The following is a 56,552-nucleotide window of genomic DNA, read 5'->3' on the forward strand; positions in this document are numbered from 1 at the left end:
GGCTACGCGCAGACGCTCGCGCGGGTGAACGCGGACTACGACGTCCGCCCGTTCGTGCCGTTCACGCCGGAGTCCACGGTCTTCACGAACAACATCAACTTCAGCTACGTGATGCTGAAGAAGGCCGACGAGGGCAGGGTCAAGGAGCTGCTGCGCCTGGCCGACTTCTTCGCCTCGCCGTTCGGCAGCGAGGAGTACACGCTGCTGCGGTACGGCGTCGAGGGCGTGCACCACAAGCGCGACGGGAACGGCAACCCGATCCTCACCGAGCAGGGCACCAAGGAGGTCGCCTCCTTGCCCTGGAGCTGGTGGCTCGCCCCGCCGTACTCCATCTACGAGCCGACCTCCAAGGCGGTGGCCGAGCACGCCCACGCGGCCATGACCCGGATGATCCCCCGCGCGGTGCAGAGCGCCGAACTGGGGCTGTACTCCCCGGCCTGGCAGGGCAGATACGAGGCCCTCCGCACCCTCAAGTCCGACCGGATCACCTCGATCGTCGTCGGCCGGGCGCCGATGAGCGACTACGACAAGCTCGTCAAGGACTGGCTGGCGGCCGGCGGCGAGCAGGCGCGCAAGGAACTGGAGCAGGCCTACGCCCAGGCCAAGAGCGGAGGAAAGAATTGAACCGAGCCGGTGTCCTGGCCGCGGCGGTCCTCGTCGCGGGCACCCTCACCCCCGCGGTCGCGCACGCCGACCCCGCCCCCTCACCCGCAGCCCCCGCACCCACGGCCCCCGCGAACACCGTCCCCGCACCCACCGCTCCTGAGTCCGCCGCTCCCGCGCCCGGCGGGAGCGCGAGCGCGGAGGCGCCCGCCGTACCCCATCACGTGCTGCTGCGCGGCAGGCCCTCGACCGAGGACGAGCGGCTGCGGCTGTTCCAGACGCAGCGGGCCAGCGACTTCGAGTCCACCGGCCTCTACCTGCCCCCGGGCGGCACCCTGGAGATCGTCTCCGGCGGTACGGCCGCGCCGAAGGTGTGGGTGGGCGACTGGGACTCCTACCAGAAGCGGGCCCCGCGGCCGTACCAGCTCAGGAACGGGGTCAACAGGGTCACCGACGCCGGCGGCGGGCTGGTGTACCTGTCGCTCGCGGGCGCGGGCGAGACCGCCTCGGTGACCTTCCGGGGCGGGTTCCAGCGGGCCCCGCACTACGTGCTCGGGCGGACCACGCCGGAACAGTGGCGGGCGATGCTGGACGAGCGGCCCACACCGTGGGTGGAGCTGGTCTCCGAGCGCACGATCCTGACCCTGAGCAGGGAGGCGGCGCTGCTCTACCGCGACGAGGACCAGGGCGAGACGCTGCGCCTGCTCGACCGGATCGTGCGCGGCCACGAGAAGGTCAGCGGCCTGGACGGCTCCAGCCCGCTGCACGCCCCCAACGCCAACCGGTACCACCTCACCTGGGTGCCCGCCACCCGCCCCGGCGTCGCGGCGTACGCCACCCACCACTACACCGCCTACCCCCCGGCGTACATGGACCGGCTGCTGGGCGTGCGGAAACTGCACGACAACGGCTGGGGCGTCTGGCACGAGCTGGGCCACCAGTTCCAGCAGATGGCCTACAAGCCCGGCGACCTGACCGAGGTGACGGTCAACCTCTACTCGCTGGCCGCGCAGAAGGCGAACGGGCTGCCGTCCAACCTGGTCAAGCCGGACGCCAAGACGGGGCTCACGCCGTACCAGTCGGCGCTGCCGAAGCTGGGCCGCGCGGGGCTCGACTACAACAAGGACTTCGGCGCGTTCGAGAAGCTGGTCATGCTCCAGCAGCTCACGCTGGCCTACGGCGAGGAGTTCTGGCCGAAGGTGCACCGGCTGGTCCGCGAGGAGCGGCCGCCCTCGGAGTGGGACGAGACCGCGACGCGCTGGCGTTACCTCGCCCTCTACACGAGCCGTGTCGCCGGCCACGACCTGAGCGGCTTCTACGCCCGCTGGGGGGCGCCCCTCGACGAGCGCGCCAGGGCCGAGCTCGCCGCCCTCAAGCTGCCCGCCCCCACCGTCGACCCGAGCACCCTGAAGGAAGGCCCGTGAAGCGCGTAGCCACGGCCGCGGCGGCGACGGTCCTGTCGCTCGCGGCGCTCACCCCCGCCGCCCTCGCCGACGCCCCCGAGTCCCACGTCCCCTCGCCCGGGTCGCCGGGCCTCGGCGACCCGCTCTTCCCGACCCTCGGCAACGGCGGGTACGACGTCCGTCACTACGACCTGACCTTCGACTACACGCCCGTGGCCAAGACCTTCACCGGGAAGGTGGAGATCCGCGCCAAGGCGACCCAGGCGCTGTCGAGCTTCAATCTCGACTTCGACCGGCACACCGTGGACTCGATCACGGTGAACGGCAGGCCCGCGACCTGGAGCCACGACGGCGGCGAACTCGTCGTCACCCCGGCCGAGCCGCTCCGGCACGGCAGGCCGTTCGACGTGACGGTGGCCTACCACGGCGTCGGCACCGGGCCGTACGCCGGCCTGAGCGGCTGGAACTTCGGCTCCGACGGCGGCTTCGCGTCCGCCGCGCAGGCCAGCCGCGCCGACACGTTCCTGCCCGTCAACGACCACCCCTCGGGCAAGGCCACCTGGACCTTCCGCGTCAGCGCCCCGCCGGGGTACGTCGCCACCGGCAACGGTGTCCTCACCGGCACGAGCGAGAAGGACGGCAGGACCGTCTGGACGTTCGAGGCGCGCGAGCCGATGGCCTCCGAACTGCTCGGCATCGCCGTGGTCAAGGGCGTCTACCGGGAGGGCCGGGGCCCGCGCGGGCTGCCGCTGCGGCACGTGATCCCGGCCGGCCAGGAGGAGAAGTACGGCCCGATCGCCGACCTCACCGGCGAGCAGGTCGCCTGGGCGGAGAAGCGGTTCGGCAGGTTCCCGTTCAGCACCTACGGCATCCACGTGTACGACGGGTACAAGGCGGCGCTGGAGAACCAGACCCTCTCCCTGTTCGGGACGAACTGGTTCAACCGGCCCGACGGCACCACGAAGTACACCACCACGATGATCCACGAGCTGGTCCACCAGTGGTTCGGCGACTCGGTCACCCCGAAGACGTGGCAGGACGCCTGGCTCAACGAGGGCCCGGCGGTCTACTACGCGGCCGTCTGGGGCGAGGAGCAGGGCTGGGACAGGCTCGACGACAAGATGCGGACCGTGTACGGCAAGCTGGACGCGGTGCGCGCCAAGGACGGCCCCCCGGGCAGGCCCAAGGGGCTGGGCGGCTACAACATCTACGACGGCGGCGCGCTGGTGCTGTACGCCCTGCGGCTGGAACTGGGCGACGACCCGCTGTTCGACCGCGTGATGCGGACCTGGGTCCAGCGCAACGAGGACGGCAACGCGAGCACCGAGGACTTCGTCGCGCACACGGCCAAGATCACCAAGCGGGCCGGGATCGACGCCTTCCTGCGCTCCTGGCTCTACGACGAGAAGAACCCGCCGATGCCCCGGCGCCCGGACTGGAGCGCCCCGTGAGGGCCCGCCTGGCCGCGGCGGCGGCGGGCGTCCTCGCCGTGCTCGCCCAGGCGGCTCCGGCCCCGGCCGCCTCCGTATCGGGCTCCGTGCCCGCCTCGGGGTCCGCGGCCTCGGCGGCCCCCGGGCCGAAGACCTACCACGTCGCGCCGGACGGGTCCGGGCCCGCCTGCTCGCCCGCCCGCCCCTGCTCCCTGGAGTCCGCGCGGGCCAAGGTGCGGCAGGCGCTCGCGGAGGGCATGGACCGGGACGTCCGGGTCCTGCTCGCGGGCGGGACCTACCGGCTGACCGCGCCGTTCACGCTCGGGGCGCGGGACTCCGGGACCGGGGGGCACACGGTCACGTGGGCGGCCGCCCCCGGCCAGACCCCGGTGCTCGACGGCGGCGTCCCGATCACCGGCTGGAGGCGCGAGGGCGACCGCGTCGTCGCGAAGGTCCCGGACGGCGTCACGCCCCGGCAGCTCTTCGTCGGCGGCGGGCGGGCCGTGCTCGCCCGGGGCGAGGCGTGCCCCGCGAACGTCTGCGACGCCACGAAGACCGGCATGACCGGGGCCCGCGCGCTCGGGATCGCCTCCTGGAAGCGGCCCTCGGACGCCGAGGCCGTGATCCGCGTCCGCTGGCGGAACTACCAGTGCCGCGTGACCGGGGTCGAGGGCGACGTGATCACCTTCGCCCAGCCGTGCTGGGGCAACTCCGCCTCGGGGACCGGCCGCACCGGTCCCGCCTGGGACACCACCACCGTGGACTCCTCCCGCTACCGGGGCGTCTCGTTCTTCCAGAACGCGATCGAGCTGCTGGACGAGCCCGGCGAGTTCGCCTGGGACTCGGCCGCGCGGACGGTGACGTACCTGCCCCGGCCGGGGGAGGACCCCGAGACGGCGGTCACCCCCGTCACCGAGAACCTGCTGGTCCTGGACGGCGCGCGCGACGTGCGCGTCGAGGGGCTGACCTTCGCCCACGCCGCCTACCGGCAGCCGGGCACGGCCGAGGGCTACGCCGGGACCCAGGCGGGCCTGACCCTCACCGGCGCGACGGGTCCGGTGGACCACGCGGGCCGGTTCTACACCAAGCCGGCCGCGGCCGTGGTGGTGCGCGGCGGCCGGAACGTGACGGTGGACGGCGCGGCGTTCACCCGGCTCGGCGGCGCGGGGGTCATCCTCGAACGCGGCACCCAGGACTCGTCGGTGACCCGCTCGCGCTTCACCGACCTGTCGTCGGGGGCCGTGTACGTCGGCGACATGGAGCCGAACCCGGAGCCGGAGCTGACCGGGCTGCGCAACACGGTGTCGTACAACACGATCCGGCACACGGGCGTGGAGTACACCGACGCCGTGGGCATCTGGGCGGGGTACGAGGCCGAGCTGACGATCGACCACAACACGCTGGAGAAGCTGCCCTACTCCGGCATCTCGGTCGGGTGGGGCTGGAACCAGCCGGAGGCGCGCGAGCCGGTCCTGCGCGACAACAAGATCACGAACAACCGCGTGGTGGACGCGATGATGGTGGAGTTCGACCAGCACGACGGCGGCGCGATCTACACCCAGGGGCCGCAGCCGGGCACGGTCATCTCCGGCAACTACCTCAACCGCTCCGCCTTCGGCAACACCGAGCGGGACGGCAACGGCGTCTACCTCGACGAGCAGAGCTCGCACATCCGGGTCGAGCGCAACGTGATCACCCGGGTCGCGTACAAGTGGGTGTCCAACTGGGCCGGGTACGGCGTCGAGAACATCGCCCGGCACAACTGGACCGACACCACCGCGCCGGCGCTGTCCGGGCGCGGCTCCCAGATGGTGGACAACCACACCTCCCTGCGCGAGCTGCCGCCCGAGGCGCTGGAGGTGGCCCGGCGGGCGGGCGCGTCGCCGGGCTCGGGCGAGGTCGAGCGGCTCGCGCCCGACCTGGCACGGGACGGCGTCGCGTCGCAGTCCTCCACCGAGGGCGCGGCGGAGGCCGGGCTCGCCGTGGACGGCTCGATCGTGACCGACAGCCGCACCAGGAGCGAGCCGGGCGCGTGGTGGCAGGTGGACCTCGGGTCCGTGCGGCGCGTCGGCTCCGTGGAGATCTGGAACGACGCCTCGATGACCACGGCGGGCTTCGAGGTCCAGGTCGCCGCGACCGCCGACTTCGCCGGCGCGCGGATGGTGCCCGTCGCGGGCAGGGCGCTGCGCCCGTCGCTCGTGACCGTCGGCGCCGAGGGCCGGTACGTCAGGATCAGGCTGACGGGCACCGGGCGCGTGGGCCTGTCCGGCGTGGCCGTACGGCCGTGAGCCGGGCCGGCCCGAACTGATCCGGGCCGATGCGGGTTGATCCGGTACGGCGGGGCGCGCGGGCGCTCCGCCGTACCCCGTCCGAGCGGGAGTGGTGGGAGATGAGCTGGTTCACCGAGGCGCGGTTCGGGTTGTTCCTGCACTGGGGGCTGTACTCGCTGGCCGCGCGGCACGAGTGGGTGAAGAGTTACGAACGGCTGGACGACGAGCACTACGACCGGTACTTCCGGCACTTCGACCCCGACCTGTACGACCCGGAGGCGTGGGCCGAGGAGGCGGCGAACGCGGGGATGCGGTACGTCGTGGTCACGACCAAGCACCACGAGGGCTTCTGCCTGTGGGACTCGGCGCTGACGGACTACAAGGCGACGCGGACGCCGTACGGCAGGGACCTGCTCGCGCCGCTGGTGGAGGCGTTCCGGAGGCGCGGGATGCGGATCGGGTTCTACCACTCGCTGCTCGACTGGCACCATCCGGAGTTCCCCGTCGACCTCTACCACCCCCAGCGGGACGACGAGGAGACGCGCGCGGCGCCCCGGGACGTCCGCAAGTACGCGGACTACCTGCACGGCCAGGTGCGGGAGCTGCTGACCGGGTACGGGCCGGTCGACCTGATGTGGTTCGACTTCTCCTACCCGGGGCGCGGCCTCGGCGCCAAGGGCCGGGACGAGTGGCGGTCGCGGGAGCTGTTCGACCTGGTGAAGGAGCTCCAGCCGGGGATCATGATCAACAACCGGCTGGACCTGGGCTCGGGCGACTTCACCACGCCGGAGCAGGTGATGCCGCAGGGCGGGACGACCGGCGGGGTGCCGTGGGAGTCGTGCCAGACGCTCAACGGGAGCTGGGGCCACGACCGCGACAACCTCGACTGGAAGCCCGCCGACCTGCTGATCCGCATGCTCGTGGACAACGTCTCCAAGGGCGGCAACATGCTGCTCAACGTCGGCCCCGACGGCCGCGGCCGGTTCGGGCCGCGGGCCGTCGGGCGGCTGCGCGAGATCGGGGACTGGATGAGCCTGCACTCCCGCTCCATCCACGGCGCCGGGGCGGCCCCCGGCCTCACGCCGCCCCCCGACTGCCGGTACACCCTCCGCGGCGACCGGCTCTACCTGCACCTGTTCGCCTGGCCGCTGAAGCACGTCCACCTCGACGGCCTGGCCGGCCGGGTCGAGTACGCCCAGTTCCTCCACGACGCCTCAGAGGTACAGCCGCTCCGGGTGGACCCCGCCCAGCCCGGCCACCTGTACCTGCGCGGCCTCCCGGAGGACACCCTCACCCTCCAGCTCCCGGTGACCCGCCCCGACGTCGCCGTCCCGGTCATCGAACTGTTCCTCCGCGACGCCTGAACGCCGCCCCGACGCCTGAACGCCGCCCCGACGCCTGACGCCGCCGGCGGCCGTCTGACGCCGCCGGGCGCCGCCGTCGCGCGCCCCGCCGAGGTCCGGTCCGTACGGCGGGCGCGGGACCCGGCGCCCGCCGTACGGAGGGTCAGGCGGGGAGGCCGGGGGTGAGGGCCGGGGCGCGGTCCTCGACGGCCTGGGCGAGGCCGAAGAGCAGGTCCTCGGCGAAGCGGCCGGCGACGAACTGGACGGAGACCGGGCGGGAAAGGACTTCCCCCGCGCCCCGGACAAGCCCTAACCTGCCGCGATGGACGAATCCCCGATGTTCCGGAGCCTGTGGCGGCACGGCCTGCGCCCCCAGGGCGAATCGCTCGACGAGGTGCGGCGGATCCTGCGGGAGCAGACCGGCCCGGAGGCGGATCCCTGGGACGTCGACGTCGACGTGCTGAAGCTGGGCAGCGTGCAGTTGTTCAACGCGGGCGACCCGGCCGACGCGGAACTCATCTGGGACGCGAAGACGGCGGGCGGGATGGATTCCTTCTGCTCCATCGACGTCCAGCTCCTGTGCGGGGCCGGGCTGGCCGAGACCAAGGAGTTCCTGGCCGGGCGGCCGGACGCGGACGACCCGGACGGGGTCCTGGAGTGGCTGGTGGGCTGCGAGGCGGCGGGCGACTTCGCGGACTTCTCGCCCGCCGCCTGGTCGGCGGTCTACGACCGCTACTACGGAGAGGGCGCCTGAGCCGATCACGCGTGAGCCGATCCGGCGCGACCCGGGCGGGGCGCCCGCCGGACGGCGCGGGGCGGCCCCGCCCGGGGAGGGGCGGGGCCGGGGGGGCGGGGTGGGTCAGAGGCCGGTGACCTTGAGCTTGACCCGGTAGGAGTACCAGGTGGGGGCGGCGCCTTCGAGGTAGTCCTCGACGTAGGCGACGCCGCCGACGGCGAGGGGCGCGCAGTGGGTGGGGCCGGAGGCGGTGACGGTGCCCAGGTCGTCGCCGGAGCCGACGATGGGCGGGTCCACCTCGCGCAGGCTGAAGCCGGCGCTGCCGGTGCTGGAGACGGTCGTGGCGGGGTTCTCGAAGTCGGCCGGGTCGCCGTCGTCGCCGTTGCGCATGTCGAAGAAGTTCGCGTTGAAGCGGGGGAAGAGGTTGCCGCCGACCGAGAAGCGCAGCTCGTCCTCGCCGTCCCGTTCCGCGATGTCGAAGGCGTCGATGTCGTACAGCTCGACCCGGCACATGCTCGCCAGCGCCTGGGCCCCCGCCGGGGCCGCGGTGAGCGCCACGGGGGCGGTGAGGCCAGCGGCCAGGGCCAGGCCGGTGATCAGCTTGTGAGAGCGCATCTGTACTCCTCCTGGGCTCTCGGACGTCCCGCGACCGTCGCGGAACGTGTCCCAACGATGGGGAAGCCGCCGTTAGCGCACCGTGAGACCCCAGCTCAGCGCCGCTATAAGTCATGACTTGTGTGGCTTTTTACGCAGTGGGCGGAGCCGCGCCGCCGTACCGTCCATCCGTGCCCGCCGACTCGCTGACCCTGCTGCTGCTCGGCCCGCCGGAACTGACCCTCGGCGGGACGCCCCTGCGCGTGCGCTCCGCCAAGGCCCGCGCCCTGCTGTGCCACCTCGCCGCCGCCTCCGGCGCGCGTCCCCGGGCCGAGCTGGCCGCCCTGCTGTGGGGCGAGCGGCCCGACGCCAACGCCCGGGGCAGCCTGCGCCTGGCGCTGTCCGAGCTGCGCCGCGAGGTGGGGGACTGGCTCGACGTCACCCGCGACCACGTGCGGTTCCGCGCCGGCGACGGCTGCTTCGTGGACCGCCGCCTCCTCGCCGGGGCGTCGTCGGCCGGGGAGGCGCTGCGGCTGTGGCGGGGCGACTTCATGGACGGCGTCTCCTTCTGCGACGCGCCCGCGTTCGCCGGCTGGGTCGAGGCCGAGCGCCGCCACGTGCGCGGCCTCCTGCGCGACCTGCTCGTCCGCGCCGCCCCGTCCCCCGAGGCGGTACGGCTGGCGCGCGTCGTGACCGCGCTGGACCCGTACGACGAGGAGGCGCACCGCCTGCTGATGGGCGCCCTGGCCGCCACCGGCAACCGCGCCGGGGCCCTGGCCTGCTACGAGGACCTGCGCCGCCGCCTGTCCGCCGACCTGGGCGTCGCCCCGTCCCCCGAGACGGTCGCGGCCTGGCGGCGGCTCCTGCCCCGCCTCGCGCCCCGTCCGGCCCCGCCCGTCCCCGGAACCGGCCTGATCGGCCGCGCCGCCGAGATACGCCGGGTCCGCGCCCTCCTCGCGCGCCACCGCGCCGTCACCCTCCTCGGCCCCGGCGGCGTCGGCAAGACCCGGCTCGCCATCGCCGCCGCCGAGCCGCCCGAGACGGGGGAGGTCGCGTTCGTGTCCTTCGCCGGGGTGGGCGCGGACGCGGCCGTCACCACGCTGGCGCGGCGGCTGGGCGTGGACCTGTCCCCGGCGCGGCCGGCGCTGGAGCTGCTGCTCGCGGCGCTCGCCCGGCGGAAGGGCCTGCTGCTCGTGCTGGACAACCTGGAGCACCTGCCCGCCTTTGACGCCGTCGTGGGCGCGATCCTGCGCGCGGCGCCCGGCGTGCGGGTCCTGGCGACGAGCCGGCGGCGGCCCGGCGTGGCCGGGCAGGCGACCATGCGCGTGGAGGGGCTGCCGGACGGCGACGCCGAGGCGCTGTTCGCGGCGCGCGCGGCCCGGGCGTGCCCGGCGTTCGACCCGGAGCGGGAGGCCGCGCACGTCGCCGCGATCTGCGCCGCGACCGCCGGCCTGCCGCTGGCGATCGAGCTGGCGGCGGCCCTGCTCCGGGCGGTCCCCTGCGCCGAGCTGGCCCGCGGGCTCGGCGCGGGCCCCGGGCTGCTGGCGGCCGGCGGGCCCGCCGTGCGGCCCCGGCACGCGTGCATGCGGACCGTCTTCGAGACCTCGTGGGGGCTGCTGGACCCGGCCGCGCGGGAGGCGCTGGCGGCGCTGTCGGTGTTCGGCGGCGGGTGCACGCCGCGCGCGGCGCTGGAGGTCGCGGGCACCCGGCCGGAGGTGCTGGTCCGCCTCGTGGACCACAGCCTGATCGAGCTCACGCCGTCCGGGCGGTACGCCGCGCACCCCCTCATCCAGGGCTTCGCCGCCGCCCGCCTGGACCCGGGTCGCCGCGACGAGCTGCGCGGACGGCACGCCGCGCACTTCGACCGCCTGCTGGGCGAGCACGCCGCCGCGCTCCAGGACGCCGCCGACGCCGAGGTCACCCGCGTGCTCGGCGCGGAGCTGGACAACATCCGGCTCGCCTCGGCGGTGGCCCGGGAGCCGGCCTTCCTCGACCTGTACTGGACGCTGTGCCTGCGGCTGCGCCTGTACGAGGAGGCCGGCGCCGTCGCCCGCCGCGGCCTCGCCCGCGCCGGTGCGCCCCCGCACCTGCGCGCCCGCCGGCTCTGGATGGCGGCGGTCGGCGACCACCACCTCGCCCGCGACCGGGAGTCCGCCCGCCTGGCCCGCGAGGCCCTGGCCGTCCTGGGCGAACCCCTCCCGGACTCCCGCCCGCGCCTGGCCGCCGCCGCGCTCGCCGCGGGCGTGCGGCAGGCCGCCCACCGCCTCCTGCCGTACGGCCGCGCGGACGCCTCGGGGCCGGAGGCGGCGCAGGCGCTGACGCTCCTGGCCCTGCTGGCGTACCACCGGCAGGACGTCCCCGCGATGGTCGCGGCCGCGCTCCGCCAGCTCAACGCCGCCGACCGGGCGGCGGACCCGGCGCTGAAGGCCGAGGCGTACGCCAACTTCGCCACGATCGCCCGCGTCGCCGGCCGCCACCGCCTCGCCGCCCGGTACGGCGCGCTCGCCGACCGCGCGCTGGCGTGCCTCGACGGCCCGGCGGAACCGGCCACCCGCGCCCGCCTGGCCCGGGGCGTGGACCAGTTGCACTCGGGCGCGTTCGAGGAGGCCCGGCGCTCCTTCACCGAGTGCCGCGCCCGCACCCTCACCCCGCGCATCGCCGAGAGCTGCGCCGGGATGCTCGCCGAGACCGCGCTCTGGCGGGGCGACTTCCCCGAGGCGGCCTCGCTGTACGCCGCGACGGCCGAGCAGGCGGCGGCCCGCGTCGGCGGCGACCACATCGGCCGCCACTGGGGCCTGCTCGGCCAGGCCGAGGCCCTGCTCCGGGTCGAGGGCGCGCGGCCGGAGGAGATCGCGGCGATCCTGGCCGCCGCCCGCGAGTCCGCCGCCCGCCGCCGCGACCGCGAGCGCGAGCTCGGCCTCCGCGACGGCCCGGTCATGCCGCTCGTCCAGGAGATCCGCCTGCTCACGGCCTCCGCCCGCCTCGCCCTGTTCCACGGCGGCCCCGCCCCGCCGCCCGCTCCGGCTCCGCCGTCCGGCGCGGCTCCGCCGTCCCGGGAGGCGGGGGTGGCCCTGGCCCGCGAGACCGTGGCGAGGGCGCTCGCGCTGGCCGTACGGCTGCCGCCCGGGCCGCGCGGCATGCTGGAGGGCTGGGCCGGGCTGGCCGAACTCCTCGCCGCCCTCCCCGGGCCTCCGGACCGCGCGGCGATCCGCCTCCTCCTCTCCCGGCTGAGGAGGTACGAGTCCCGCAACCCCGGCGCCGCCGCGCGGATCGGCTGGGCCCGCGCCCTGGTCCTGGCGTCGGCCGGGAACCGGAGGGCCGCCCGCGCGGCGGCCGGGCACGCCCTGTCCGCCGCGACCCGCCTGTCCGCCCCCTACGACCGCCACCGCGCCGGCGCCCTCCTCGCCGGACCGGCCTCCTAGCCGGCCGGGCGAGCGCGTACCGCCCGGCGCAGTCGTACCGGGGGGAGGGTCAGGCGGTGGTGAGGACGTCCTCGCGGGCGGGAGAGGGGGCGGGGTCGGGCGCGCCCCGGGTCAGCAGGCGGGCGGTCAGGCTCAGCGCGGCGGTCACCACGAGGGAGACGGCCATGGGGAGCGCGGTGTCCTCGCCGGCGACGCCCACGAGGGGGGAGACGAGGGCGCCCACGGCGAACTGCAGCGCGCCCATCACGGCGGCGGCGGTGCCGGCGGCCCAGGGGGCGCGGCCGATGGCGAGGGCCGAGCCGTTCCCGAGGATGAACGTGACTGAGCTGACCAGGAAGAACAGGATCGGGAGCACGACCGGGGCGGGCGCGCCGAGCGCGATCGCCGCGAGGAGCGCCGCCGACAGCGTGAGGAGGAGGGTCTGCCCGGCGGTGAGCAGGGCGCGCGGGCGGAACCGGGTGACGAGGCGGGCCCCGATGAGGCCGGTCGCGACCATGCCCAGGGCGTTGACCGCGAAGGCGACCGTGTACGCCGTGGTGGACAGGCCGAGGACGCCCTCGATCACGAACGGCGAGGCCGAGATGTACGACATGAGACCGCCGAAGCCGAGCGCGTAGGCGAGGACGTAGCCGACGTACCCCCGGTCGGCGAGCAGGCGGCGGACGTTGCGGCCGGTCGCCGCCAGGCCGCCGCCGTGGCGGCGCTCCGGCGGCAGCGACTCGCCGACGACGAACAGGGAGCCGAGCAGCATCAGCGCGCAGATCGCCGTGAGCGCCCAGAACTCGGCGCGCCAGCCGAACGGCACGAGCACGCCGCCGGCGAGCGGGGCGACGACGGGGGCCAGGCCGCCGATGCTGGCCAGCAGCGAGAACACCCGCGCGGCGGCGGTGCCCGACACGCGGTCGGCGGTGGCGGCCCGGGCGATGACGATGCCCGCCGCCCCGGCGAACCCCTGGACGAACCGCGCCGCGATCAGGACCCAGATCTCCGGCGCGAGCGCGCACGCGGCGGAGGCCAGCGTGGCGAACGCCGTCGCGACGAGCAGCGGCGGCCGGCGGCCGAACCGGTCCGACAGCGGCCCGATGACGAGCTGCCCGGTGGCGAGCCCGACGAAGAACGCGGTCAGCGTGAGCTGCACGGCCGAGGCGGTGGTGCCCATGTCCTCGGCCAGCGCGGTGAACGCGGGCAGGTACATGTCCGTCGAGAACGGCGCCATCGCCGACAGCAGCGCGAGCACGAGCAGGAGCGGGCCGGAGACGCCGGTCCGCGCGGCGGGGGGTGTCACGTGAGGGTTCTTCCTGTCACCAAATCATTATTTATGCATACATAAATAATGTAGCATGGAGACCATGGAGAACAGCTCCGGCCTCCACGCGCTCGGCGCCGTGCTGCGCGACCTCAACCGGGACCTCCTCCGCGCGGGCAGGCGCGCCGCGGCGGTGGAGCCGCTGCCGGAGAGCGAGGCCGACATCGTGCGCCTGGTCGTGCGGGAGCCGGGCGTGAGCCCCGGCCAGATCGCCGCCGAACTGCGCATGAAGCCGAGCAACGTCAGCGCGGGCCTGCGCCGCCTCGCCGAGGCCGGGCTGGTCGAGCGCGTGAGCGACCCGGCCGACCGCCGCGCGGCCCGCGTGCTGCCCACCCCCCTGGCCGTCCGCAACGCCCTGCTCCTGGAGCGGGCCCGCGCCGGCCTCCTGGAGGAGGCCCTGGACACCCTCCCCGCCGCCCACCGCGACGCGCTCCTTCGCGCGATCCCCGCCCTCCGCGCCCTGGACACCGCCCTCCGCGACCGCGTGTGAGTCCGTGCGCCCTTGGTGCGCGGCCCGCGTACGGCTCGCGTACGGCTCGCGCGGACCCCCGGGGGAGGGGCCCGCGCTCAGCCGCACGGGTGCTAGCAGTCGCTCAGGGCGGGCAGCCCGAGCAGGCGGAGGGTCAGCCACTCGATGGCGAGCGGGCCGCCCTCGACCGCGCCGGCGACGTGGTTCTGCGCGGGCAGGGAGGCCCAGCGGGTGGTGACGCCGGCCGCGCAGTACTCCGCGCGCAGCTCGGCGCCCACGGCGTGCGGGATGATCTCGTCGCCGCGGGCGTGGTAGAGGAACATCGGCACGCGCGGGGGCAGGGCGCCCAGCCGGTTCTCGTTCATCCTGGCCACCCACTTCGGCTGGTTGAGCAGGTCGCGCGTGGTCAGGTCGGCGAAGCGGAGCCCGGCGAGCTTGCCCAGCTCGCCCACGCAGTCGTCGGCGGCGTCGGCCAGCAGCGCCCGGCCGCGCTCGTTGAGGTCGGCCTCCAGGTCCAGCTCGGGATAGGCGGCGTCCAGCCCCACCCCGGCCGCGGCGGCCAGGCCGAAGTTCGGCGACCCGTCCAGGTGCAGCGCGACGTCCCGCAGGTCGGCCGGGACACCGCCCGCCGCGACGCCCCGCAGCCGCAGCTCGGGCGCGTACGACGGCTGCAACTGCGCCGCCCATCCGGCGGAGGCCCCGCCCTGGGAGTAGCCCATCACGGCGACCGGGGCCCGTGCCGACAGGCCGGCCGCCGGGATCCGTGTCGCCGCCCTGATCGAGTCGAGCACCGCGTGCCCCTGGGAGATCCCCGCCATGTACGTGTGCTGCCCCGGCGTGCCCAGGCCCTCGTAGTCGGTGACGGCGACCGCGAACCCCTTGAGCAGGAAGAGGCTGATCAGCGCGAGCTCGGCCTCGCGGCCCTCGCGCATGCTGACCGACGGCGCGCACTGGTCGCCGAGCCCGTGCGTGCCGACGGCGTACCCGATGATCGGCCGCGCCCCGGCCGGGTAGGCGGACTTGGGCACGAGCAGCGTCCCCGAGACCGTGTTGGCGGCGCCGGTGGCGGACGTCGAGCGGTACAGGACGTGCCAGGCGTTGACCGGCACCTCCAGCACCTTGCCCGGCAGGAGGTAGACGGTGGTCGGCTGCGCGGAGACGACGTCCCCCGCCGTCGCCGCCCGCGCGGGACCGGGGATCGCGACGAGCGCCGCGACCGCGAGGAGGGCAGTGAGCATGCTGACGCGGACACGAACCTTCATGTGCCGCCCCTCTCGATGAGGTCCACTCAGGAAAGGCGGCGCCGCGAGAGGATGATTACCCGAGGGTAACTCGCAGTCAATACCCAATTCTGTCCCGTAACGGCCACCCGTCCCCCGCCCCCGTCAACCCCCGCCCCCGTCAACCCCGCCCCCGTCAACCCCGCCCCCGTCAACCCCGCCCCCGTCAACCCCGCCCCCGTCAACCCCGCCCAGGCGGCCCCCGCCCGCTGCGGATTCGGCCCCGGGCGCCGGTGGCGGCATCGGCGGCACAAGGAAGGGGGCGGCGATGTGGCGCGCCGCCGCGTATGCGATCTTGTTGAACCAGGATTTCCGGCATGGATAGAGGGTGTGCGGGAACTACCGACGCACACCTTTTGAAGATCGATTTGTGAGGCGTCATGGTCGGGTCGCGCGGGGTCTTCCGGCGGAAGCCGGTGGAGGAGATCGCTTCCGAGCACGAGGGAGAGTTGTCCAGATCGCTGGGGCTGTGGCAGCTCACCGCGATCGGGGTCGGCGGGATCATCGGGGCGGGGATCTTCGCCCTGGCCGGGGCGGTGGCGAACGAGACCGCCGGCCCCGCGGTCCTGGTGTCGTTCCTGCTGGCGGGCATCGCGAGCGCGGCGGCGGCGCTGTCGTACGCCGAGTTCGCCGGGCTGATCCCCAAGGCGGGCTCGGCCTACACCTACGGGTACGCCGTGCTCGGCGAGATCGTCGGCTGGTTCATCGGCTGGGACCTGCTGCTGGAGTACACCGCGATCGTCGCGGTCGTGGCCATCGGCATCTCCGGCTACTTCGGCTTCCTCGTGCAGCAGCTCGGCTTCCACCTGCCACCGTGGATGCTCGGCGCGCCCGGCACCGGCGAGGGGCACGTCGTCGACCTCTTCGCGGCGCTGCTGTGCCTGCTCATCGCGTTCCTGCTCAACCTGGGCATCCGGGCCGCCGCCCGCTTCGAGACGTTCGTGGTGGCCGTCAAGGTCGCCGTGGTGCTGCTGGTCATCGTGGTCGGCTTCTTCCACGTCAAGACCGGCAACTACACCCCGTTCTTCCCGTACGGCGTGGGCGGGGCGATCACCGGCGCCGCGACCGTCTTCTTCGCGGTGTTCGGTTACGACGCGATGAGCACGGCGGCCGAGGAGTCGCGCGATGCCCGCCGCCACATGCCCAAGGCGATCGTGTACTCCCTGGTCATCTCCATGGTCCTGTACGTCCTGGCGACGCTCGTGCTCACCGGGATGCAGAAGTACAGCGACATCGACCCCGAGAGCGGCTTCTCCTCCGCCTTCGCCTCGGTGGGCCTGTCCGGCCTGGCGTCCGTGATCGCGGTCGGCGCGATCGTCGGCATCCTCACGGTCATGTTCACGTTCATGCTCGGCGTCACCCGGGTCTGGTTCTCGATGAGCCGCGACGGCCTCCTGCCGCGGTGGTTCGCCAAGCTCCACCCGGTACGGCGGGTGCCCTCCCGCGTCACCTGGATCGTGGGCGCCGCCTCCGCGGTGATCGCCGGATTCCTCCCGATCCGTGAGGCCGCCGAGCTCACGAACATCGGCATCCTCCTGGCGTTCGTGGTCGTCTGCGTGGCGGTGATCGTGCTGCGGTACCGCCGCCCCGACCTCCCGCGGACGTTCCGCACGCCGGGCATGCCGGTCGTCCCCGCGGTCGGCGTGCTGTTCTCCCTCTGGCTGATCACCTTCCTCGACGTGATGACCTGGCTCCGCTTCGGCGTCTGGTTCCTCATCGGCCTGGTGATCTACTTCGCCTACAGCCGCCGTCACTCCGTCCTGAACCGCGGGTCCTGAACCGCCGGTCCGGAACCGCCGGTCCTGAATCGGCGATCCCCGACGAGCGACCCCGCGCGGCTCGGCCCGGCCCGTCCCCGGTGGCGGGCCGGGCCGTCCCCGGCGTCGTCCGGAGCCGTCCCGGCGCCGCCCTGAGCTGTCGGGGCGACGCCGTACCCTACGCGCATGACCACGGACCGATTCACGCTGACCCCCGCGGGGCCGTACTCCTTCGGCGCGGTGCTGCGGTTCACCGAGGACTGGCCGCCCACCCGGGGGCTGCCCGCCGACGGGAGGGCGCTGCGGTTCGCCTACTGCGCCGAGCACGATCGGCGCCCGGTCGGCGTGACGGTCACGGAGTCCGCGGAGGGCGTGGACGTCACCACCACGCGCCCGGCCGGGCCGGAGCTGCGCGGGGAGATCGCCCGCATCCTCTCCCTCGACGTGGACGGGACCGGCTTCGCCGCCGTCGGCGAGGCCGACCCGGTGGTCGGCGACCTCCAGCGGGCCGCGCCGGGCCTGCGCCCGGTGTGCTTCTGGAGCCCCTGGGAGGCCGCCTGCTGGGCGGTGATCGTCCAGCGCTCGTCCGGCGTCGTCGCCGCGAGCATCAAGGGGCGCATCGCCGCCCGCTTCGGCGCGAGAGTGGTGCTCGACGGCGCGGAGGTCCACGCCTTCCCCGCCCCGGAGGCGCTCGTGGACGCGGACGGCCTGGGCCTGCCGCACCAGAAGGAGGAGTGGATCAGGGGCCTGGCCCGCGCCGCCCTCGACGGCCTCCTCACGACCGAGCACCTGCGCAGCCTCCCGCCCGAGGAGGCCCTGGCGGAGCTGCGCGCCCTCCCCGGCGTCGGCCCGTTCTCCGCCGGGCTCATCCTCATCCGCGGGGCCGGCGCCCCCGACGCGTTCCCCGGCGACGAGCCCCGGCTCTTCGCCCTCCTCCGCGAGGCCTACGACCTCCCCGAGGACGCCCCCCGCTCCGCGTACCGGCGGATCGCCGAGTCCTGGCGCCCCTACCGCTCCTGGGCCTCCTTCCTCTTCCGCGCCGCCGGCTACGCCGCGCCCCCGGAACCACCCCCGCCGCCGCCCCGCCCCCGCTGACCGCGCGTCCACGGGATTCCCCTCAACCGCGTCGCGATCGCCTCCTGGGGCTGGCGGGCCGGGCTGATGGACTGACGGGGCACGCCCGCGCAGGCCGGGGCGCGGGGCCGAGGTGAGGAGGGGGAGGGGATTGCCAGGGGGAGGTTCGCGGGGGAACCTGGGCAGAGCCGGACCGGCTGGGAGACGCGAGGCGAGGCCGTGGAGAGCGCTGCGCGGAATGAGGGCCACAGGCCGTGGTGGAAGGGCAGGCTCGGGTGGGGCCTGCTGGTCGCGCTGGGGCTGGGCGTCGTCTCCGTGGTCGTGGACCAGGGCGGCGTGCTGCTCCGGGTCGGCGCGGTCATCGCCATCAGCGGGATGGTCCTGACGGTCGTGGTGGACGCCTACCTGCGGATCGAGCAGGCCGTGGAACGGCAGCGCGAGCGCGAGGCCGGGCTGCTGGAGACGCAGCGCCGCCTGGCCGACGTGCTGGCCTCGCTCAAGGCGCTGGGGGACGCCTCGCCCGCGTGCCACGACTTCCTGGTGGGGGTGGCCGAGGACTGGCGCCGCGCCGAGGAGCGCAACAGCGTCTTCATGCTGTGGATCCTGGAGGACCAGCAGCGCGAGTTCCGGGCCCGGCTGCGGAACCTGGCCGAGGGCCGTACCACCATGGACCGCAGGACCGAGCGTGCCTTCCGGTCCAGCGGCCTGGCGGACTTCGTCGAGATGCACGTCCTGAGCGCCACCCACGTGGAGTACTGGCGGACCCCGCCGGGCCGCCGCTACCTGCGGATCCAGAAGGACGCGCAGCGGACGGGACTGCGCGTGCGGCGGGTGCTCGTGCTCCCGCCCGGCGACGCCGCGAGGTGGGCGGACGTGGTGGCGGACCAGCTCGCGGCCGGGATCGAGCTGTCGCTGATCCTGGCCGAGGAGATCCCCGCGGAGTACGACTGGTTCCTGCGCAAGGATCGCGCGCTCCTGACCGACCGGGGCGGCGTGACCGGCGTATTCCTGCCCAGCTCGTCGGCCGAGCAGCCGCCCGCGGCCTACGAGGGCTTCTTCACCACGGAGATCCAGCAGGTCCTGGAGACCCGCCACATCCTGGAGACCCTGGCGGCCTACGAGCACGCCCCGTCCGAGCTCTACCCCGCCGCCTGAGCCCGGCCCCGGGCGGCCGGCCCGCCGCCCCCCGCCCGCCGTCGCCGCCCCCCGTCGTCGCTCGTCGTGGCCCGCTGCCGCCGGACGCCGCCGCCGGTCACGGGCGTACGGCAGGCGCGGCGCGCCGGATCGGCCGCGCGGGTGGACGCCGGGAGGGCCGCGCCCCGAAGATTCTCCGGAGAAATCCGCCGGCCGCGTCGATCCGGGGGATTCCCGTTCGACCTACGGATGACAGGGGCCCGGGAGACGGGCCCGGACGATCCAGGAGGAACAGCCGTGAAGTACATGCTGATCATGCGGGCCACGGACGAGGGCATGGCGAAGATGGCGGACGTCGACTTCACCCAGATGATCGAGACCGTGGGCAGGTTCAACGACGAGATGATCCGGGCCGGGGTACTCGTCGCCGCGGAAGGTCTCGACGACGCCTCCCAGGGCGTCGTCGTCGACTACTCCTCCGACCCGCCCGTCGTCAGCGACGGCCCGTACGGCGAGACCAAGGAGCTGTTCGGCGGCTTCTACATCCTCAACGTCGCCTCCAAGGAGGAGGCGGTCGAGTGGGCCAAGCGGCTCCCGATGGCCGGCCCCGGCTTCAAGACCGAGATCCGGCGGGTCACCACGATCGACGAGTTCCCCCAGGACAACGAGTGGATCAAGAAGGAGCGGGAGTGGCGCGAGGCCACGGGTCAGCTCTGACCGGGCAGGGCTCGCCCGGCCCGGCGGGGCGCGAGGCCGTCGCCGCGGTCTGGCGCATCGAGTCGGCGCGGATCGTCGGCGCCCTCGCGCGCTACACCGGCGACTTCGCGCTGGCCGAGGACCTCGCCCAGGAGGCGCTGGCCGAGGCGCTGGTGACCTGGCCGCGCGAGGGGGTCCCCCGCAACCCCGCCGGGTGGCTGCTCACCGTGGGGCGGCGGCGCGCGATCGACGCGTTCCGCCGCCGCGCGGCCCTCGACGAGCGGTACGCCGCCCTCGCCCGCGACCTGGACGAGGGCGGCGCCGCCCTCGCCGCCCCGGCCGGCGAGGTGCGGTGGGACCCCGACCAGATCGACGACGACGTGCTGGCGCTGATGTTCATCGCCTGCCACCCGGTGCTGTCCCGCGAGTCCCGGGTGGCGCTGACCCTGCGGGTCGTCGGCGGTCTCACGAGCGACGAGATAGCCCGGGCGCTCCTGGTCCCCACGGCGACCGTCCAGGCCCGGATCACCCGGGCGAAGAAGACCCTCGGGGCGGCGCGCGTGCCGTTCGCGGTGCCGCCGGCCGAGGAGCGCGCCGCGCGGCTCGGCTCCGTGCTCAGCGTCATCTACCTGATCTTCACGGAGGGCTCGTCGGCCAGTTCGGGACGCGATCTGATCCGGTTCGACCTCGCGGGGGAGGCCCAGCGCCTGGCCCGGGTGCTCAGCCGCCTGATGCCCGGCGAGCCCGAGGTCCACGGCCTGCTCGCGCTGCTCGAACTCACGGCGGCGCGCTTCCCCGCGCGGACCGGCCCCGACGGCGAGCCCGTGCTGCTGGAGGACCAGGACCGCCGCCGCTGGGACCGCGCCGGGATCCGCCGGGGCCGCGCCGCCCTGGCCCGCGCCGAGGCCGCCGGGCGTGGCCTGGGCGCGTACGGCCTGCAGGCCGCGATCGCCGAGTGCCACGCCGTCGCCCCCTCGGTCGCCGCCACGGACTGGGAGCGCGTCGTGCTCCTCTACGAGGCGCTGGGCCGCCTGGCCCCCTCACCGGTGGTCGAGCTCAACCGGGCGGTGGCGGTCTCCATGGCCCAGGGCCCGGCCGCCGCGCTCCCGATCGTGGACGGCCTGGTGGCCGCCGGGGCGCTGGCGGACTCCCACCTGCTGCCCAGCGTCCGGGGGGAGCTCCTCACCCGGCTGGGCCGCCCCGCCGAGGCCCGCCCCGAGCTGGCGCGAGCCGTACGGCTGTGCGCCAACGAGCGCGAGCGCGCCCTCCTCGAACGCAAGCTCCACGCCCTCGGCCCGGGCGAGCCCGCCCCCGGCCGCTGACGATCCGCGGCCCCGGCACGGCGGGCGGGGCGCGGCCGGCGCGGGGTGGCGCGACGGCTCAGGGGGACAGGCGGCTCGGGGGGACAGGCGGTCGGGACAGGCGGCTCAGGGGAAGAGGCGGTTCAGAGGAGAGGGCAGTTCAGGGGGAGAGGCGGATCAGGCGGCGTTCGACGGCGGCGGTGACGGCCGCCGTGCGGGTGTCCACGCCGAGCTTGGCGAAGACCCGCACGAGGTGCGTCTTGACCGTGGCCTCGCTGACGAACAGGGCCTTGGCGATCTGCTTGTTCGACAGGCCCCTGGCGAGCAGCGTGAGGATCTCGGTCTCGCGGGGGGAGAGCACGGGCGCGGGCTCGCGCACCCGGCGCATGAGACGGGTGGCCACGGAAGGCGACAGCGCCGTCTCGCCCCGCGCCGCGCTGCGGATCCCGGCGAACAGCTCCTCGGGCGGGCCCGCCTTGAGCAGGTAGCCGATCGCCCCGGCGTCCACCGCTCGGGCGATGTCGGCGTCGGAGTCGTACGTCGTCAGCACGAGCACCCGGGGCGGATCGGGCAGCGCGCGGATGCGGCCGATGGCCTCCACCCCGTCGATGCCGCCGCCGAGCTGGAGGTCCATGAGCACCACGGCCGGGCGCAGCGCCGCCGCGCGGGAGACCGCGTCCTCGCCGGTCGCGGACTCGCCGGCGACCTCCAGGTCGGGTTCCCCGTCGAGCAGCGCGCGCAGCCCCGCCCGGACCACCGGGTGGTCGTCCACGATCAGGACGGTGATCGTCTCGCCCGTCACGGGCGCCTCCTGGGGATCGCGGCGGCCACGGCGGTGCCCTCGCCCGGGGCGCTCTCGACCACGAGCCGCCCGCCCAGGGCCTCGGCGCGGTGGCGCATCGCGGGCAGCCCGTGCCCCCGGCCCGGCGGCGGCGCCTCCCCGTCCCAACCGGCGCCGTCGTCGCGCACGTCGAGGGTCACCTCGTCGTCGAGGTAGGTCAGGGTCAGCACGGCGCGCCCCGCGCCGGCGTGCTCGCGCACGTTGGCCAGCGCGGCCTGGGCGATCCGCAGCAGCGCCGCCTGGGTGTCGCCGTCGAGGGCGTACTCCCCGCCCTCGGCGCGGAACTCCACCGCGAACCCGCCCTCGGCCGCCGCCCGCCCGGCCAGCGCGCGCAGCGCCGCGGGCAGCGACCCGGCGTCCAGGTCGGGCGGGGCCAGGTCGCGCACGAAGCGGCGGGCCTCGGCGAGGTTCGCGCCCACGGCCCGCTCCGCCCGCCGCACGTATCCCCGGGCGGAGGCGGGGTCGGCCGTCCAGGCGCGGTCGGCGGCCTGGAGGAGGAGGCGGGTGCTGGTCAGGCCCTGCGCGAGCGTGTCGTGGATCTCCCGGGACAGCCGGGCGCGCTCCTCCATCACCCCGGCCGCGCGCTGCGCCGCCGCCAGCTCGCCGCGGGTTTGGACGAGGTCGTCCACGAGCCGCTGGAGCGTCATGAAGATCACCGTGATCATCATGGCGACGGCGACCGGCGCGAGGATCATGCTCGGGTCGAGCTGCCGCGACAGCCGCGCCTGCGCGAAGGCGACCAGCGCGGTGAGGACGGCGGCCAGCGCGACCACGGCGCGCGGCGGCAGCAGCCGCAGCGCGGTGAACTGGAGCGGGACCGCGCACCAGGCGAAGCTGGGCGCGACGATCACCAGGGTGGCCCACAGCGCGATCACCACGCCCAGCCAGACCCGGGGCCCGGGGCCGCGCAGCCCCGGCCAGGCGATCACCCCGGCGGCGTACACCACGGCCAGGGCCACGCACAGCGCCAGGCGCAGGCCGGTCTCCGCGTGCACGCCGTGCCGGGTCACCAGGCGCGCGGCGGAGGCCGCCAGCAGCAGGAAGAACCCCGCGTGCATGGCGGTGAGGATGCGCTGCTCGGCCCCCGTCATGATGGCCACGTTATCCCCGGTCCGCGCGCTCCCATGGGCCCCGCGTGTCAACCGATCGGTTGAATCCCGGTGTCGTACGGACGGACGTCCGGTCCGAGACGATCGCCCGACCCCGGCCGCGGATCCGCCCGGCAGGCTGAAGAGGTCAGGAATTCCCGAGAGACGGGGGACCACCATGAAGAAGACCACCATCACCCGCGGCGTGCTCGCCACCTCGGGCCTCGCCCTCGTGCTCGGCTCGATCGGGATCTCCGCGGCCCAGGCCGCCCCGGCCGCCGCCCCCGCCAAGGCGGCCCCGGCGAAGACCACCCCGGCCAAGGCCGCGCCCGCGGGCGGGGGAGCCGTCGCCCAGACCCGCGTGCTGAGCGCGGACGCCCTGCTGCGCATCGGCGACGCCGCCCTCAAGGAGGCGGGCAAGCGCGGCCAGCGCGTCACGATCGCGGTCGTGGACCGCTCCGGCGTCACCCGCCTGATCCTCAAGACCGAGAACGCCGGACCGCAGACGGAGGAGTCGGCCCGGCGCAAGGCGTTCACCGCGGCCGGCTTCGGCCAGCCCACCTCGCGGCTGGCCGGCGGCGCGGGCGGCGAGGGCGTGACGATCCGCGACATCCCCGGCACCCTGTTCCTCGCCGGCGGCGTCCCGGTGGCGTCGGGCGGCGCCCCGATCGCGGGCATCGGCGTCGGCGGCGCCCCCCAGGGCTCCATCGACGAGGCCATCGCCCAGGCGGGCCTGCGCGCCGTCGAGGGCGGGCTGAACTAGAGAGGGAGCCGAACCAGGAGAATGACCGCGACGTACGGCCGCCGGCGGGCGCTCGCCCTCCTCGGGAGCGCGCTCGCCGCGGCCGCCTGCGCCCCCGCCCGCCCGGGACCGTCCCCGGCGCCGACCCGAAGGAGGACCGCCGTGTCCGACCAGGACCTGCTCACAGCCGCCGCGTCCGGCGACGCCGCCGAGGTGCGCCGCGCCCTCCAGGCCGGCGCCCGCGTCGAGGCGCGGGACGAACGCGGCCGGACCCCGCTCCTGCTCGCCGCGCTGGGCGACCACGTCGAGGCCGCCCGGATCCTCGTGGCGGCGGGCGCCGACCCCGACGCCCAGGACGACCGGCGCGACAGCGCGTTCCTGGTCACCGGCGTCACCGGCAGCGTGGCCATGCTGGAGGCCCTGCTCCCGGCCCGGCCCGACCTCACCCTCACCAACCGGTACGGCGGCGTCGCCCTGATCCCCGCCTGCGAACGCGGCCACGTGGACTACGTCCGCGCCGTGCTCAAGACCGGCATCGACGTGAACCACGTCAACGACCTGGGCTGGACCGGCCTGCTGGAGGCGGTCATCCTCGGCGACGGGGGCGAGCGCCACCAGCGGATCGTCCGCCTGCTCCTGGACGCGGGCGCCGACCCCGACCTCGCCGACCGCGACGGGGCCAGCCCCCTCTACCACGCCCGCGCCAAGGGCCACCGGGAGATCGCCGCCATCCTCGCCGCGGCGGGCGCCCGCGAGATCCCGCCCTCCGGCTGACCGCCGCCCGCCCGGGCCGTGGTGTACGGCGGCGCGCCCGCCGTACACCACGGCCCCCGGCCGGTACGGCTGCCGCCCGGGCGGGGGCGCGTGAAAGGATCGTGGACCCGGGCCGGCGGACGGATCCGGGACCGGATCTCACGCGCAGAGGCGAGTGGTGGCGAGGACGCAGGAGCAGCGCAAGGCCGAGACGAGGCGCAGGCTGATCGACGCGGCGGCGGACCTGTTCGCCCGGAAGGGGTACGCCGGGGTCTCGGCCGAGGCCGTGGCGGACGCGGCCGACCGGACGACGGGCGCGCTCTACAAGCACTTCGGTGGCAAGGAGGGGCTGCTCCTGGCGCTGCTGGAGGTGTGGAAGGAAGAGACGGTGGAGGTGCTGACCGCCGCGTTCGAGCGCATGCCCGCGCTGGACGAGCGCCTCACCGCGATCTGGCGCAGCCTGAACGGGGCGCAGGGGCGGCGCGGGGACGCCTGGCTGCTGCTGGAGATGGAGCTCTGGCTGCAGGGGGTGCGCGACCCGGTGATGGCCGAGCCGCTGGCCGAGCGGTACCGCGACATCCGGCGGCGGCTCGGCGAGGGCCTGCGCGACTGGGCCGAGCAGACGGGGGCGCCGCTGCGCCACGCCCCGGACGACGCCGCGGCGCTCGTGCTCGGGCTCATCGTCGGCGCCGCCGTACAGCACCGCCTGGACCCCTCCACGATGCCCGACGACCTGCTCCTGGCCGGGCTGGCGGACCTGATCGGCACGCCCTCGGCCGCGCGGCGTCAGCCGGACTGACCTCCGCGCCAGGGCGGTGTGCCCTTTCTCACAGTTGACCCCGGGCCCGATTTAGATGCAGCATCCGATCTAAGTCCGAAACCCGATCTAAGGGCTCGTCCGGCCTCAAATTGAACAAGCGCTTGGTGTGGTCGCGCTCCCGCGACCCCTCCCGGCCGGGTGCGCGTGGCGCGACGGCACCCGGCGGGCGACCCGCCCCCGAGATCGTCCCTACCTGAGGAGCCCCCGTGGCCGAGGCAGCGTCCGCCACCGCGTCCGCCCCCCGAATCGACATCATCGATCCCGGCCTCTACGAGCGGGGCGGGATCCCGCACGAACAGTTCGCCTGGCTGCGCCGGCACGACCCGGTGCACTGGCACCACGATCCGGACCCGGACGTGCCGGGGTTCTGGGTCCTCACCCGGCACGCCGACATCACGACCGCCTCGCGGACGCCCGAGTGCTTCTCCTCCTGGGCGCGGGGCGCGCTGTTCAAGGAGCTGGCCGAGCAGGACCTGGAGTACTACCGGCTGATGATGCTGAACATGGACCCGCCGCAGCACACGCGGCAGCGGGCCTTCGTCAACCGCGGCTTCACGCCCCGCATGATCAAGCAGCTCACCCGGCACGTCACCGAGATCTGCGACCAGCTCATCGACGACGTGATCGAGCGCGGCGAGTGCGACTTCGTCGAGGACATCGCCGCGCAGCTCCCCATCTACGTGATCTGCGAGATGCTCGGCGCGCCGGTGACCGACCGGAACCGGATCTTCCACCTGTCCAACCGGCTGGTCGGGTTCGACGACCCCGAGCTCAACACCTCCGAGGAGGACTCCAAGGAGGGCGCGGCGCAGATCCTGTCCTGGGCGCTGGAGATCGCCGAGCAGCGCCGCCGGGCCCCGCGCGACGACATCATCAGCCAGCTCCTCGAACCGAACGAGCGGGGGGAGACGCTCAGCGACACCGAGATCTGCCTGTTCGTCCTGCTCCTGCTCATCGCCGGGAACGAGACCGTGCGCAACGGCGCGGCCGGGGGCATGCTCGCCTTCTTCGAGCACCCGGACCAGTGGCGGCGCCTGATCGAGGACCGGGACCTGCTGGCCACCGCGCCCGACGAGATCGTGCGCTTCGTCTCCCCGGTCAACCTCATGCGCCGGATGGCGACGAGGGACGTCGAGCTGGGCGGCAGGACGATCCGGGCCGGGGAGAAGGTCGTCTTCTTCTACTCCTCGGCGAACCGCGACGAGGAGGTGTTCGCCGACCCGTCGGTCTTCGACGTCGGCCGCTCGCCCAACCCCCACATCGGGTTCGGCGCGGGCGGGCCCCACTTCTGCCTGGGCACCCACCTGGCCCGGCTGGAGCTGCGGGTGCTGTTCGGGGCCCTCCTGGACCGCATGCCGTCCATCCGCCCCGCGGGCCCCGCCCGGCGGCTCCGCTCCAACTTCATCAACGGGCTGAAGGAGATGCCCGTGGCCTTCACCCCCGGAGCCCGCAGGGGCTGAGGCCGTACGGCGCCCGCGGGCGGAGCGGACGGGACCGCCGCCGGACCGGGAGACGACGGCCGGACCGGGAGACGACGGCCGGGCTCGGGGGCGTGTCAGGTGACGGGGAGGGCGGTGGCCAGGAGGACGACGCCGAGGGAGCCGAGGAGGGAGGAGACGGCCAGGGCGCGGGCCAGGCGGGGGCGGCCGGCGCCGCTCGCCCACCCGTGCAGGGCGGCGGCGGCCATGACGGCGCAGAACAGCAGGAGCTTGGCCAGCAGGATCCGGCCGTAGCCGGGGTCGGCCAGGGACTCCCAGGTGACGCCCTTGCGCGCGGCGAGGGCCACGCCGGTGACGAGCTGGACCGGCAGGAAGACCGCCGCGGTGATCAGCCCGAAGCGGCGGCCGACCGCGCGCAGCACCTCGGCCCGCCGCCCGGCGTCGAACATCCGCCGCGCGAGGGGCAGCACGACCAGGGACACGGTGAGCTGCCCGCCGACCCACAGCGCGGCGGACAGCACGTGCAGGAACCGGATGACGCTCCACCAGGTCACGGCCTCTTCACCCGGCTTTCCTCCATTTCTCGTCCGGAACGGGCGCGGCGGCCGGCGGGTCGCGCGCGACCAGAGCCTACGGGGGGCGCCTACGGGAGGCCGGGCGGGGCGCCCGGCGGTGGCGGGCTCAGCCGAGGAGCATCACGACCACGAGCAGGATCACGTGGATCACCGTCGCGCCGAGGGCCGCGGCGATGAAGACGAACTTGGCCGGCCCGTGCTCGAAGTGCTTGCCCTCCTTCAGCGGCGGCAGTGCGGCCTGACGCTCGGCGATGCGCTGTTCGAGGGGCTTGCGGTGGAACATCGGCGCTCCTGATACCGGGCGAAACGGGGAGAATCGGGTGCGATATATTGCGTGCAAACCATTGGTACACAAAACAGTGTACGCCGAGCCCTGGGAGGGGGTCGCATGACGTCGGGCACACCGCTTCCGGGCAACCCGCTCTCACTGGAGCAGCAGGTCTGCTTCGCGCTGGCCATCGCCTCGCGCAGCGTCATCGGGCTCTACCGGCCGCTGCTGCAGCCGATGGGGCTCACCCACCCGCAGTACCTCGTGATGCTGGCGCTGTGGGAGAACGAGCCCCTGTCGGTCAAGGAGCTCGGCCGCCTGCTCCAGCTCGACCCCGGCACCCTGTCCCCGCTGCTCAAACGGCTGGAGGCGCTGGGCTACCTCGAGCGAAGGCGCGACGCCAGGGACGAGCGCGCCCTCGCGGTGCGCCTCACCCCGGCGGGCCGGGACCTGCGGGCCCGCGCCGAGGAGATCCCCCCGGCGATCGTCGAACGCCTCGGCCTGCCCCTCCAGGAGCTCCAGGACCTGCACCGGGCGCTGACCCGCGTGATCGCGGCGGCGCGAGCGGCCGGGGCCTCCCCGGCGGAAGGAGACCGCACATGAGCAGCAGCCACACCGGACGCCCCGGCTCCTGGGCCGCGGTGACCGCGATCCTGGTGGGCTTCACCCTGGCCGGGATCGCCCTCACCCTCGGCCCCAACTGGATCCTCGTGGCCGCCGGCGTCGCCGTCGCGGCCGTCGGCGGCGTCCTCGCCCTGGTCTTCGACATCATGTCCGACGTGATCGTGGAACAGCCCCGCACCCCCGCCCCCCAGGCGGACCGCGCCACCCCCACCCCCTGACCCCCGGCCCGCTCCGCCGTCCCCCGGCGGAGCGGGGCCCGCGTGGCGGGGAGGGGCGGTCGGGCGGAAATATGATCGGGTCGGCGGGCGGACGACCCGCCGGGGTGGCTCGGGGCGGGAGGGTGCGCCATGGTGGACGGTTCCAGTGTCATCGACGTGTTCATCGAGGCGATCAACACGCGGGAGGCCGGGGCGCGCACGGCGCTGCTGCGGCGCTCGCTGACGGCCGACGTGGTCTTCTGGGGGCCGCTGGGACGCCGGGTCGGGCGGCAGGCCGTCGAGGACTTCATCACCGAGGTGGTCCAGGGGCATCCGGCGGGGCCCTGCCGGTTCTCCCGCACGACCGGGGTGGACGCGCCCGAGGAGTGGGCGCGCTTCGGGTGGCGCTTCGAGGGCGGCGACGGCGTCCCCCTGCTGACCGGGATGGATGTGGTGCACCTCACCCCCAGGGGCGCCATCGACCAGATCGTGGTCTTCGCCGGCACGCTGAACTGACCGGGCGCGCCCGCGAGCCGTACGCACTCACCAGGACCCGGGGGAGGGCCGCTCGCCGGTCACTCGCCGGGCAGGAGGTGCCGGAGCAGGGTCTCGCCGATGTCGCCGAGCTGCCGCACCTGCTCGGGGGACAGGACGTCGATGAGGTGGGCACGGACGCTCTGGACGTGGGCCGGGGCCGCGACCCGCAGGGCGGCCTGGCCCTCGTCGGTGAGAACGGCCAGCCAGCCGCGCCGGTCGGACTCCAGGTGCTCACGCCGTACCCAGCCGGCCTGCTCCAGCTTGCCGACGGCGTGCGAGATCCGGCTCGGCTTGGAGTGCGTCCACCGCGCCAGCTCGCTCATGCGCATCGTCCTGCCGGGGGCCTCCGACAGCAGCACCAGCAGCTCGTAGTAGGTCGGCGGCATCCCGGCCGCCTCCTGCAGATCCCGTTCGAGCCGGTCGAGCAGCAGCCGGGTCGCCAGCCCGAACGCCCGCCAGCTCCGCTGCTCCTCGTCGTCGAGCCATCGCGTCTCCGTCATGGACGGAAGATATCGCAGTGAACAGTTTCGAACTGAATAATCTCGGAGGTCAGGGGGCGTCGATGTCCGTCGTGGCGAGGCGGGTGTAGACGTCGGGGCGGGTCCGGCGGAGGCGGGCGGCGAGGAGCACGCCGGTGCCGAAGACGGCCGGGGTGAGGGCGGCCAGCGTCCAGTTGACGGCCGGGCCCGCGCCGGTGAGCAGGTCCAGCCGCCAGCAGACCAGGGCGGTGGCCGCGGTGAGCAGGACCCCGGCGGCGGCGGGCGCGGCCAGGGTGCGCAGGCGTCCCTCGCCCCGCGCGGCGCCGCCCCGGCGGAAGAAGCGGAGCACGGCGAACGCCGCCACGGCCTGCAGGGCGAGGACCCCGACGACGCCCGGGGTGTTCACCCACAGGAAGAACTGGGTGTAGGGGTCGGTGCCGATCAGGGCGAACACGCTCACGACCACGACGGCGAGGACGCTCTGGACGACCCCGGCGATCCACGGCGAGCCGTGCCTTCGGTGGACCCGGCCGAGCGCGGCGGGGAGGGCGTGCTCGGCGGACAGGGCGTAGACGTAGCGGGTGACGGTGTTGTGGAAGGCGAGCAGGGCGGCCAGCAGGCTGGTGACGATGAGGACGCGCTGCAGGTCGCTGGCCCAGTCCCCGACGTACCGGGTCATGGCGGTGAAGAACATCTCCGACGGGCCGCTTCGCGCGACGGCGACGGCCTGGCCGCTGCCGAACGCCTGCACGATGATCCAGGTGATGAAGGCGTAGAACAGGCCGAGGAAGCCGACCGCGACGTAGGTGGCCCGGGGCACGGCGCGGTCGGGGTGGCGGGCCTCCTCGCGGTAGATGGCGGTGGCCTCGAAGCCGATGAAGGCGGCGACGGCGAGGCCCAGGGGGCCGTTCATGTCGGAGGTGAAGACGTTCCCGGGGGAGAAGGAGTCCAGGCGGAGCCCGTCCGCGCCGCCCGCCGAAAGGACCGCGACGGCCAGCAGCAGCAGGATCGCGGTCTCCGCGACGAGCAGGGCGGCCAGCACCCTGGCGCCGAGGTTGATCGAGCGGTAGCCGAGGAACCAGACGAGGACGATCCCGGCGAAGGCGTACACCGGCCAGGGCAGGTCGACGCCGAGCAGCTCGCTGACGGTCGTGGCCGAGAAGAAGCCGAAGGCCCCGAACATGCCGATCTGCAGCGCGTTGTAGGAGAACAGCGCGAGCAGCGCAGCCCCGAGGCCCGCCGGCCGTCCCATCCCCCGGGCGATGTAGGAGTAGAAGGCCCCGGCGTTGCGGATGTACGGCGTCATCGCGGTGAAGCCGACCGCGAACAGGCAGAGCACCACCCCGACGGCCAGGTAGGCGACCGGGGCGCCGATCCCGCCGAAGAGGATGGCCAGGGGTGCGACCCCGGCCATCACCGTCAGGGGGGCGGCGGCGGCCACCACGAAGAAGACGATGTCGGCGACTCCGAGGGTGCCGCGCCGCAGCCTGGGGCCGGGCGCCGATCCGGCGGGCCGCGCCTGCCGCCGGGGGGTGGCGGGGACGAGAGGTTCGGTCATGGGGGTCTCCGCGGTGTGGGGGTGAACGGAGTGTGGGGGACGCCCCGGGCAGGAGCCGCCCTCCGCGAGCCCAACTGAAAGCCCTTCAGTTGCGGAGAAATGTAAGCGCGGCCGGGCCGTCTGGGAAGACCTTTTACTGAATGGTTTTCGGTAAAGTCTGGGTGACGCCGGGGACCGGCGCAGGACGCGAGGAGCATCGGTGGGACGACCGCGCACGCCCCTGCTGGACCGGCGGCGGATCGGCGCCGCCGCCCTCAAGCTCGCCGACGAGCAGGGCGCTCTCAGCATCCCCGCCCTGGCCAGGAGCCTGGGGGTCGCCCCCTCGGCGCTCTACTACCACGTCACCGGGCGCGACGAGATCATCGCCCTGATGCGCGAGGAGCTGATCCTCACCTCCGACCTCAGCCCGGACCCGTCCCAGCCCTGGGACAGGGCGCTGGAGGACTGGGCCAGGTCCTACCGGGACGCCTTCGCCGCGCATCCGGGGGCCGTGCCCCTGCTCGCCGTCGCCCCGCTCGCCGAGCCCTTCATGCACGCCATGTACGAACGGGTCGCGGGCCTCCTCCTGGACGCCGGGTTCGCCGGGGAGCACGTGCTGCCGCTCGTCACCGCGCTGGAGAGCTTCGTCCTGGGGTCCGCCCTCGACCTGGTCGCGCCCAGCGTGATGCTTTCCGGCGTGGACCGCGAGGCCGCGCCCCGCCTCAGCGCCGTCCTGGACCAGGGCTCCGCCGGCGGCGGCCGCGCCGAGCGCGCCTTCGAGCTCGGGCTGCGGGCCCTGCTCACCGGCTTCCGCGCCCTGCTCGGCGAACCGCCGCCCCGGGACGCCGCCGCCCCGGCGGAGCCCGAAGCGGCCCGCTGAACGCCCAGGTCCCCGCCGCGCCCGCCCCGCCGTACGGCTCGCGCCCAGGCGTCGGCGCGGGACGGACGGGAACGCGGCCCGGGGCGGTCGCCGGGAAGCCGGGCGAGCGGCCCGGCGCGGGCCGGACGCGGGGAAGAGGCGGCGCGGACCCTCTTGTCCGGCTTGTCGGCGTCATGTATACAAGCTGCCTATGAGCGGTCTACGAGACGGTGGAGGCTCTGCCCAGGACGCGGCGTACCGGTGGCTCAAGGAGCACATCGCGCGGTCGCCGCGGCATGAGGGCAGGTTCTTGAGCGAGGCGGAGGTGGCCAGGGAGACCGGCACGTCCCGCACCCCGGTGCGTGAGGCGCTGCTGCGGCTGGAGGCCGAGGGCTTTTTGCAGATCGTGCCGAAGAAGGGCGTCTTCGTGCCGCCGATCACCGACGAGGAGGTCCGCGCCGTGATGCAGGCGCGCGAACTCGTCGAGGACTGGTGCGTCCGGCAGGTGACACCCGCGGGCGAGGGCCTGATCGGCGAGCTGGAGGCGCTGCTGGCGGAACAGGAGGGGGTGATCGGCGACGCGGTGACGTTCATCGAGCTGGACCGGGCGTTCCACCGGGCGATCGTGCGCCGGGCGGGCAACCCGGTGCTCGCCGAGTTCTACGAGTCGCTGCGCGACCGGCAGGTCCGGATGGGCCTGCACGCGGTGGCGAGCGAGCGGGACCGCGCCCGCGCGGTGCTCGGCGAGCACGCCGCGATCGTGGCCGCGCTCAGGACCGGGGAGGCCGACGCGGCCGGCGCGGCGGTGCACGCCCACCTGGCCAGCACCAAGGCCGCCCTGCACCTCCCCGACGTGGTCGGCTGGAGCGCCCGGGAGCACCCGGTGGTGAGCCCGTCATGAGGGTCGCGCTGGTGCAGGTGGCCAGCCCGCCCGAGGAGGCTCCGGCCGAGCGCCGGGAACGGGTCGCCGCGATGGTGGCCGGGGCCCGGGGCGCCGACCTGGTGGTGCTGCCGGAGCTGTGGGCGGCGGGTTACTTCGCCTTCGACCGCTACGCCGAGCGGGCCGAGCCGCTGGAGGGCCCGACGGTGGCGGCCGCCCGCGGCTGGGCCAGGGACCTGGGCGCGCACGTCCACGCGGGGAGCATCGTGGAGCGGGACGGCGCGGGCCGCCTGTTCAACACCGCCGTGCTGGTCGCGCCCGACGGCCGGATCGCGCACACGTACCGCAAGGTGCACGTGTTCGGGTACGCCTCGCGGGAGGCCGAGCTGCTCACGCCCGGTGACGCGCTCGAGGTGCGCGAGACGCCGTTCGGGCCCCTGGGCGCCACCACCTGCTACGACCTGCGGTTCCCCGAACTGTGGCGGGACCTGGTGGACCGGGGCGCGCGGACGGTGGTGGTGCCGGCGGCCTGGCCCGCGGCGCGGCGCGAGCACTGGCGCCTGTTCACCTCCTGCCGCGCGGTGGAGGAGCAGGTGCTGCTGATCGCCTGCAACGCCGTCGGGGTCCAGGACGGCGGGGTCGTGCTCGGCGGGCACAGCCGCGTCGTCGACCCGTGGGGGACCGTCCTCGCCGAGGCGGGCGACGACGAGGGAGTCACGTTCTGCGAGATCGACCCGGCCGTGGTCGCGAAGGTGCGCGCCGAGTTCCCGGTGCTGGCCGACCGCCGGTGGCCGTACGCCGGGGGAAGCCGAGAGGTGGGGAGATGACGACCGACCGTCCGACCCGGGTGACCGTGGAGGTCGCCGGTTCCGGCGAACGACTGGCGATCGTCCCGGACAAGCTGATCGTCGCGGGCTACACCGGGCGCGACCAGGCGGCCGTCGAGGCCCACATCGCCGAGCTGGAGGCGATCGGGGTGCCGCGCCCGCCGAGCGTGCCGACCTTCTACGACCTCGACGTGGCCCTGCTGACCACCGACCCGGTGGTCGAGGTCGGCGGCGCGGCCACCTCGGGGGAGGTCGAGCCGGTGCTGATCCGGGCGGGAGGGCGGTACTTCCTCGGGGTGGGATCCGACCACACCGACCGCGAGCTGGAGCGCACCGGCGTCGCCGAGTCGAAGGCGGCCTGCCCCAAGCCGATCGGGGGCACCGTCGTCGAGCTGGCGGCCGGCCCGTCCTCGCTGGACTGGGACGCGCTGACCGCCGACTGCGCCGTGGACGGGGAGCCGTACCAGCGGGGGAGCGTGTCCGCGCTGCGGCACCCCGCCGAGCTGCTGGAACGGATGACCGCGGTGATCGGCGCCGTGCCGCGGGACCTCGTCCTGTTCTGCGGGACGCTGCCGCTCCTCGGCGGGACCTTCGCGCACGGGAGCCACTGGCGGGTCCGCCTGGAACTGCCCGGGGGAGAAGACCTGACCCACGCCTATGAGATCAAGCGGAGGAGTGTGTGATGCGAACCGGATCCGACTACCTGACCTCCTTGAAGGACGGCCGCCGCGTCTACGTCGACGGCGAAAGCGTGGGGGACGTGGCCCACCATCCGGCGTTCGCGCCCATCGCGCGCACGGTCGCCGAGTTGTTCGACATCGCGGCCGACCCGGCCTCCGGCTTGAGCCGTACCGACCCGGGCACCGGCGCGACCGTGAACCGCCTGTTCACCGCCCCGCGCAGCCGGGAGGACCTGACGGCGTTCCGCGAGGCGGTCACCACGTGGGCGCGGCACACGCACGGCTGGGTGGGCCGCAGCCCCGACCACGTCGGGGCGTTCCTGGCCGCGTTCGCCGCGCACCCGGAGGCCTTCGCGGCCGGGGACCATGACCTGGCCGCCAACGTCGTGGCCTACCAGAGGCGGGTCGCCGAGGAGAACCTCTACCTGTCGTACGCGATCATCCCGCCGCAGGTGTCGCGGGCCACCACCGCCCACGCCTGGGACGGGGAGCTGGTCCAGGTCGGCGTGGCCGCGGAACGGCCGGACGGCATCGTCGTGCGGGGCGCGCAGATGCTGGCCACCGGCGGCGCGGTCGCCGACGAGATCCTCGTGTCCTGCATCAAGCCGCTGACGCCCGAGGACACCGACTTCGCGATCAGCTTCGCCGTGCCGGTGGCGGCCGAGGGGCTCAAGCTGTACTGCCGCCGCCCCTACGCCCCCGCGGCGACCAGCCGCTACGACTATCCGCTGACCACGCGGTTCGACGAGACCGACGCCCTGGTGGTGTTCGACGACGTGTTCGTCCCGTGGGAGCGGGTGTTCGTCTACCGGGACGTCGCCGGGCTGCGCAGGCAGTTCTTCGACACCGGCGCCCACGCGCTGGGGAACTGGCAGGCGCAGATCCGGTTCTCGGTCAAGCTGCAGTTCCTGGCCGGGCTGGCCAGGAAGGTCGCCGCGGTGAACGGCGTGGACAAGTTCCCGGGCGTGGTGGAGCGGCTCGGCGAGATGGCGAGCCTGGTCTCCCTCGTCGAGTCGGCGGTGCTGGCCGCCGAGTACACCGCGGCCCCGGACGAGCAGGGCATGTGGCGGCCCGGCGGGCGGGCGCTCTACGGCGCGATGGGCCTGCAGTCCGAGCTCTACCCCCGCGTCCTCGCCATCCTGCGGGACCTCGTCGGCGGCGGCGTCCTGCAGGTCCCCTCCAGCGTCGCCGACATGACGAACCCGAAGACCCGCGCCGACATCGACCGCTACGTCTACAGCCCGAACGCGCCCGCCGAGGAGCGCGTGAAACTGTTCAAGCTCGCCTGGGACGCCATCGGCAGCGAGTTCGCCGGCCGCCACCACCAGTACGAGCTCTTCTACGCCGGCGCGCCGTTCGTCGTGAAGGGCTACGCCTTCCGCAACTACGGCTTCGACCGGCCCGTGGCCGACGTCGAGGGCTTCCTCGCCGCGTACGACGTCGCCGACAGCGCCTGACCCCCGAGGAGCACGATGAGCAAGCCCGAGCGCGAGTTCTTCCCGGTCACCGACGTGGACTTCACCGTCTGCCCCGGCGGCGACCCCAAGATCGTCGAACGGATCCTCGCCGCGGACCCCGAGACCGGGGTCGCCACCCGCATCCTGCGCTACGAGCCGGGAGCCGACTCCACCCCGATGGGCGTGCAGAAGCACGACTTCTGGGAGGAGGTCTACATCCTCGAAGGCTCGTTCACCGACCTCACCCTCGGCCAGACCTTCGTCAAGGGCATGTACGCCTGCCGCCCGCCCGGGATGCCGCACGGCCCCTGGCGCACCGACGAAGGCGTCGTGACCTTCGAAGTCCGCTACCGCGCCTGACCGCCCTGGAGGCCGCATGCCTTCCGTCAACCTCGCCGGCCCGGACAACGCCATCGACCCCCTGACCATGCGCCGCGCCATGGGCCGCTTCGCCACCGGAGTCGCCGTGGTCACCACCAGCCTGGACGGGACGCCGCACGGCATGACCGTCAACTCGCTGACCTCGGTCTCGCTCAGCCCGCCCCTGCTGCTGGTGTGCCTGACCATCGGCGCGCGCAGCACCGACGCCGTCACCCGATCGGGACGGTTCGCGGTCAACATCCTCTCCGCCCGGCAGGAGCAGATCGCCCTGCGCTTCGCCAGGCCGGGGGAGGACCACTTCGCCGGGCTCGACGTGACCCACGAACGGCACGGCGTCCCGGTGATCCCCGACGCCTTCGCCCACCTGGAATGCGCGGTCGAGCGGCACTTCGCCGCCGGCGACCACCTCGTCGTCATCGGCGAGGTGCACAGCATCTGCGAACGCGAGGGCGAACCCCTCGGATACCTCGCGGGCAAGTTCAGCGACGTCGTCGCCCGCGGGCACGAACCCGTCCACTGGATCTTCTAGCCCGCGCGGCGGCCCTCTCCCGCCCGTGAAACCCCGGCGGCTGCGCCCACAGCCGCCGGGGTGAGGGCACCGGTCCCCGCGCCCCCGCGCAGCCTCGTCACCTTCAGCTCGCTCGGACTCGACCGCAGGAGGTCGGCATGACCGATACCTCAGCCCAACCTACCAAGCGCGCGGCCCACACCAGCCTGCCCCTCGTCGCCGCCTCCAGCCTCGCCGGCACGGCCATGGAGTGGTACGACTTCTTCCTGTACGGCACGGCCTCGGCGCTCGTGTTCAACCGGCTCTTCTTCCCCGACGCCGAGCCCCTGGTGGGCACCATGCTGGCGTTCGCCACCTACGCCGTCGGGTTCGTCGCCCGGCCCATCGGCGCGGCCGTCCTCGGCCACTACGGCGACCGCAGGGGACGCCGCGCCACCCTCATCGCCAGCCTGCTGCTGATGGGCGCGGCGACGTTCCTCATCGCGCTGCTCCCGCCGTACTCCTCGATCGGCCTGGCCGCGCCCGCCATCTTGGTCCTGCTCCGGCTGGTCCAGGGCTTCGCCCTGGGCGGCGAGTGGGGCGGCGCGGTCCTCCTGGTGTCCGAGCACGGCGACCGGACCCGCCGGGCGTTCTGGGCGTCCTGGCCCAACGTCGGGCCGCCGCTGGGCAACCTCCTGGCCGCGGGCGCGCTGGCCGTGCTCGGCGCGGCCATGCCCGAGGACGCCTTCCTGGCCTGGGGCTGGCGCGTCGCGTTCGCGCTCTCCGCGCTGCTCGTGGTCATCGGCCTGTGGCTGCGGCTGTACGTCGCGGAGACCCCGCTCTTCCAGCGGGCCGAGGCGGCCCGGGCCGGTGAGCCGCCGCGGCTGCCCGCCGGCCTGGTGATCCGCCACCACTGGCGCGCGGTCGTGCTCGCCGCCGCCACCCGCTTCGGCGAGAACGCCGGCTTCTACATCTTCTCGCTCCTGGTGATCACGTACGTCACCGAGATGCTCGGCCTCGGCAAGTCCGTCGGGCTCACGGCGGTCATGATCGGCCAGGGCGTCGCGGTGGTCGCCATCCCGCTGTTCGCCGTCCTGGCCGACCGCCGGGGCAGGCGGCCCATCTACCTCGCGGCCTCGGCCGCCACCATCGTCTGGGGCTTCGTCTTCTTCGCCCTGCTCGACACCAGGAACACCGCCGCCATCATCGTGGCCGTGGCCGGCGGGCTGCTGATCTTCGCCGCGTTCAGCTCGGTCATCGGCGCCTTCTTCTGCGAGCTCTTCCCCACGGAGGTCCGGTACACCGGCGTCTCGCTGGCGTACAACCTGGCGTCCGTGCTCGCCGGCTCGCTGGCTCCCATCATCGCGATCGCCCTCTACGCGAGGTTCGGCACCGGGTACGCCATCGGCGCCTACCTCGCCGCCATGGGCGCGGTCTCCCTGGTGGCCACGCTGATCGCGCGGGAGACGCGCACGGTGGACCTGGCCGACGTCACCCAGGGCGGGCCTGCCGCGGACCCGGACGCCGCCGGGCTGCCCGGCACGCCGAGGCCGTCGCCGCAGAGCTAGGCGTCCCGTCCGCGCCGCCGGATCCGATCCCTCCCGCGCGCGCCGTACCGGATCGGCGGCGCGACGTGCCCGGAGGCCCCCCTCACCCCCGCATCGGCAATCGAAAGGCGTGCAATGGTCACACGATTCAGCGCGGTCGTCGCGGTGTCGGCGCTCGCGTTCTCCTCGGCCGCCGTCCTCGGCCCATCCCCCGGCGCCGCCGCCTCCCCGTCCCCGTCCCCGGCGGGCGGCGCCGGGGCCCCGCCCCCCGCCTCGGCCCGGGCGGCGGACCTGGTCCTGCGCAACGGCCGGATCTACACGATGGGCCGGGGCGAGGCCTGGGCCCAGGCCGTCGCGGTCAGGAACGGCGAGATCGCGTACGTCGGCGGCGACTCCGGCGTCGCGGCCCACACCGGCCCGCGGACGCGGGTGATCGACCTGGCCGGCAGGATGGCGCTGCCCGGGTTCGTCGACGGCCACAACCACGCGTACCTCATGGCCGAGAGCCTGTTCTGGCTCAGCCTGAACCCCTACGGCACGGTCCGGGAACGGCAGGCCGCGCTCCGCGCGTACCGCGAGCGGAACCCGGCGGCCGCGCAGGTGCGGGGCGTCGGCTGGGACGGCGCCGCGAGCGACGCCAAGGCGGCCGGCGTGATGCCCAAGGAGCTCCTCGACGCGGTGGTGCCCGACGTGCCCGTGGTGATCATCTCCAACGGGCACCACAGCCTGCTGGTGAACTCCAAGGCCCTCGAACTCGCCGGGATCACCAAGGACACGCAGGACCCGCCCGGCGGCGTCATCGAACGGGACGAGAAGACCGGCGAGCCCAACGGGATCGTCCACGAGTTCTCGGCGCAGAACCTGGTCATCAACGCCCTCCCGCAGCCGGACTTCACGGTCGGCCAGTACCGCCAGACCATCGCGGCCTGGCAGAAGGCCGCCGCGGCGGACGGCATCACCTCGGCCTTCGTCCCGGTGCACTACCCGACGACCAGCCTCCTGGAGGCGTTCGAGGCGATGGACGAGGCGGGCGAGCTGACGGTCCGCTTCGACCTCGGGCTGTGGGCCGACGAGAACCGGGGCACCGAGCAGGTCGACGACCTCGTGGCCCTGCGCGCCAGGTACCAGGGCGGGAAGTACCGGATCGACACCGTGAAGATCTTCTCCGACGGGGTCGGGGCCGGCCGGCTGGTGTGGGACCAGCGGGTCCTGGAGGAGACCGTCGCCGCCCTCGACAGGAAGGGGTTCCGCGTCTACGTCCACGCGATCGGGAACCCGGAGTTCTATCCGTCGGGCAACGCCCTGGACGCGTTCGAGTACGCCGCCAGGAAGAACGGCCCGCGGGACTCCCGGCACGTCGTGACCCACGCGGACTGGGTGCGGGAGAGGGACGTGCGGCGGTTCAAGCGGCTCGGGGCTATCCCGGTCCCGCAGCCGCCGTGGTTCGGCAAGGACTGGTACGACGACGTGCCGAAGAACAAGCTGAAGAACCTCAACCGCTTCCAGAGCTACCTGGACGCCGGCATCCCGGTCGTCTCGTCGAGCGACTTCCCCTCAAGCGACACGTTCGAGCGGGACATGTACCCGCTCACCGGCATCGAGGCCGGCATGACCAGGCTGGATCCCGCCACGACCCGCGAGGAGGACCTGGACCGGGCGGCCTGGCCGAGGGAGCGCGCCTCCCTGCACGACATGATCGCCAGCTACACGGTCAACGGCGCCCGCATGATCTTCGCGGAGCGGGAGCGCGGCTCGATCGAGGTGGGCAAGAAGGCGGACCTCGTCGTGCTCGACCAGAACCTCTTCGAGATCCCGGTCACCCGGACGAGCGAGACGAAGGTGCTCCTGACCCTGTTCGAGGGCGCGGAGACCTACCGCGACCCGTCCTTCCGATAGCCCGGGGCCCGTCCCGGCAGATCCCGGCGGCTTGCATGGCCGCCGCGACCGGCGCGACCGCCGCGACCGCCGCGATCGGCGCGGCCGGGGCGGCCGGGGCGGCCATCCGGGCGGAGGGGTACGGCCACGCGCGGCCGTGCCCCTCCGCCCGCGCCGGTCCCCGATCACCCCCGGAGAGCCGCCCGGATCACCCGGGGCCGCCGAGGGACCGGACGGCGGCCTCGATCCCCTTCCTGTCATAGGCGGCGGTGGGCAGGGTGGCGCCGTGGGCGTGGCGGACGACGCCCCGGGCGTCGATGAGGACGCTGCCCGACCGCCGCAGCGAGCCGAAAGCCTTCCTGCCCAGCCCCATCACCTCGTGCGCGGCGCCGCCCGCGAGGACGGGGAACGGGATCCCGCGTCCCGCCTTCCACGCGGCCGCCGTGTCCCGGTCCTCCGGCACCGCGACGAGCACCCGGACGCCGGCGGCGGCGAACTCATTCCGGCGCCGGACGAGGTCCCGGACGTGCCTGCCGCACACCGGGCACGACGCCGACCGCATGAGGTAGACGAGCACCGCGCCCTGGGGCTCCGGCAGGCGTACGGCCAGGCCGTCCGTGTCCTCCAGGACCACGTCGGGCGCGGGCGATCCGATTTCGAGCATGGCGGGACTCCTCTTCGATTCGAGTGAGGGGAACACGGGCCGCGCGGCTCAGGCGCCGGCGGTCCCGGGGTCACGCGGGCCGGACCCGCCCGTTGCCCTTCCTGCCGGGCCGGGGTCCTCGCCGGCCAGGCTGTGCCGGACCGCGGCGCGGGCCCGGTGGAGCTGGGACTTCATCGCGGGGGTGCTCAGGCCCAGCCTCTCGGCGACCACCCGCCCCGGATGGCCCAGCACGTCCCGCATGATCAGCACTCTGCGCTGGACGTCCGGCAGCTCCCTGATCGCCTGCGCGACGACCTCGGCCTCCAGCCGCCGGAGGACCTCCTCCTCGGCCGAGGACGCGGGCCCGCCCCCGATCTCGTCATGCCGGTCGACCAGCAGCCGGGCCCGGCGCAGGCACTCGTTCCGGACGATCCGGAACATCCACGACGCCAGCGCCGCGGTGGCGCGCAGCGTCCCGATCTTCCGATAGAGGATGATCAGCGCCTCCTGCGCCGCGTCCTCGGCGTCCTGCGGCGACGAGCACAGATGCTCCGCGAAGCGCCGCACGTGCGAATGCGCCCCCTCCACCACCGCCGCGATCGACTCCCGATCCCCGGCCTGGGCCGCCTCGATCACCGCCGCGCCGACCCACCCCCGCCGCCCCGGCACCTCCACGCCACCCACCCCGATCCCTCCCAGCGACACGATCACCCCATAAGAGCCCCCCACCCCCGAAAAGGATTCACGTCATCACGGAAACGCCCCCCGCGGCCGGGGCGCCCGCTCCCGGGATCACGGGGGGCCGGGCGGGGTCCGCGCGGCCCGGGCGGCGATGGCGCGGAGCAGGGCCGTCAGGCGGTGGCGGTCGGATTCCGTGAGCCCGCCGAAGAGGTCCCCGCCGACCCGGTCGGTGACTCGTCTGGCCTCGGACAGGGTCTGCTCGCCGTGCGGCGTCAGGACGATCGCGTGCGCGCGGCGGTCCTGGGGGTCCCGTTCCCGGGAGACGAGCCCGGCCTTCTCCAGTTCGTCGATGACCCGGACCATCGTGGACTTGTCGATGCCGAGGTGGCCGATCAGGTCCCGCTGGCTCACCGGGCCGTACATCGGCAGCGCCAGCAGCACGGCGAGCCCGCGGACGTCGACGCCCAGCGGGCGCAGCGCCAGGTTCAGCCGCTCCCGGCTCCGGTTGTGGGCCTCGGCCAGCAGCATGCCGAGCCCCACGTGATCGGCGGCCGGGCCGCCGTCTCCGGACAGGAAGCGTTCGAGCAGGTCGTCGAGCATGCGTCCACTCTAGTGCCACGTGAGGTAGTCTCACATGAGATTATCTCACGGAAGACTTGAGCGATCAGGAGACGCCCATGCCCGAGCCGACCCGCCGGCGCGCACCCGGGGTCACCGCCGTGACCCCCCTCGCGGAGACCGGCACGCCGCCGCGCGACCCCGCTCCGCGCCCCCCTCGCCCCCCGTACGGCGTCCCCCGCCGCCGCGCCGTGCCGTACCCGGCATCGGCGGCCGGGCGGGACCTTCCGGCGCGCCGTCCCTCGCCGAGCCGCCCGCGGCGGGCGTCCGCCGGGATCGCGGGAGGGCGCCGATGATCGGGGCTCCCGCCGGCGCGCGCGCCACCGGCCAGGTCATGGTCGCGGCGGACGTGGTCAAGACCCACGGGTCCGGCGACGGCGCGGTGACGGCGCTGCGCGGGGTGTCGGCGGCGTTCGTCCGGGGCGAGTTCACCGCGATCATGGGGCCTTCGGGGTCGGGGAAGTCGACCTTCCTGCACTGCCTTGCGGGCCTGGACGCCGTGACGTCCGGCAGCGTCGTCGTCGGCGGGATCGACATCACCGGCCTGTCGCGCACGCGGCTCGCCGAGCTGCGCCGCGACCGGCTGGGCTTCGTCTTCCAGTCGTTCAACCTCCTGCCGGTGCTGACGGCCGAGGAGAACATCCGGCTCACCGCCCGGCTCGCGGGACGCCGCGTGGATCCGGCCTGGTTCGACACCGTCGTGGACGCGCTGGGGCTGCGCGCCCGGCTGGGCCACCGCCCCGCGGAGATGTCCGGCGGCCAGCAGCAGCGCGTGGCGGTCGCGCGGGCGCTGCTCACCAGGCCGGAGGTGCTGTTCGCCGACGAGCCGACCGGGAACCTGGACTCCCGTTCCGGCGCGGAGGTGCTGGGCTTCCTGCGCGCGGCCGTCGACACGCACCGGCAGACGGTGGTCATGGTCACGCACGACCCGGTGGCCGCCGCGCACGCCGACCGGGTGCTGTTCCTGGCCGACGGGGCGATCGTGGACGAACTGGCGGAGCCCGCCATCGACGCCGTGCACGCGCGCATGCGCGAGATCGAGGGCTGACGCCGTGGGGAACCCGTTGTGGCTCATCGCGCGCCGGACCTTCGCCGAGGGGTGGGTGCGGCTGACCGCCACGCTGCTGGCGGCGCTGGGGTCGATCGCGCTCATCGCGGCCTCGCTGCAGTTCGCGCTGCGCGCGCAGGAGGCCGTGGCCGGCAGTGACGCGAGCGAGTACTTCCGCGCGGACGTGCTCGTGCGGGGCGGGACGGCCGACCCGGGCGACCCCTTCGCGCCGCCCGACGGCCGGATCCGGCTCGACCGGATCACCGCCCTGCCCTCGGTGGCGGCCGCCGCAGGGGACGCCGAGGTCGCGGTGACCGCCTCCCGGACCGACGGGCGGGGGATCATGGCGGCGGCCGAGGGCCGCACACTGCTGCGTCCCTGGGTGCCGGATCCGCGGCTCAACCCCTACCGGCTGGAGGCGGGACGCGCCCCCTCCGCCGACGGCGAGGTGGCGGTCGTCCGGCACCTGTCGCGCGCCGGGGAGCTGAGCGTCGGCGACGCCATGACGCTGACGCTGCCGCATCGGGCGCACCGGGTGCGGATCACCGGGATCGTCACCGTCCAGGGCCGCGACGCGGTGGCCGCCGGCGACCTGGTGCTGGCCCCGCCCGAGGCCGTACGGCGTGCCGCGGCGCTGCCCGCCGGAAGCTGGCAGGGCGTCTGGGTGAAGGCCGCCCCGGGAGTGCCCGCCGAACGGCTGCGCGGTGAGCTGGCCCGTGAGCTCGGCGGCGCGGCCACGGTGCGCACCGCCGGGTCCGTACGGCTGGCGCAGGCCGCGGCCGCCTCGGGCGAGGGCGCCTCGATCGCCGGGGTCGTCGGCATGCTCGCCTCCGTGGCGATCTTCGTCGGGCTGTTCGTGGTGGCCAACACCTTCGGGGCCCTCGTCCGGCAGCGCACCCGCAGGCTCGCGCTCCTCGGCGCGATCGGCGCCACACCGCGGCAGATCGGCCGGCTCATCCGGCTGGAGGCTCTGGCGGTGGGCGCCGTCGCCTCGGCGGGCGGCCTCGCCGCCGGATTCCCGCTGGCCGAGCTGATCGTCCGGCTGTTCGCCCGGGACGGCTTCGACGTCTCCGCCGCCGCCCCCCAGACCGGCTGGGCCGCGCTGACCGTCCCGGCCGCGGCCGGGATCCTGGTCACCCAGGCCGCCGCGTGGCGCGCCGCCCGCCGCGCGGCGGCCGTCCCGCCCGTCCAGGCGCTGCGCGGCACGGCCGCCGAGTCCCGGGAACGGTCCTGGCCGCGGCTGCTGTCCGCGGCGGCCCTCTCCGCCGGGGCGATCCTCCTGTTCGGAGTGGCCGTGGCGGTCCGGGCCGAGGAGCCGCCCGGCCCCGACCGCACGTTCGTGGTCGGACTGATGATCGTCTTCGGGGCGATGCTCGCCGTGACCGGGCTCGCCATGCTCACGCCGTACTTCGTCGGCCCGCTGGGCGGGCTGGTGGGCCGCCTCGGGGCACTCGCCGGCGGGGAGACCGCGCGGCTGGCGCGCGCCACCATCACGCGCAGCCCGCGCCGGGTCTCCTCGGCCGCCTCGTCGGTGATGCTCGGCGTCGCGCTGGTCGCCTCCGTGGCGCTGGTCACGCTGTCGGCGCAGGACCGCTTCCGGGAGGCGGGCCGGCAGGTGATGGCGGCCGAGCACGCGATCGCCTCGACCGCCAGGACCGCCGAGGGCGCGCCCGCGCCGCTGCCCCGGGACGTCGCGGCGGCGGTGGCGGGGGCGCCGGGGGTGTCCCGGGCCGTCGCCCTGACGCGGACCCAGGTCACGCCGGTGTCGTCTCCGGTGCCGGGGGCGGAGCCGCTCCTGGTCAGCGCCGCCGGGCAGGACGGCCCGCGCGACGTGCTCCGGCTGGGCGGGCGGCCCCCCGCGCCGCGCCCCGGGGAGATCGCGCTGTCGTCGGCCGTCCTGGAGCGGCTCGGCCTGCGGAGCGGCCAGGACATCGTCGTACGCGCAGCGCGGGGCCGGGTCGCGCTCACCGTGACGGGCGCGTACCACGACCCCTCCCACCTGTTCGCCGACCAGGCGCTGGTGGCCCAGGCGACGATGGACCGGCTCGACGCGAACGCCGCCACCCAGGCCGTCCTCGTGCGCGGCGGCTCGCGGGAGGCCCTGGCCCGCGCCGTGGCCGGGATCCCAGGTGTGCGGGTCCTCGGGCGTGACGCGTACGTCGAGGCGGCGTCCCGGCCCCTCACCCGGGCCCTGCGGGCGACGCACGGCTTCGCCGGCCTGGCGCTGCTGCTGGCGCTGTTCGGGATGGCGACCACGGTGTCGATGAGCGTCGCCGAGCGCACCCGCGAGTTCGGCCTGCTGGCTGCCGTGGGCGCGACGGGGCGGCAGATCCGCGCGATCGTCCGCTGGGAGGCCGCCACCGTCGTCACCCTGGGCACGGCCCTCGGCCTCGTGATCGCGCTGGGCGCCCTCACACTGCTGCACGTGACGACCGGCAGCTCCTACCTGCGCCCGGCCCCGCCCTGGTGGCTCTTCCCGGCCATCGCCGCCGCCGCGGCGGCCGCCACCCTGGCGACCTCGGCCCTGCCCACCCGCCGCGCGGCGGCCGTACCCATCCTGACGGCGGCGGCGACGGAGTGACCGCGAGCCGGGAACGGTCCCGCGGCCGGCGCCCCTCCCCGCCCCCGGCCGGCCTGACGCGCCCCGACCGTCCGGGGGTGTCCCGGCGGTCCGCGCCGGTCTCCGCCCGCCCGGCCGGGGGCGGCGCTCCTTCGGCCGGGGCTAGAAGGTCCGGGCGATCTCGCGGGCGCGTTCGTCGGCGCGCTTGCGTTCGAGGTCGTAGGAGCCGGTCAGGGTGGGGTGGTGGCGGATCTCCTGGATGTCCTGGATGCCCGTCCAGCGCAGCCAGTCGTTGAAGAACGTGGACTGGAAGTCGCTGCCGAACTCCGGGCCGAGGCCGGCTCCCCACACCGCGCTGGTGTAGATCACGGCGGCCCGCTTGCCCGTGAGCAGGGAGCGGTAACCCGTCTCCGGGTGCACCTCGAAGATCTTCGCCGGCTGGCTGACGACGTCGATGAACTGCTTGAGCTTGTACGGCACGCCCGCGTTCCACATGGGCACGCCGAACAGGTAGCGGTCGAAGGAGTCGAAGCGCTCGAACGTCCGGAGGGCGGCGTCCCACGCCTCGGCCTGCTCACCCTCGGGCGTGCCCCCGCCGAACACGGTCATCTTCGCGGCCGCGGCGGCGGGCCCGAACTCGGGCAGCGTGCCGTCCCACAGGTCGAACCGCTCGACCTCCCGTCCCGGGTGCGTGGCCCGGTACTCCTCGATGAACGTCTCGGCGATGCCCCCCGAGATCGACTCCGCCCCCCGAGGGGAAGCCGAGATGTAAAGAAGACCACTCATGATCCATCCTTTTCGGACTACGGTCCGGTTAGTGACGATCCGACTATATGGACCGCAGTCCGCTTAAGCAAGAGCCAGCGAAGGCGCCACCGAACCCCGCCACCGATCGCCCTCCACGACCACCCGCGTGGAAACACGCCTCGCTCAGCCCGCCGGGCGGCGGCGAGCGCCAGATAGTCCAGGCCCAGGCGGTCTTGACGATGGCGGGCGGAGTATTGGTCCACGCGGCCTGGACCGGTTGTCGATCACGAGGGTCCTTCAGCGGCCGGCGAGGGGCATCGAGGACGATCTCGCCGAGGAGCGAAGCCGGGGCGGGGGCCGCAGCGGGCGAGCGATGCGCTGACCGAGAGCGGCCGATCGACCAGAGCGCAGGCGGTCAGAGGCGCCGGCAGCGGAGATCCGTTCGGCGGTCGCCGCGCGGGCGCGTGATCGAGCGTGTCCGCGGGCCGTTCGACCGGCGGTTCGGGAGACGATCCTGTCAGGGGGTGCGGGCGGCGAGGACGACGAGCAGGTCGTCCCGAGGCGCGGGTGCACGCGAACACGATGCTGTCGTCGGCGCGGTTGGTTCAGCGGTACGGCGGGGCGGGGGTGGGCCTCGGGTCGCGGTGGGCTCTCCGGCCCCCGCGATGGGGCTCCGGGGCGGGCCGCGGTGGGCGGGGGCCCACCGCGGCGGGGTGCCGGGGGTCAGCCGGGGAAGACGGCGCTGTGGAGGTCGACCGGGTTGGCGGGGTCGCCGGTGGTCACGCCGTACACCGCGGTGAAGGCGGCGCCGACGGAGACCAGGCCGGTGTAGTCGCCGATCAGGCGCCCCACGCTGGTCGCGGGGAACCGGCGGGAGTCGAACGGCCCCTCGATGTGGCGCTCACGCCACGCCCCCGGGTCGGTGCAGCGGCTCGAGCAGGTGACGGCCCACAGGTCGGTGGGCAGGGTGGCGGGGTCGGGGGTGTTGGCGCGGAAGTCGTAGTAGGTGATCGCCACGGTGCCCGTGCGCGACGCGGCGACGACCGGCACGGCGGCCGAGCCGGTCGGGGTCTTGTCCACGCGGATGGGGGAGGACCAGGTCTTCCCGCCGTCGGCGGAGCGCGAGTAGGCCACGTGGAAGGTGCCGTCGGCGTCCTGGCTCTGCCAGACGGCGCTGACCGTCTTCGTGCCCGGCTGGGCGGCCAGCAGCGGGAGGGCGGCGTTGCGGATCGGGTCGCCGGAGCCGTCCGGGTCGGGGATGCGGGGGCCCACCGCGAGCGGGGCCGGGACGTTCAGCGTGGGGGCCGACCAGGTCTTGCCGCCGTCGGTGGAGCGGATGACCTGGGTGGCGCCGTCGGTGACCGTCTCGTGGTGCATGCCGATCAGCAGCGTCCCGTCGGGGAGCGGCACGAGCTGCGTGCCGATGACGCCGCTGTTCGCGGGCACGTCGTAGACCTTGCTCGTGGTCCAGGTGCGCCCGTCGTCGGTGGACTTGGCCAGGTAGATCGGCTGCACCCAGTTCGGCGTGGTGCTGGTGGACTGGTCGTCCACGCGGTCCCAGACCGCGTAGACCACGCCGGGACGGTACGGGTCCGCGGTCACCGACGGGCGGTCGTTGAAGAAGCGCGGGTTGTCGTCCCGCTTCAGGGTGACCGGCGCGTCCCAGGTCCGGCCGCCGTCGCCGGAGCGGGCGACCAGGATGGCCGTCACGTCGCCGGCGCGGGACATCGACAGCGACGCGGCCACCGCCGCGCCCGACGGCGTGACCGTGACCCAGTGGTCCGTCGTGACGTCGTAGTCCCCGCCGTTGGCGGCCGTGCCTCCGTTGCACCGGGAGAAGGCGGGCAGGTTCTCGGACCGCCGCCAGGTCAGGCCGTAGTCGTCCGACACGGCGGCGACCGCGCCGTTGCTGCCGTACCGGTTCCAGCGGTCCTGCTGGAACACCGTGACCAGGCGCTGCGGCCGCCTCGGGTCACGCGCCAGCATGGGCAGGACCTCGGTGTTCGGATTGAGGGTGTAGCCGTCGGCGGGGGGAAGCCCGCACCCGGCGGGCAGCGGGCTCAGGCCCGAGACCGGCCGCACGACGACGGGTCCCGGAGTCCCGGACTCGTCCGCGGCGGCGGGTCTCTCGGTCCCGGTGCCGTCTGAGGCGACGGGTCTCTGGACGCCGGTCTCGTCCGCGGCGGCCGGCTGCACGGCGAGGCAGGCGGCCAGGACGGCCGCTGCGGCTGACAGGGCCCTGAAGGGTCGGATCACGGGGGTTTTCCTCATCTTCGTCTCTCGGGGGATGTCGGCGCCACACCGGGATGGCACGGCGCCCGGTGGTCGGCGGAAGCCGCGGGGAAGACTACAACCGCAAGATCGTTTCGTCCCTCCGTTGTCCGGATACCGCCCTCCGTTGTCCGAATGCCGCTCGTCGCCCCGCCCGGCGCGGTCGAGCCCTCCGGCGCGCCGCCCGCCCCCCGCGCCGCCGTACGGCTGCCGCCCCCCGCGCCGCCGTACGGCCGCCGCCCCCTCGGCCGTGGGGCGGCGGGCGTTTAGCCGTACGGCTGCGGCCGAGGGGGGCGGGTCCGGGTCAGGCGGCTTCGGCGGGGCCCTCGCCGGGACGCGTCCGGTCCAGGAGCACGGTGAGGACGGCGGCGGCGAAGACGAGGACCGCGGCGAGCAGGGGCAGGGCCTGCGAGCCGAAGGCCTGCAGGCCGAGCGCGCCGGCCGCGCCCGACAGCGACACCGCCAGGTACACCGCTGACTGGTAGAGCGAGGTGACCAGCGACTGGCCGCTCGGAGTGAGCGCGATGATCCGGTGCTGCTGCGGGGTGGTGACGCCGAAGGAGAAGAAGCCGGACAGCACGACGGCCACGAGCGCCGCCGGGATCGTGCCGGTGGCCAGGGGCGTCAGGGCGAACACCACGCCCAGGGCCAGCGTCACGGCGATGACGACCCGCCGCGCGCCCCGGCGGTCCGCCTGGTGGCCCGCGGTGATGTTGCCCAGGGTGCCCGCGATCCCGAACGTCAGCAGCAGCATCGCCAGGGCGTCCGGGCCGTGGCCGATCGCCGGGGCGAAGATCTCGCTGATGTAGGTGTAGGGCATGTAGATGCCGACGAAGGCCACGACCGTGGTGACCAGCAGCCCGACGACCCGCGGGTTCCGCAGCGGGGCGAGGTAGCCGCGCACGCCCGGGGACACGCCGCGGCCGCGCGCGGGCAGCCACAGGGCGATCCCCGGCACGGCCAGCAGGCCCAGGCCGCTCACGAGCCACATGGTCGCCCGCCAGTCCAGGTTCCCGCCGACGAGGGTGCCCAGCGGCGCGCCGAACACGAGCGAGGTGGTCGAGCCGAGCATGACGATCGCGATGGCCCGCCCGCGCTCGCGCTCCCCGGCGAGCATCGCGGCGGTGGCGGTGGCGGTGGCGGTGAACAGGGCGGCGCCGGCCGCGGCGAGGGCGCGCGAGGCCAGGACCAGCCCGTATCCGGGCGCGAGCGCGGTCACCGCGTTGCCTATCGTGAAGACGGCGAGCGCGGTGACGAGCACGGCCCGGCGGGACCAGGAGGCGGTCAGCGCGGCCAGCACCGGGGCGAGCACGGCGTAGCTGATGGCGAAGACCGTGACGAGCTGGCCGGCGGCGGCCACGCTGACGTGCAGCGACCCGGCGATGGCGGGGAGCAGGCCGGCGATGACGAAGCCGTCTGTCCCGACGGCGAACACCCCGAACGACAACAGCGCCGCGTGCGGGCGCCAGCGGATCGCCGGCCGCTCCGGGGCGGTCGTGAGAGAGGTCATTCCACTCCTCCGACACTCTTCGGAAGTTACGACATTAATCGTAATAGTAGTCCGACGAGTATCGTAAGAGCGGACGTGTATCGGAGAAGAGGGCTGAGATGACCGGTTCGCAGGAGACGTGGCTGCCGCAGCCCGACCTGGACGCCATCGACGTCGGGACCGTCCTGCAGGCCCTGGCCGATCCGGTGCGGCTGCAGATCGTGCGGGCCCTCGACGCCGTGGGGGAGTCCACCTGCTCGGCGCTCGACGTGCCGGTGAAGGTCTCGACGGTATCGCACCACGTGCACATCCTGCGGCGGGCCGGCCTGGTCTCCACCCGCCTGGACGGCACCTCGCGGCCGAGCCGCCTGCGCCGCGAGGAACTGGAACGCCGGTTCCCCGGCCTCCTGGACGCCATCCTGCACGCGCCCCCGCCCGCCCCGCCGCGCGAACCCTGACCGCGTACGGCTCGCGGCGCTCGACGCGGGCATCACCGGCTTCGACACCGCCGACGTGGACGGGCGCCCCCGGCTACGGCGCGGCCGAGAGGGTGCTCGGCGAGGCGCTGGCCGGTGTGCGCCGCGAGTCCGTCGAGATCTCCACCAAGGTGTGCCTGCCGACCGGCCCCGGCCCCAACGGCGAGGGCGTGTCCCGCAAGCACATCCTCGAGAGCTGCCACGCCTCGCTGCGCAACCTCCGCACGGACTACGCCGACCTCTCCCAGGCCCACCGGTTCGACGAGGACACGCCGCTGGAGGAGACCATGACCGCCTTCGCGGACCTGGTACGGCAGGGCAAGGTCCTCTACCTCGGCGTCTCGGAGTGGCGGGCCGGCCAGATCGAGGCCCCGGCGGCCCTCGCGGCCGAGCTGAGGGTCCCGCTGATCTCCAACCAGGCGCAGTACTCCATGCTGTGGCGCGTCATCGAGAAGGAGGTCGTGCCCGCGAGCGACCGCCTGGCCTCGGCCAGATCGCCTTCTCACCGCCGGCGCAGGGAGTCCTGACCGGCAAGTCCCGGCCCGAGCGCCAGGCGCCCGCCGAGAGCCGGGCCACCGGCGGCGAAGCGGCCTGCCCGAGGCGATCGCCGCCATCCGTGCCTGGATCGGCTGGACCAGCACTCTCCTCCTGGCCGGGTGGTGGTCCAGCGGCCCGAGCGCCGCGCCCGCCGCCGCTGGCCCCGCACCTTTCTCATCGGAGGAGGCGAGCTGCGGCGGCGGTCGCCGGGAAATACGAGGTCAGGCTCGGATCGGCACGTCGGCGCCCGCCGTCACAGGGTGCCGGAGGCGATGGGCAGGGTGACCGAGCTGGGGCCCGTCTGGACGGTGAGCCGGGTGCCCTCCGGGTAGCGCAGGGAGAAGGAACGCGCGTACGGCTTGCCGTTGGAGAGCATGGCGGGGGCGGCGTCGGTGGACAGGATCACGATGCCGATGCGGTGGCCCTTGCGGAAGACGTAGTCGGCCGGCTGGGTGGTCCAGGAGAAGGAGTACGGCTCCCCGTCGGCGATGTGGTCGGTCCTGGCGATGGAGTAGCGGTTGTTGGCGTCCATGAAGCCGCGGGAGACGACCTTGTGGTCCGTGGTGCGGGTGAAGACCTTCAGCGGGAAGGCGCAGCCGGAGTCGCCGGTGATCCGCTGGCCGAAGCAGACGGTCCGGCTGGTGTCGTCGGCGTACTCGGTGTAGGTCCAGTCCCCTTCCGGGGAGTACGTGCTGCGCACGGCGGTGCCGTAGTCGACGACCAGTGCGGCCAGGTTCGGGGAGGAGCCGTCCAGGGCGGCGCGCACGGACAGTTCGACCTCGCCGCTCAGCCGTACGTCGGAGGCCAGCGGTTCGGAGACGTAGAGCAGCCGGTTGGGGTTGGCGGCGCCGGGATCGGCGGCGAGCTCGTCGGCGGTGTGGGTGCGGCCCTTGTCGACCATCGTCTGCAGGGCCTTGCCGGCGTTGCGGGTGCTGAGCCCGCCCTCTCTGGTCAGCTTGAGCTTGACGCCCTTGGCGGCCGGCCAGGCGTCCTGGGTGGTCCAGGTGGCGAAGTCGACGTTGCTCTGCACGTCCACCTTGGGCTCCGCGGTGATGCCGTTCTCGATGCCGTGCAGCCAGTGGTCGTACCAGCGGTGCTGCTGGCGCACCCACTCCTCGCCGCGCAACTGCACGGGCCGCAGGTGCGCGCCCTGGAACAGCCACATCTTGCGCGGGATCCCGTTGTCCTGCAGGTACTTCCACAGTTCGGTGCTCTGGCGCGGCGTGACGTTGTAGTCCTCGGTGCCCTGGGCGATGAAGACGCTCGCCTTGATCTTGCCGAAGTCCGGGCGGGAGTTCCGCAGCGCCCAGAAGTCGGTGTAGTCGCCCGAGGCCCGGGCGGACCGGTCCCCGCGCAGCGCGGCGACCTCGTCGGCGCAGATGGTGTTGCCGTCGCGGGTGCTGTTGCCGCCGGCCAGGTTGGCCGGCTCGACGGTGGCCAGGCCCTGCGGGCCCCGGACGGCGCCGTTCTCCCGGTACCACTCGTACCAGTTGGAGATCCCGGCCACCGTCGTGATCGTCTTGAGCCCGGCTACGCCGGTCGTGGCGGCGGCGATGGGAAGCGTGCCGTCGTAGGACTTGCCCTTCAGCGCGACGCTGCCGGTGGACCAGTTCGCGGCGGTGACCGGGTCGCCGTTGACGTCCCAGCCGCGGGTGCGCCCGTTGAGCCAGTCGACGGCCGCGACGACGCCCTGCGTCTCCTCCGGCGTGCCGATGCTCGCGCACCCGGTCGAGCCGTTGGTGCCGAGCATGTCGAGCTCGGCCACGGCGTATCCGCGGGGGACGAAGTAGTTGTCGAAGTGGTTCTCATAGGTCAGATTGCCCGCCCCGGCGGGTTTGGCAACGGCCGGGTCGCCGCTGACCATGGCGTCGGCGGCCCGGTCGGACGCGCGTTCCTCGCGGGCGCGCTCGCCCAGCACGTCGATCGGGCTGTCGCCGCTCGTCTTGTCGTACTCCTTGTTGTGCCCGTTGCCCCGGCGCTCGGCGATCACCGCGTCCACCTCCGGCGCGGAGGTGTAGGTCGGCTGGGTCAGCTTGGAGGTCCTGCCGTACGACGGGCCGTAGTACGGCGCCGGCTCGATGATCGTCGGTACCTTGAGGCCCGACTCCGTCTCCCGGGGTCGTTTCAGCCGGAGCTGTACGGTGTCCAGCCGGCCGTCGTGGTCGGTATCGACCGTGGTCTCGATGTTGACGACCTGGTAGACGGCGTCATTGAAGGAGAAGACCGGCTGGGTCTCACCGTTGGCCACCCTTATCGCGGGGACGGACGCCGCCTGTGCGGGCGCTACGGCGATCAGGGCGGGTGCGGACAGGGCGCCGGCCACCGTGACGGCGGTCGCGGCGCGGAGATACGCGGATGTGCGCATGGACTCTCCGAAGCGTGGGGGGTGCTTCAGGCATCTCAGCGGTACGGGATGTGCCTGATCAATCCCAGTTATCCATAACATCCCTTACGTGCAGCTCGAACTCCGGCACCTCCGCATCCTCAAGACCATCGCCGATGCGGGAAGTCTCACCAGGGCCGCAGCCGCGCTGGGGCTGTCGCAGCCCGCGCTCACCGCGCAGTTGCGCAGAATCGAGCAGCTCCTCGGGCGGGAGGTCTTCACCCGGGGGCGGCAGGGCGTGACCGCCACGCCGTACGGGGAGTTCGTGCTGACCCGGACGCGAACGATCATGGCGAACCTGGACGAGATCCTCGCGCGGGGGCCGGAATCCGCGGACCCGCCCGCCGTACGCGTGGGCGGCGCGGACAATCACCTGGTCGTGGGCCTGCTGGAACAGCTCACCGAGGTCTTTCCCGGGGCGCGGGTGTCACTGCGGACCGAGTACTTCATCCGGGTGCTGCTCGACCTCGTCATCGGCGGCGCCCTGGACGTGGCGCTGGTGGCCGACTATCCGGGGCACGAGCTGCGCCGGCAGCCGACGTTCGAGACGGGGGTGGTGGCCGTCGAACCGGTCTTCGTGGCCCTGTCGGCGGCGCATCCACTCGCCGCGCGGCAGGAGATCGACCTGCCGGAGCTGGCGCGGGAGCCGTGGGCGGTGCCGCCGTCGGACGGGCTCGGGTGGCCCGAGCACCTGCTGGAGGTGTGCGCGGCGGCGGGGTTCACGCCGCGGGCGCAGTACCGGATGGCCGAACCGGGGTCGCGGCGGCAGCTCATCGCGGCCGGGCGGGCGGTGACGGCGTGCCAGGCGCTGTTCCGGCAGGACGCGGAGGTGGCGGTGCGACCGCTGCGCGGTGACCCGCTGTCCATCCGGCACCTGCTGGTGTGGAACCCGGCCAGCCCGGTGGCCGCCCGGGCGGATGAGGTGCTCGCGGCGGCGCGGGAGGGGTACCGGCGGCTGCTGGCCCCGTGGCGTCACGACCATCCGCGACTGGCCGCGCGGTTCCCCGACGGGTAGGGGTCACGCCGCCAGAACGCCGTCACCGACGCCAGAAGACGTCGTGAGCGTGCCGGCCGGCCACGTGTTCCCGGAGCTCCGCGACCAGCCCCCGCCCGGAGCGGCAGACGTTGAAGTCGTCCATCTCGGCACGCTCTCCGCGGCGCTTCGGTGCAGGAGGCCGGCGGCCGTTTCGGACGATCATCGATGCGCCCGGTCCGTGCCCGCGAGCGCACGACGAGCACATACGAGGTGGAACTCGGCTCCGGAGAGGCTCGAAACTTCGAGAAATCGCAGTTCAGAGCCTTGATCACAGCGCGCCCCTGCAGGATTCGAACCTGCGACCGACGGATTAGAAGTCCATTCCAGCGAATAGTCTCCCGTATCATGTCAGGCATTTTCGTGCGGCTTCACGCCATTCCTTGCGGCTCCCGGGCTTAGCGGCCTGCGGCCATATCCCATTCAGTGCCGGGCTCTATCGGGGCCCATGAGCACGCAGCGAGCCCATAAACCTGAAACCTGCCACGCTGCGCCGACGGGCATCCCGGCGCGGCAGTGCGTTCCACGGTTCTCAGGCGTCGTCCGTCCCGCAAACACCACACCTGCACCACTATCGACTTCAGCACGGCCCAGCTTGGCAAGGATCACCCAACGCCACCACCGATTACGAGTCGGAGCCCGTTCACTGGACAGACCCTAAGATCGGCCGGACACCCAAGGATTTTCGCTACAGCTCTTCGAACGCGACGACGTTGGCCACGTCATCTACATCGACGCCAGCGACACCGTGTTCTTCGTCTACGTCGCTCGTCTAAAACGAAGCCGAACCGCGAAACCGCCTTATCTCGGCTACAATCGTGCTCGATATGCCCGGCCGTACGGACAAGGGAGACCAGCGGCTCGAATCACTCGTCGATGGCACCTCCGCGCGTCAGCGCACCTTCGGGACGTCTGCCCATGTGGGGTGCGCCGTAGCGACAGGAAGGCTAGATTTCGCTGAGCAGCTCGGCTAGGAAGTAGCGGCATGCTTGATCTTCCGTGGCGAACAGTTTCTCCTCTTCATGGCGTCCTCTTTCGGAATAGTAGACAGACCAACCCGCGGGAAGCCGTTCAAGGCACAGAACGTCTGTCCGCCCAGTATGACCGATACTGTAGGCCGCTGTCCACTAATGTAACTCCTTAAGATATCCATCCAGCATGAACCTGTGGACCGAATCGGGAAGTTTGCGCTGAATCCCCCTCCAGGGAATCCCTTTGTTGGGGCTGCAATTCGGGCTTGCACAGTAAATGCCTTCTGAACTTCGTAAATGTGGTATGTGTCGCGCTCGGCATGGAAGGGGATGCCTCGTTGAAGGAAGTGAGTTTCTTCGGAGGAGACGAAACTCCCTTGCCGAGACCCATATCGGTCGATCCTCGTGCCGGGGTTCAGCGTCTTCTTTACCGGTTCATGTAGGAGTCCATTATTCGGGCGCCACGGGCTGGGCTCCAGTTCCTTCGAGGCAGTTCTGGCGGCGGTCGCAGGGCGGGCGAGGCCTTTGCCACAGTGGACGCCGCGCGACCGGACAGCTTACCTGCGAGAAAGCCACGGACTTTGCCCGCCACGGCCCCGCCAAGAGCGCCGAGGGCGGCTCCGGTGAAGGTGGCTACTGCGGCGTCGAGGATGTTCTGTTGTTCTGCTGGGGTGTCCATCATGTAGGACGTGGCGCTGCTGGCCGCGCCGCCTAGGGCTGCGCAGCCGATGCTGCCCACGCCTGCGGTGAGGGCGAGGCAGCCTGCGGTTACGGCTACTCCGACGACGGTGGAGACGATGACGGTTTTGTGTTCAGAGACCCAGTTGGAGACGTTGCGGGCGGTGTTGTTGACCCAGTTGCCGATGCCGCAGAGGAAGCAGGAGGGCTTCTGTTTTCCGGTGGCGGGGTAGCGGCGGGTGTAGCGGTCATTGTCGCCCCCCGGGCGCTGATGGTCATGTCCTTGTGGGGCTTCATGTTGTGGGGGCCCCATTTGGTGTTGGGGCCGCCGGAGCAGGACATGTAGAGGCAGTCGTCGGGGCGGAGGCCGTCGGGGGTCGCTGCTGGTGACGGGGCTGTTGTCGGCGTAGGCGTAGCCGTGCATCTGCTGGGGGTCGCTGACGTCGATGATGGGGTCGACGCTGAGGAAGCTGCCCAGGGCGGGGTCGTATTCGCGGCTCCGAGGTGGGTGAGGCCGGTCGAGGGGTCTTGGGTGCCGCCGACGCAGCCCTTTTCGCCGGGCCAGGTGGCGGGGGCGGTGCCGCGGGGGACGCCGGCCTGGGCCGACTCCGGGTTCGCCTTCACCAGCCCCGAGGGCTCGCGGCTGCACCTGCAGTACGTGACCGATGAGTTCCACCGGCTCGCCCACCGGGCCGGGCTGCCGCCA

52 protein-coding genes and 1 pseudogene (2 of these 53 cut by a window edge) are annotated in these 56,552 nt (G+C 74.0%); 35 read left to right on the forward strand and 18 right to left on the reverse strand.

Annotated elements, in window-relative coordinates; translation table 11 throughout:
• From D5H75_RS15160 to D5H75_RS15185, 6 genes are all read left to right on the forward strand, one after another.
• A protein-coding gene (locus tag D5H75_RS15160) for an extracellular solute-binding protein (protein ID WP_119927044.1) crosses the window boundary here: on the forward strand, positions 1-624 show its end. Its footprint begins 1,059 nt before the window's first position; only the last 624 of its 1,683 coding nucleotides appear in the window; the start codon falls outside the window, past its left edge; the stop codon is at positions 622-624.
• A complete protein-coding gene (locus D5H75_RS15165; protein ID WP_147425154.1) occupies positions 621-2,027 on the forward strand; it encodes a M60 family metallopeptidase in 1,407 nt (468 codons plus the stop codon). Before D5H75_RS15160 ends, D5H75_RS15165 begins: the two co-directional genes overlap by 4 nt.
• A complete protein-coding gene (locus D5H75_RS15170; protein ID WP_119927046.1) occupies positions 2,024-3,457 on the forward strand; it encodes a M1 family metallopeptidase in 1,434 nt (477 codons plus the stop codon). The genes D5H75_RS15165 and D5H75_RS15170 overlap by 4 nt, the downstream gene beginning before the upstream one ends.
• Positions 3,454-5,724, forward strand: coding sequence for a right-handed parallel beta-helix repeat-containing protein (locus D5H75_RS15175; RefSeq protein ID WP_202638163.1), 2,271 nt, complete (start codon positions 3,454-3,456; stop codon positions 5,722-5,724). Before D5H75_RS15170 ends, D5H75_RS15175 begins: the two co-directional genes overlap by 4 nt.
• A 29-nt stretch (positions 5,725-5,753) precedes the next feature.
• Positions 5,754-7,070 (forward strand): alpha-L-fucosidase, encoded by a 1,317-nt coding sequence (locus D5H75_RS15180; RefSeq protein ID WP_202638164.1) that lies wholly within the window; start codon positions 5,754-5,756, stop codon positions 7,068-7,070.
• 301 nt (positions 7,071-7,371) lie between these two features.
• On the forward strand, positions 7,372-7,803 hold the full coding sequence (locus D5H75_RS15185) for a hypothetical protein (RefSeq protein ID WP_119927048.1): 432 nt from the start codon (positions 7,372-7,374) through the stop codon (positions 7,801-7,803).
• A gap of 105 nt (positions 7,804-7,908) precedes the next feature.
• Here D5H75_RS15185 and D5H75_RS15190 read toward each other — a convergent pair whose 3' ends face one another.
• A complete protein-coding gene (locus tag D5H75_RS15190; RefSeq protein ID WP_119927049.1) occupies positions 7,909-8,400 on the reverse strand; it encodes a hypothetical protein in 492 nt (163 codons plus the stop codon).
• 170 nt (positions 8,401-8,570) lie between these two features.
• Here D5H75_RS15190 and D5H75_RS15195 point away from each other — a divergent pair, with 170 nt between their 5' ends.
• Positions 8,571-11,801, forward strand: coding sequence for an ATP-binding protein (locus D5H75_RS15195; RefSeq protein ID WP_119927050.1), 3,231 nt, complete (start codon positions 8,571-8,573; stop codon positions 11,799-11,801).
• 49 nt (positions 11,802-11,850) lie between these two features.
• Here D5H75_RS15195 and D5H75_RS15200 read toward each other — a convergent pair whose 3' ends face one another.
• Positions 11,851-13,086: a multidrug effflux MFS transporter gene (locus D5H75_RS15200; RefSeq protein ID WP_242454248.1), complete on the reverse strand. Its 1,236-nt coding sequence runs from the start codon at positions 13,084-13,086 to the stop codon at positions 11,851-11,853.
• Positions 13,087-13,150: 64 nt separating this feature from the next.
• On the opposite strand from D5H75_RS15200, the gene D5H75_RS15205 reads away from it, so the two are divergent.
• Complete coding sequence (locus tag D5H75_RS15205) at positions 13,151-13,597, forward strand: MarR family winged helix-turn-helix transcriptional regulator (protein WP_202638165.1); 447 nt, start codon at positions 13,151-13,153, stop codon at positions 13,595-13,597.
• Positions 13,598-13,689: 92 nt separating this feature from the next.
• Here D5H75_RS15205 and D5H75_RS15210 read toward each other — a convergent pair whose 3' ends face one another.
• Positions 13,690-14,838, reverse strand: coding sequence for a lipase family protein (locus D5H75_RS15210; protein ID WP_202638166.1), 1,149 nt, complete (start codon positions 14,836-14,838; stop codon positions 13,690-13,692).
• Positions 14,839-15,236: 398 nt separating this feature from the next.
• Between D5H75_RS15210 and D5H75_RS15215 the strand changes: the two genes are divergently transcribed.
• The 5 genes from D5H75_RS15215 to D5H75_RS15240 all read left to right on the forward strand — a co-directional run bounded on the left by D5H75_RS15215 (position 15,237) and on the right by D5H75_RS15240 (position 20,839).
• Complete coding sequence (locus D5H75_RS15215; RefSeq protein WP_119927053.1) at positions 15,237-16,634, forward strand: amino acid permease; 1,398 nt, start codon at positions 15,237-15,239, stop codon at positions 16,632-16,634.
• 165 nt (positions 16,635-16,799) lie between these two features.
• Positions 16,800-17,708, forward strand: coding sequence for a DNA-3-methyladenine glycosylase family protein (locus D5H75_RS15220; RefSeq protein WP_119927054.1), 909 nt, complete (start codon positions 16,800-16,802; stop codon positions 17,706-17,708).
• 198 nt (positions 17,709-17,906) lie between these two features.
• Positions 17,907-18,842 carry a hypothetical protein gene (locus D5H75_RS15230; protein ID WP_202638167.1) on the forward strand — a complete coding sequence of 312 codons (936 nt, stop codon included), beginning with the start codon at positions 17,907-17,909 and terminating at the stop codon, positions 18,840-18,842.
• Positions 18,843-19,118: 276 nt separating this feature from the next.
• A complete protein-coding gene (locus D5H75_RS15235) occupies positions 19,119-19,538 on the forward strand; it encodes a YciI family protein (RefSeq protein ID WP_119927057.1) in 420 nt (139 codons plus the stop codon).
• Positions 19,511-20,839: an RNA polymerase sigma factor gene (locus D5H75_RS15240; RefSeq protein WP_422673820.1), complete on the forward strand. Its 1,329-nt coding sequence runs from the start codon at positions 19,511-19,513 to the stop codon at positions 20,837-20,839. Before D5H75_RS15235 ends, D5H75_RS15240 begins: the two co-directional genes overlap by 28 nt.
• 139 nt (positions 20,840-20,978) lie before the next feature.
• Here D5H75_RS15240 and D5H75_RS15245 read toward each other — a convergent pair whose 3' ends face one another.
• Both D5H75_RS15245 and D5H75_RS15250 read right to left on the reverse strand, forming a co-directional pair.
• Positions 20,979-21,620 (reverse strand): response regulator, encoded by a 642-nt coding sequence (locus D5H75_RS15245; RefSeq protein WP_202638168.1) that lies wholly within the window; start codon positions 21,618-21,620, stop codon positions 20,979-20,981.
• Positions 21,617-22,750, reverse strand: coding sequence for a sensor histidine kinase (locus tag D5H75_RS15250; protein WP_202638169.1), 1,134 nt, complete (start codon positions 22,748-22,750; stop codon positions 21,617-21,619). The genes D5H75_RS15245 and D5H75_RS15250 overlap by 4 nt, the downstream gene beginning before the upstream one ends.
• 175 nt (positions 22,751-22,925) lie before the next feature.
• Between D5H75_RS15250 and D5H75_RS15255 the strand changes: the two genes are divergently transcribed.
• The 4 genes from D5H75_RS15255 to D5H75_RS15270 all read left to right on the forward strand — a co-directional run bounded on the left by D5H75_RS15255 (position 22,926) and on the right by D5H75_RS15270 (position 26,522).
• Complete coding sequence (locus D5H75_RS15255; RefSeq protein WP_119927058.1) at positions 22,926-23,510, forward strand: GlcG/HbpS family heme-binding protein; 585 nt, start codon at positions 22,926-22,928, stop codon at positions 23,508-23,510.
• Between the two features lie 141 nt (positions 23,511-23,651).
• Positions 23,652-24,263, forward strand: coding sequence for an ankyrin repeat domain-containing protein (locus tag D5H75_RS15260; protein ID WP_242454249.1), 612 nt, complete (start codon positions 23,652-23,654; stop codon positions 24,261-24,263).
• Positions 24,264-24,420: 157 nt separating this feature from the next.
• Positions 24,421-25,041 carry a TetR/AcrR family transcriptional regulator gene (locus D5H75_RS15265; RefSeq protein WP_202638170.1) on the forward strand — a complete coding sequence of 207 codons (621 nt, stop codon included), beginning with the start codon at positions 24,421-24,423 and terminating at the stop codon, positions 25,039-25,041.
• A gap of 227 nt (positions 25,042-25,268) precedes the next feature.
• The gene (locus D5H75_RS15270; protein WP_119927061.1) at positions 25,269-26,522 is read left to right on the forward strand and encodes a cytochrome P450; all 1,254 of its coding nucleotides are present in this window, start codon (positions 25,269-25,271) and stop codon (positions 26,520-26,522) included.
• Positions 26,523-26,617: 95 nt separating this feature from the next.
• Here D5H75_RS15270 and D5H75_RS15275 read toward each other — a convergent pair whose 3' ends face one another.
• Positions 26,618-27,055 (reverse strand): DUF2269 family protein, encoded by a 438-nt coding sequence (locus D5H75_RS15275; protein WP_119927062.1) that lies wholly within the window; start codon positions 27,053-27,055, stop codon positions 26,618-26,620.
• 127 nt (positions 27,056-27,182) lie between these two features.
• On the reverse strand, positions 27,183-27,359 hold the full coding sequence (locus tag D5H75_RS41555) for a hypothetical protein (protein WP_202638171.1): 177 nt from the start codon (positions 27,357-27,359) through the stop codon (positions 27,183-27,185).
• 105 nt (positions 27,360-27,464) lie between these two features.
• Here D5H75_RS41555 and D5H75_RS15280 point away from each other — a divergent pair, with 105 nt between their 5' ends.
• From D5H75_RS15280 to D5H75_RS15290, 3 genes are all read left to right on the forward strand, one after another.
• A complete protein-coding gene (locus D5H75_RS15280) occupies positions 27,465-27,947 on the forward strand; it encodes a MarR family winged helix-turn-helix transcriptional regulator (RefSeq protein WP_119927063.1) in 483 nt (160 codons plus the stop codon).
• Positions 27,944-28,186, forward strand: a complete 243-nt coding sequence (locus tag D5H75_RS15285; RefSeq protein WP_119927064.1) for an HGxxPAAW family protein — start codon at positions 27,944-27,946, stop codon at positions 28,184-28,186. Before D5H75_RS15280 ends, D5H75_RS15285 begins: the two co-directional genes overlap by 4 nt.
• 132 nt (positions 28,187-28,318) lie before the next feature.
• A complete protein-coding gene (locus D5H75_RS15290) occupies positions 28,319-28,681 on the forward strand; it encodes a nuclear transport factor 2 family protein (protein WP_202638172.1) in 363 nt (120 codons plus the stop codon).
• Positions 28,682-28,740: 59 nt separating this feature from the next.
• On the opposite strand, the gene D5H75_RS15295 is transcribed toward D5H75_RS15290, so the two are convergent.
• A complete protein-coding gene (locus tag D5H75_RS15295; RefSeq protein ID WP_119927066.1) occupies positions 28,741-29,202 on the reverse strand; it encodes a MarR family winged helix-turn-helix transcriptional regulator in 462 nt (153 codons plus the stop codon).
• Between the two features lie 49 nt (positions 29,203-29,251).
• The gene (locus D5H75_RS15300) at positions 29,252-30,739 is read right to left on the reverse strand and encodes an APC family permease (RefSeq protein ID WP_119927067.1); all 1,488 of its coding nucleotides are present in this window, start codon (positions 30,737-30,739) and stop codon (positions 29,252-29,254) included.
• Between the two features lie 199 nt (positions 30,740-30,938).
• Here D5H75_RS15300 and D5H75_RS15305 point away from each other — a divergent pair, with 199 nt between their 5' ends.
• The 9 genes from D5H75_RS15305 to D5H75_RS15345 all read left to right on the forward strand — a co-directional run bounded on the left by D5H75_RS15305 (position 30,939) and on the right by D5H75_RS15345 (position 39,732).
• Positions 30,939-31,598 (forward strand): TetR/AcrR family transcriptional regulator C-terminal domain-containing protein, encoded by a 660-nt coding sequence (locus D5H75_RS15305; protein WP_119927068.1) that lies wholly within the window; start codon positions 30,939-30,941, stop codon positions 31,596-31,598.
• A 190-nt stretch (positions 31,599-31,788) separates the two neighbouring features.
• Entirely contained in the window at positions 31,789-32,478 is a 690-nt protein-coding gene (locus tag D5H75_RS15310; RefSeq protein ID WP_119927069.1) for a GntR family transcriptional regulator, read from the forward strand.
• Complete coding sequence (locus D5H75_RS15315; protein WP_119927070.1) at positions 32,475-33,284, forward strand: carbon-nitrogen family hydrolase; 810 nt, start codon at positions 32,475-32,477, stop codon at positions 33,282-33,284. Before D5H75_RS15310 ends, D5H75_RS15315 begins: the two co-directional genes overlap by 4 nt.
• The gene (locus D5H75_RS15320) at positions 33,281-33,967 is read left to right on the forward strand and encodes a DUF2848 family protein (RefSeq protein ID WP_119927071.1); all 687 of its coding nucleotides are present in this window, start codon (positions 33,281-33,283) and stop codon (positions 33,965-33,967) included. Before D5H75_RS15315 ends, D5H75_RS15320 begins: the two co-directional genes overlap by 4 nt.
• The gene (locus D5H75_RS15325) at positions 33,967-35,421 is read left to right on the forward strand and encodes a 4-hydroxyphenylacetate 3-hydroxylase family protein (protein ID WP_119927072.1); all 1,455 of its coding nucleotides are present in this window, start codon (positions 33,967-33,969) and stop codon (positions 35,419-35,421) included. Before D5H75_RS15320 ends, D5H75_RS15325 begins: the two co-directional genes overlap by 1 nt.
• A gap of 15 nt (positions 35,422-35,436) precedes the next feature.
• Positions 35,437-35,781, forward strand: coding sequence for a cupin domain-containing protein (locus tag D5H75_RS15330; protein ID WP_119927073.1), 345 nt, complete (start codon positions 35,437-35,439; stop codon positions 35,779-35,781).
• Between the two features lie 16 nt (positions 35,782-35,797).
• Positions 35,798-36,331, forward strand: a complete 534-nt coding sequence (locus tag D5H75_RS15335) for a flavin reductase family protein (protein ID WP_119927074.1) — start codon at positions 35,798-35,800, stop codon at positions 36,329-36,331.
• A 137-nt stretch (positions 36,332-36,468) separates the two neighbouring features.
• Positions 36,469-37,857, forward strand: a complete 1,389-nt coding sequence (locus tag D5H75_RS15340) for an MFS transporter (protein WP_119927075.1) — start codon at positions 36,469-36,471, stop codon at positions 37,855-37,857.
• Positions 37,858-37,971: 114 nt separating this feature from the next.
• Positions 37,972-39,732, forward strand: a complete 1,761-nt coding sequence (locus D5H75_RS15345) for an amidohydrolase (protein WP_119927076.1) — start codon at positions 37,972-37,974, stop codon at positions 39,730-39,732.
• A 187-nt stretch (positions 39,733-39,919) separates the two neighbouring features.
• Here the strand turns inward: D5H75_RS15345 and D5H75_RS15350 are convergent, their stop codons facing one another.
• From D5H75_RS15350 to D5H75_RS15360, 3 genes are all read right to left on the reverse strand, one after another.
• Positions 39,920-40,375 (reverse strand): peroxiredoxin family protein, encoded by a 456-nt coding sequence (locus D5H75_RS15350; RefSeq protein WP_119927077.1) that lies wholly within the window; start codon positions 40,373-40,375, stop codon positions 39,920-39,922.
• 48 nt (positions 40,376-40,423) lie between these two features.
• Positions 40,424-41,059 (reverse strand): RNA polymerase sigma factor, encoded by a 636-nt coding sequence (locus D5H75_RS15355; RefSeq protein ID WP_242454250.1) that lies wholly within the window; start codon positions 41,057-41,059, stop codon positions 40,424-40,426.
• A gap of 87 nt (positions 41,060-41,146) precedes the next feature.
• Positions 41,147-41,635 (reverse strand): MarR family winged helix-turn-helix transcriptional regulator, encoded by a 489-nt coding sequence (locus D5H75_RS15360; protein ID WP_119927078.1) that lies wholly within the window; start codon positions 41,633-41,635, stop codon positions 41,147-41,149.
• A gap of 310 nt (positions 41,636-41,945) precedes the next feature.
• Between D5H75_RS15360 and D5H75_RS15365 the strand changes: the two genes are divergently transcribed.
• The gene (locus D5H75_RS15365; RefSeq protein WP_119927079.1) at positions 41,946-42,701 is read left to right on the forward strand and encodes an ABC transporter ATP-binding protein; all 756 of its coding nucleotides are present in this window, start codon (positions 41,946-41,948) and stop codon (positions 42,699-42,701) included.
• A gap of 4 nt (positions 42,702-42,705) precedes the next feature.
• Positions 42,706-45,282, forward strand: coding sequence for an FtsX-like permease family protein (locus D5H75_RS15370; RefSeq protein WP_147425156.1), 2,577 nt, complete (start codon positions 42,706-42,708; stop codon positions 45,280-45,282).
• Between the two features lie 141 nt (positions 45,283-45,423).
• On the opposite strand, the gene D5H75_RS15375 is transcribed toward D5H75_RS15370, so the two are convergent.
• Both D5H75_RS15375 and D5H75_RS44120 read right to left on the reverse strand, forming a co-directional pair.
• Positions 45,424-46,047, reverse strand: a complete 624-nt coding sequence (locus tag D5H75_RS15375; RefSeq protein WP_119927081.1) for an FMN-dependent NADH-azoreductase — start codon at positions 46,045-46,047, stop codon at positions 45,424-45,426.
• A gap of 684 nt (positions 46,048-46,731) precedes the next feature.
• On the reverse strand, positions 46,732-48,264 hold the full coding sequence (locus D5H75_RS44120; RefSeq protein WP_202638173.1) for a sialidase family protein: 1,533 nt from the start codon (positions 48,262-48,264) through the stop codon (positions 46,732-46,734).
• 150 nt (positions 48,265-48,414) lie between these two features.
• Between D5H75_RS44120 and D5H75_RS44125 the strand changes: the two genes are divergently transcribed.
• Positions 48,415-48,549: a hypothetical protein gene (locus D5H75_RS44125; protein WP_277949943.1), complete on the forward strand. Its 135-nt coding sequence runs from the start codon at positions 48,415-48,417 to the stop codon at positions 48,547-48,549.
• Positions 48,550-48,583: 34 nt separating this feature from the next.
• On the opposite strand, the gene D5H75_RS15385 is transcribed toward D5H75_RS44125, so the two are convergent.
• Positions 48,584-49,789, reverse strand: coding sequence for an MFS transporter (locus D5H75_RS15385; RefSeq protein ID WP_202638174.1), 1,206 nt, complete (start codon positions 49,787-49,789; stop codon positions 48,584-48,586).
• Positions 49,790-49,887: 98 nt separating this feature from the next.
• Here D5H75_RS15385 and D5H75_RS15390 point away from each other — a divergent pair, with 98 nt between their 5' ends.
• Together D5H75_RS15390 and D5H75_RS15395 are read left to right on the forward strand one after the other, a co-directional pair.
• Positions 49,888-50,226, forward strand: coding sequence for an ArsR/SmtB family transcription factor (locus D5H75_RS15390; RefSeq protein WP_119927083.1), 339 nt, complete (start codon positions 49,888-49,890; stop codon positions 50,224-50,226).
• Positions 50,227-50,239: 13 nt separating this feature from the next.
• A pseudogene (locus tag D5H75_RS15395) lies at positions 50,240-50,818 on the forward strand (aldo/keto reductase); the annotation flags it as partial.
• 216 nt (positions 50,819-51,034) lie between these two features.
• Here the strand turns inward: D5H75_RS15395 and D5H75_RS15400 are convergent.
• Complete coding sequence (locus D5H75_RS15400; RefSeq protein WP_202638175.1) at positions 51,035-53,146, reverse strand: CocE/NonD family hydrolase; 2,112 nt, start codon at positions 53,144-53,146, stop codon at positions 51,035-51,037.
• Positions 53,147-53,234: 88 nt separating this feature from the next.
• Here D5H75_RS15400 and D5H75_RS15405 point away from each other — a divergent pair, with 88 nt between their 5' ends.
• The gene (locus D5H75_RS15405; RefSeq protein ID WP_119927085.1) at positions 53,235-54,179 is read left to right on the forward strand and encodes a LysR family transcriptional regulator; all 945 of its coding nucleotides are present in this window, start codon (positions 53,235-53,237) and stop codon (positions 54,177-54,179) included.
• A 988-nt stretch (positions 54,180-55,167) separates the two neighbouring features.
• On the opposite strand, the gene D5H75_RS44610 is transcribed toward D5H75_RS15405, so the two are convergent.
• Entirely contained in the window at positions 55,168-55,647 is a 480-nt protein-coding gene (locus tag D5H75_RS44610) for a TNT domain-containing protein (RefSeq protein WP_119927086.1), read from the reverse strand.
• Positions 55,596-56,552, reverse strand: the 3' portion of a protein-coding gene (locus D5H75_RS44615) for an RHS repeat-associated core domain-containing protein (protein ID WP_422673836.1). The gene runs 63 nt beyond the window's last position; 957 of the gene's 1,020 nt are visible here — the last part of the coding sequence; the start codon falls outside the window, past its right edge — the gene reads right to left on this strand; its stop codon occupies positions 55,596-55,598. The genes D5H75_RS44610 and D5H75_RS44615 overlap by 52 nt, the downstream gene beginning before the upstream one ends.

Source organism: Bailinhaonella thermotolerans (genome assembly GCF_003594875.1).
GTDB lineage: Bacteria > Actinomycetota > Actinomycetes > Streptosporangiales > Streptosporangiaceae > Bailinhaonella > Bailinhaonella thermotolerans.

Bases quoted from the DNA above. Each gene is read 5' to 3' on its own strand.
- D5H75_RS15360 (WP_119927078.1), bottom strand. From the start codon at position 41,635: ATGCTCGACGACCTGCTCGAACGCTTCCTGTCCGGAGACGGCGGCCCG.
- D5H75_RS15285 (WP_119927064.1), top strand. From the start codon at position 27,944: ATGAGCAGCAGCCACACCGGACGCCCCGGCTCCTGGGCCGCGGTGACC.
- D5H75_RS15315 (WP_119927070.1), top strand. From the start codon at position 32,475: ATGAGGGTCGCGCTGGTGCAGGTGGCCAGCCCGCCCGAGGAGGCTCCG.
- D5H75_RS15390 (WP_119927083.1), top strand. From the start codon at position 49,888: ATGACCGGTTCGCAGGAGACGTGGCTGCCGCAGCCCGACCTGGACGCC.
- D5H75_RS15325 (WP_119927072.1), top strand. From the start codon at position 33,967: ATGCGAACCGGATCCGACTACCTGACCTCCTTGAAGGACGGCCGCCGC.
- D5H75_RS15350 (WP_119927077.1), bottom strand. From the start codon at position 40,375: ATGCTCGAAATCGGATCGCCCGCGCCCGACGTGGTCCTGGAGGACACG.
- D5H75_RS15300 (WP_119927067.1), bottom strand. From the start codon at position 30,739: ATGACCGAACCTCTCGTCCCCGCCACCCCCCGGCGGCAGGCGCGGCCC.
- D5H75_RS15250 (WP_202638169.1), bottom strand. From the start codon at position 22,750: ATGACGGGGGCCGAGCAGCGCATCCTCACCGCCATGCACGCGGGGTTC.
- D5H75_RS15280 (WP_119927063.1), top strand. From the start codon at position 27,465: ATGACGTCGGGCACACCGCTTCCGGGCAACCCGCTCTCACTGGAGCAG.
- D5H75_RS15335 (WP_119927074.1), top strand. From the start codon at position 35,798: ATGCCTTCCGTCAACCTCGCCGGCCCGGACAACGCCATCGACCCCCTG.
- D5H75_RS15340 (WP_119927075.1), top strand. From the start codon at position 36,469: ATGACCGATACCTCAGCCCAACCTACCAAGCGCGCGGCCCACACCAGC.
- D5H75_RS15220 (WP_119927054.1), top strand. From the start codon at position 16,800: ATGACCACGGACCGATTCACGCTGACCCCCGCGGGGCCGTACTCCTTC.
- D5H75_RS15365 (WP_119927079.1), top strand. From the start codon at position 41,946: ATGATCGGGGCTCCCGCCGGCGCGCGCGCCACCGGCCAGGTCATGGTC.
- D5H75_RS15400 (WP_202638175.1), bottom strand. From the start codon at position 53,146: ATGCGCACATCCGCGTATCTCCGCGCCGCGACCGCCGTCACGGTGGCC.
- D5H75_RS15190 (WP_119927049.1), bottom strand. From the start codon at position 8,400: ATGCGCTCTCACAAGCTGATCACCGGCCTGGCCCTGGCCGCTGGCCTC.
- D5H75_RS41555 (WP_202638171.1), bottom strand. From the start codon at position 27,359: ATGTTCCACCGCAAGCCCCTCGAACAGCGCATCGCCGAGCGTCAGGCC.
- D5H75_RS15185 (WP_119927048.1), top strand. From the start codon at position 7,372: ATGGACGAATCCCCGATGTTCCGGAGCCTGTGGCGGCACGGCCTGCGC.
- D5H75_RS15180 (WP_202638164.1), top strand. From the start codon at position 5,754: ATGCGGGTTGATCCGGTACGGCGGGGCGCGCGGGCGCTCCGCCGTACC.
- D5H75_RS15215 (WP_119927053.1), top strand. From the start codon at position 15,237: ATGGTCGGGTCGCGCGGGGTCTTCCGGCGGAAGCCGGTGGAGGAGATC.
- D5H75_RS15385 (WP_202638174.1), bottom strand. From the start codon at position 49,789: ATGACCTCTCTCACGACCGCCCCGGAGCGGCCGGCGATCCGCTGGCGC.
- D5H75_RS15205 (WP_202638165.1), top strand. From the start codon at position 13,151: ATGGAGAACAGCTCCGGCCTCCACGCGCTCGGCGCCGTGCTGCGCGAC.
- D5H75_RS44125 (WP_277949943.1), top strand. From the start codon at position 48,415: ATGCCGCTCGTCGCCCCGCCCGGCGCGGTCGAGCCCTCCGGCGCGCCG.
- D5H75_RS15330 (WP_119927073.1), top strand. From the start codon at position 35,437: ATGAGCAAGCCCGAGCGCGAGTTCTTCCCGGTCACCGACGTGGACTTC.
- D5H75_RS15295 (WP_119927066.1), bottom strand. From the start codon at position 29,202: ATGACGGAGACGCGATGGCTCGACGACGAGGAGCAGCGGAGCTGGCGG.
- D5H75_RS15375 (WP_119927081.1), bottom strand. From the start codon at position 46,047: ATGAGTGGTCTTCTTTACATCTCGGCTTCCCCTCGGGGGGCGGAGTCG.
- D5H75_RS15345 (WP_119927076.1), top strand. From the start codon at position 37,972: ATGGTCACACGATTCAGCGCGGTCGTCGCGGTGTCGGCGCTCGCGTTC.
- D5H75_RS15255 (WP_119927058.1), top strand. From the start codon at position 22,926: ATGAAGAAGACCACCATCACCCGCGGCGTGCTCGCCACCTCGGGCCTC.
- D5H75_RS15310 (WP_119927069.1), top strand. From the start codon at position 31,789: ATGAGCGGTCTACGAGACGGTGGAGGCTCTGCCCAGGACGCGGCGTAC.
- D5H75_RS15320 (WP_119927071.1), top strand. From the start codon at position 33,281: ATGACGACCGACCGTCCGACCCGGGTGACCGTGGAGGTCGCCGGTTCC.
- D5H75_RS15210 (WP_202638166.1), bottom strand. From the start codon at position 14,838: ATGAAGGTTCGTGTCCGCGTCAGCATGCTCACTGCCCTCCTCGCGGTC.